This window comes from Raoultella sp. (genome assembly GCF_039594335.1).
Classification (GTDB): Bacteria; Pseudomonadota; Gammaproteobacteria; order Enterobacterales; family Enterobacteriaceae; genus Klebsiella.
On the sequence record NZ_JBCNNS010000016.1, the window covers coordinates 1 to 52,854 of the forward strand.

The window sequence follows — 52,854 nt, forward strand, 5'->3', positions numbered from 1 at the left end:
CTGTGCCTGCTACAGAAAAGCTATCGTTTCGGTAGTCATTCCGGCATCGGTAGCCTGGCCCGCGCCGTGAACAACGGCGATCGCCACGGCGTCAGAGCGACGTTACGCCAGGCCTTCGAGGATATTGTGCTGCACCCGCTGAGTACGACTGAAGAATATGAAACCATGTTAATGCAGTCGCAGACGGGATATGGTCGCTATTTACAACTGTTGCGCGAGCGGGCCGAGCCGGAGGCGCTGATTGCCGCCTTTGGCGAATTCCAGTTGCTGTGTGCCCTGCGTGACGGCCCTTACGGCGTCAGCGGGGTGAATGAACAGCTGGAGCAGATGCTTAACCGGCGGCGGGCGATAACGCTGCCGAGGCATTCACGCTGGTATGAAGGGCGTCCGGTGATGATTTCGCGCAACGACAGCGCGCTGGGGCTGTTTAATGGCGATATCGGTATTGCGCTGGAGCGAGGAGAGGGGCTGCGCGTCTGGTTCCCGATGCCGGATGGCAGCATTAAGTCGGTGCAGCCAAGTCGTTTGCCGGAGCACGACACAGCGTGGGCGATGACGGTGCATAAATCTCAGGGGTCGGAGTTTGACCATGCGGCGTTGATTCTGCCCGCCAAAATCGTCCCGCTGGTCACCCGCGAGCTGGTCTATACCGCGATCACGCGGGCAAAACAGCGGCTTTCGATTTATGCCGATGAGCAGGTGCTAACTCAGTCCATCGTCGCCCGTACCGAGCGGCGCAGCGGGCTGGCGGACATCTTTGCCAGCCGCGTGTAACCTCAACCTTCCGCCGCAAGCCGGGGAATGCCGGCTCAATCGTCAGCGTTTCTCCAGGTTGGCGCTGCGCTTAGCTGGCTACATGGGAGATGTACTGGCCACGGGATTTGGGCGAGAGGTAGCCCGGATAAGGCGTTTACGCCGCTATCCGGGGCGGTGACATCAGCCGAGGTCGGCCATCAAGACTTTGGAACGGCGCTGGTAGTTGTACATCTCTTTCTTACTTTCCGGCAGCAGATCGATATCGACCGGCGTAAAGCCGCGCTCCTGGAACCAGTGAATACTGCGGGTGGTAAGGACAAACAATTTACGCAATCCCATCTGCTTCGCCTGAGTGGCAATGCGGTTCAGCAGCACTTCACCGCGTGATGAACTGCGGTAGTCCGGATGCACCGCGACGCAGGCCATTTCGCCGATTTTCTCTTCCGGGAACGGATAGAGTGCGGCGCAGGCAATTGTGGTGTTATCACGCTGAATGATCGTGAATTTATCGATTTCCATCTCCAGCTGTTCGCGGGAGCGGCGCACCAAAATGCCCTGTTGCTCCAGCGGGCTAATCAGCTCAAGAATACCGCCAATATCGTTAATGGTGGCGCGGCGAATCTGCTCGGCGCTTTCCATGACGATCTGGGTGCCGATACCGTCGCGCGAGAACAGCTCCTGCAGCAGCGCCCCGTCTTCCTGATAGCTGATCAGGTGGCAACGACGCACGCCGCTGCGACAAGCCTTCACGGCTCCGCGCAGAAAACGCACCGTACCGGAGTTGTAATCCTCTTCCGCCTCCAGCTCTTCCACGCGTGCCTGAGCTTCGTTGGGGAACAGTTCGGAAACAATCACCCCATCCTGGTTGTAAACCCCCTGCGAAGAGCAGAAACCGATCATTTTTTCCGCTTTCAGCTTAACGGCCAACTGGGTGGCAATCTCTTCTGAGGTCAGATTGAAGCTTTCGCCAGTGACGGAAACGGCAACCGGACCCATCAGCACGATAGCGCCATTATCCAGCTGGCGATGAATCGCGTCTTCATCAATACGACGGATGCGCCCGCTATGGCAATAATCCACGCCATCGTCGACGCCCAGCGGCTGAGCGATTATAAAGTTGCCGCTGACCACGTTGATATGGGCGCCCTGCAGCGGGGTGTTATTCAGGCTCATTGACAGACGCGCGGTAATTTCCAGCTGCAGCATGCCCGCAGCCTGCTTTACCAGCTCGAGGGTTTTGGCATCGGTGACGCGGGTCTGTTTATGGTAGACCGGCTCGTGGTGATGCTCTGCCAGATTGGTGTCAATCTGTGGGCGTGCGCCATAGACCACCACCAGACGGATGCCCAGGCTATGTAAAAGGCCAATGTCATTGACAATACTGGAGAAATTCTCATGCTCGATTGCTTCGCCGCCGAGCATGATGACAAACGTTTTTCCCCGATGAGCGTTAATATAGGGGACAGAATGGCGGAATCCTTCTACCAGTTCGGTGCGACGCTCCTTCACCATGACTCAACCCTCAATGCATGATTATTCGTAATTAGTGTATTTTTATTCTGTTTTGTGGCTAAACGCAAGTCTAAATTTGCGACGAAACTGATAAAAATCTGTGATCAAATGCGTGCTGCCTAAGATTGTTTACCCTTTTATTGATGACAGGTTATGCAGCTTTCGTTAAAGTTTCCGGTCAATCTGTCTGTTTTGAGTACGAATACGTTTTATTGCTTGGGAGTGGCATGCCGGGATACAAGTCAGGATTAAGCCGTCGTCGTTTTTTACAAGGGGCGGGCGCAATGTGGTTAATGAGCGTCAGCCCGCTGGGTTTCGCGGCCGCCGCGCAGGTCGTCGCCGTGCGCGTCTGGCCGTCGTCAACTTATACGCGCGTTACGGTAGAATCCAGTCATGTGCTGAAATATCGGCAGTTTGCGTTGAGCAATCCGGAACGGCTGGTGGTGGATCTCGAAGGCGTCAATCTTAATTCCGTGCTAAAAGGCATGGGGGCGAGTATTCGCGATGATGACCCTTATATTAAGTCCGCGCGCGTCGGCCAGTTTGATCCGCAAACCGTGCGCATGGTCTTTGAACTCAAGCAGAACATCAAACCGCAGCTCTTTGCTCTGGCGCCGGTAGCCGGCTTTAAAGAACGTCTGGTGATGGATCTCTATCCTTCGACCGCCACGGATGTTCAGGATCCGCTGCTGGCGTTACTGGAAGATTACAACAAGGGCGATCTCGAACGTCAGGTTCCTCCGGCAGAAAGCGGGCCGAAGCCGGGTAAAGCCGGGCGCGACCGGCCTATCGTGATCATGCTCGATCCGGGCCACGGCGGTGAAGACTCCGGCGCGATCGGCAAATACCATACCCGTGAGAAAGATGTGGTGCTGCAGATTGCTCGCCGGCTACGGGCGCTGATCGAAAAAGAGGGCAACATGCGGGCCTATATGACCCGCAATGAGGATGTCTTCATTCCGCTGAAGGTTCGCGTGGCCAAGGCGCAAAAGCAGCGCGCCGATCTGTTCGTGTCGATTCACGCCGATGCCTTTACCAGCCGACAGCCGCGAGGTTCATCGGTCTTTGCCCTGTCGACCAAAGGCGCCACCAGTACCGCCGCGAAATTCCTCGCGCAGACCCAGAACGCTTCTGACCTGATCGGGGGCGTCAGCAAGAGCGGCGATCGCTATGTCGACCATACGATGTTCGATATGGTGCAGTCGCTGACCATCGCCGATAGCCTGAAGTTTGGTAAAGCGGTGCTGCAAAAAATGGGCAGAATCAATAATCTGCATAAAAATCAGGTGGAGCAGGCGGGCTTTGCGGTGCTGAAAGCGCCGGATATTCCGTCGATCCTGGTGGAAACGGCGTTTATCAGTAACGTCGAAGAAGAACGGAAGCTGAAAACGGCGACCTTCCAGCAGCAGGTGGCGGAGTCGATTCTGGCAGGAATTAAAGCCTACTTCGCCGATGGCGCCACGCTGGCAAGGCGCGGATAACGCGGGAGCGGGAAATGGCGTTACTGAAAAGCGCGCACGGCGGTAATACCCGGGAAGCCGCTGCGCTGCTGGGCATCGCGGCGGAACAGCTGCGGGATTTCAGTGCCAATATTAATCCTCTTGGCATGCCGGAAAGCGTCAGACGCGCGCTGATCGAGAATCTTGCCCAGGCGGAGCGCTACCCTGACGTTGAATACCAGCAGCTGCACCTTGCACTGGCGGAACATCACCGTATTCCCGCACCGTGGATCTTGGCAGGCAATGGCGAAACCGAATCCATTTTTACGCTCGTTCACGGGCTGAAGCCGCGCACGGCGATGGTGGTGAAACCCGGTTTTGCGGAATATCGCCGTGCGCTGCAGACAGTAGATTGCACTATCCTCGAGTTCGCGCTGCGGGAAGAAGATGGCTGGCAGCTAACCGACGCGATTCTCGAGGCGCTGACGCCAGAGCTGGACTGTTTATTCCTCTGTACGCCCAATAATCCGACCGGCCTGTTACCGGAACGCCCGCTGCTTGACGCGATTGCCACCCGCTGTCGGGACGCCGGCATCACACTCATTCTGGACGAAGCGTTTATCGATTTTATTCCCGACCAGCCGGGATTTATCCCCTTTCTGCAGCACAATCCGCATATCTGGGTGCTCCGTTCGCTCACCAAATTTTACGCTATTCCCGGCCTGCGTCTGGGCTATCTGGTTAACAGCGATGAACGGGTGGTGGCCCGACTGCGCGAGAAACAAATGCCGTGGTCGATCAATGCGTTTGCCGCTCTGGCGGGGGAAAGGGCGCTCAAGGATGACGCCTATCAGCAGGCCACCTGGCGATGGCTGGCGCAGGAGGGAAGCCGCTTTTATCAGGCCCTCCGCCAGCTTCCCGGCCTGACTGTATATCCAGGGCGGGCGAATTATCTTTTTTTACGTTGCCATTTCCCGGGGCTCGATCTGCAGCAGGCGTTGCTGCAGCAGCATATCCTGATCCGCAACTGCGCTAACTATCCGGGACTTGAAAACGGCTATTACCGCGTGGCAATTCGCAGCCCCGAGGAGAATCAACTGCTGCTTACGGCGCTCAGCACCATCCTCGCCGCTGCCGTCTGACTGCAAGCGACCGGCTCCTCCGTATGGCATAATAGGCCGCAGGATAACCAACAGGCCCAGGGAGGGGGTGAGCACGCCTTCGCAGCCCCGCAGCTGTGATGCTGACAACCCCGTCAATACCACCGGCCATGAATTCGGGAAGGGCGGGTGAGGAAGATGCTAAGCCACAAAACCTGCCTGTCGGTCATTACCAACAACTTCGGTGGGAAGTGGGTTGCTCAGATGCGTGCCGTCGTACGACGGCGTCAGACGCACCTTGCCACCCCGACCACCCTGAACAGGAACAGGGTATGGCGGTACGACTCCATTCATCTATTTGTGCTCGTAGGCGGGCGGCAACGAGGCCCGGGCGATGACGTTACTTGCCTGGTGCGTGGCCTGGATTCTCGATGTCATCATCGGCGACCCGCCGCGCTGGCCGCATCCGGTGCGCTGGATAGGCACTCTCATCACCTTGACTCAACGTATTGTGCGCCGGTATTGCCACAGCGATCGCGCGTTGCGCGTCGGCGGCGCTCTGATGTGGCTGACGGTGGTTGGCCTGAGCTGGCTCCTGTCCTGGAGTCTACTGACACTGGCGACAAGTCTCCATCCCTGGCTGGGTTGGGGTGTTGAAGTGTGGATGATCTTTACGGTTCTGGCCGGACGCTGCCTTACGGATTCCGCCCGGGAAGTTGAACGCCCGCTACGCGCGGGCGATGTGGCGCTAAGCCGGGAAAAGCTCTCCTGGATTGTCGGGCGCGAAACCGCACGGCTGCAGCCTGAACAGATAAATCGCGCGGTGGTGGAGACGGTTGCAGAAAACACCGTCGATGGCATTATTGCGCCGCTGTTCTTCCTGTTGCTGGGCGGCGCGCCGCTGGCGATGGCCTATAAAGCGGTTAACACTCTTGACTCCATGGTGGGGTATAAACATGAAAAATATCGCGCCATTGGTATGGTCAGCGCCCGCCTTGACGATGCGGCGAACTGTATTCCCGCGCGTTTGAGCTGGCTGCTGTTTAGCCTTGCGGCGTTGTTATGTCGCTACGACGGCGCGGGCGCCCTGCGTATTGGCTGGCGCGATCGCTATCAACACAGCAGCCCCAACTGCGCGTGGTCGGAAGCCAGCGTCGCCGGCGCGTTAGGGATCCGACTCGGCGGCCCGAATGACTATTTTGGCCAGCGGGTGGACAAACCCTGGATTGGCGACGCCGTACGCGATATTTCGGTCGAGGATATTCCCCGCGCCCTTCGCCTGATGTGGGTCGCCTCGACGCTGGCGCTGGTGATATTTATGGTCGCGCGGTATCTCTGGACAGGGATGGCCTGAGGGCGCAATCAGGATCGCCTTCCGGCGCCTGGCAGTGGCAGCACACAACAAGCAGGATGGGAAAACAATGCGAGAAAACGCGTGCGAGGAGGGCTCATGACGCAGGCAATCATGTTGCAGGGGACGGCGTCCGATGTCGGTAAAAGCGTGCTGGTAGCCGGTTTATGCCGCATTTTTTATCAGGATGGCTGGCGTACGGCGCCGTTTAAATCGCAGAATATGGCGCTGAATTCGGGGATCACGGCGGACGGTAAAGAGATGGGGCGGGCGCAGATCTTTCAGGCCGAAGCCGCCGGTATCGAACCCGATGTGCGGATGAATCCTGTCTTGCTGAAACCCACCAGCGACCTTAAAGCCCAGGTGGTGCTGATGGGCAAAGTGGCGACCGATATGGATGCGGTGAGCTACCACGAGTATAAACCGCGCCTGCGCGAACAGATTCTCACAGTCTATCGTAGCCTGGCACAGGAGTACGACGTGCTGGTGCTGGAAGGGGCCGGTAGTCCGGCGGAGATCAACCTGCGCGATCGCGATATCGTCAATATGGGGATGGCAGAGATGGCGCAGTGCCCGGTGATCCTTGTTGCCGATATCGACAGAGGGGGCGTCTTCGCCGCGATCTACGGGACGTTGGCGCTGCTTGAGGAGCAGGAGCGCGCGCGGGTGAAAGGGGTCATTATCAATAAATTCCGCGGCGACATCGCGCTGCTCTCTTCCGGAATTGAACAGATCGAAGCCTTAACCGACGTCCCCGTGCTGGGAGTACTGCCGTGGCTGGAGGTCGACCTTGAGGATGAAGATAGTGTAGCGCTGCAGAAAGGGAAGTATCTGCGTACCGCGCAGCGTGAGATCGACATCGCGGTTGTCCAGCTTCCCCATACCTCAAACTTCACCGATTTCAACGCGCTGGCGGCGCAGCCGGATGTCCGCGTGCGCTACGTGCGACACCCGCAGGAACTGGGGCAGTCCGATTTGGTTATCCTGCCCGGCAGTAAAAATACGTTGGGCGATCTGCTGTGGCTGCGCGACAGCGGGATGGCGGCGGGCGTCTTGCAGGCGCATCAGCAGGGGATCCCGGTGCTGGGGATCTGCGGCGGCTATCAAATGCTGGGAGAGACGATTGTTGATGAGGTGGAATCCGGCCTGGGGACGCAGCCCGGACTCGGTCTGCTCACTACCGTGACGCAGTTTGCCCGACATAAAACCACCACTCGGGTCGAAGCGACAATGGCGAGTGCGCTGCCGGACTGGCTGGCGGGAGCGTCTGCCCTGCGGGTGCGGGGTTACGAAATTCATATGGGGGAAACGACCCTTAACGGGCGCTGTCGTCCGGTTATGCAACTGGAGAAACATGGCGATCAGGTGGCGGACGGAGCAATGACGGATGACGGACTCGTATTCGGGACTTACCTGCACGGCCTGTTCGACAGCGATGATTTCACCCGCGCGCTGGTCAACGGCCTGCGTCGGCGCAAAGGGCTGGAAGCGCTGGATCGTACGCTTCACTATGCGCAATACAAAGCGCAGCAGTTTGATATCCTGGCGGCTGCCATGCGCCAGCATATTGATATTGAAAAGATTTACCACATCATGCAGCAGCATCAGGAGCCATCATGCTGATTCTGGTTACCGGCGGTGCCCGTAGCGGGAAAAGTCGCCACGCGGAGGCGCTGATCGCCGATTCAGCGCAGGTTTTGTATCTTGCCACCTCGCAGATCGTTGATGACGAAATGGCGCAGCGGATCCAGCATCATTGCGATGGCCGCCCGGCGCACTGGCGTACCGTCGAACGCTGGCATCATCTCGATGAGGTCATTACGCCGTATAACGACCCGCACGAAGCCGTGCTGCTGGAGTGTATGACGACCATGGTGACCAACATGCTGTTTGCTCAGGGGGGAGAGTGTTCCCCGGACGACTGGGATTATGCGGCAATGGAGCGGGTGATTGACGAGGAGATTCACTCGCTGATCGCGGCGTGCCAGCGCTGCCCGGCAAAAGTGGTGCTGGTCACCAATGAGGTGGGGATGGGGATTGTCCCGGAAAACCGCCTTGCACGGCATTTTCGTGATATTGCCGGGCGGGTTAACCAGCGCCTGGCTGCGGCAGCGGATGAGGTCTGGCTGGTGGTATCAGGTATTGGAGTCAAAATTAAATGATCAAATTATTCTGGGCCACGCTCTCTTTTCTCAGCCGATTACCGGTGCCGGATCGCTGGTCACGGGGGCTTGAGATCGATCGGTATGTTCGGGGGATCGTCACATTTCCGCTGGTCGGGGCGCTGTTAGGAGGGTTAAGTGGCCTGGTGTTTTTTGCCGTTCAATCCTGGTGTGGTCTGCCGCTTGCGGCCCTGTTTTGCATTTTAGCGCTGGCGTTGCTGACCGGTGGGTTTCACCTCGATGGCCTCGCCGATACCTGCGACGGTGTCTTTTCCGCCCGTCGTCGGGAACGGATGCTGGAGATTATGCGTGACAGTCGGCTGGGAACCCACGGTGGGCTGGCGCTCATTTTTGTTTTGCTGGCAAAAGTGCTGGTTGTCAGTGAACTGGCACTGCGTGGAACGCCAGTGCTGGCCGCGCTGGCGGCCGCCTGTGCCGCCGGGCGTGGCGTCTCCGTGCTGCTGATGTATCGCCATCGCTACGCCCGCGAAGAAGGGCTGGGTAACGTCTTTATCGGCAAGGTCAGCGGGCGGCAAACTTGCGTGACGCTGGGCTTAGCGGCCATTCTTACCGCCATGCTGTTGCCCGGCATGCATGGCGTGGTGGCGTTGGGGATCACCATGGCGGCTATTTTTATCCTCGGACAACTGCTGAAACGTACGCTGGGCGGGCAAACCGGTGACACGCTGGGGGCGGCGATTGAGCTGGGCGAACTGGTTTTCCTGCTGGCCCTGCTGTGAGTCTGATTTCACGATAAGTTACGCCGGGGCTATTCGTCTTCGCGCGCCATGTCCGCTTCGTCAGAGCGGCGATGGCGCGTCTGGCATCATCGGCAAGAAAAGACGAGCATTGACGCAGACAGGTAGAAAGCGCGTCTGATTGACGCCGGGGGATTCTGTCTGTGAGAGGTTGGGGCATTGCGCTGCCGTGACCGGGACGCAGAAACAAAAAAACACCCGTCAGGGTGTTCATTGTGTTGGTTGCGGGGGCCGGATTTGAACCGACGACCTTCGGGTTATGAGCCCGACGAGCTACCAGGCTGCTCCACCCCGCGTCCGTTTTACTCTTCATTGAGTAAATTGTGCATCAGATTTTAAATTGGTTGCGGGGGCCGGATTTGAACCGACGACCTTCGGGTTATGAGCCCGACGAGCTACCAGGCTGCTCCACCCCGCGTCCGTCTTTACTCTTCCATCGAGTAAAGCTTACTGCTATCTGATTTTAATTGGTTGCGGGGGCCGGATTTGAACCGACGACCTTCGGGTTATGAGCCCGACGAGCTACCAGGCTGCTCCACCCCGCGTCCGTGGAAGCGCACTATACTCCGCTCGCGTTTTGATGCAACCCTTTTTCAGTAAAATCATCAAATTTGTAATAAATGGTGTATAAAGAACCACTTTCGGCTTATTTTTTGAGCAGAGTTGTATTTGTGGTGCTTTCGCGCATTTCAATAGCCCTGGGGGTTTGTTATCTTCCCTCATCACGAACCGCGGCTAAGCAGCATAAAGAAGAGATACCATGAAAGGATGTTGGGCAAAGTATATAGCGACAGGAGCAATGCTGGCGATGCTCGCCGCCTGTTCCTCAAAACCGACCGATCGCGGCCAGCAGTATAATGAAGGGAAGCTGACCCAGCCGTTCTCTTTGGTTAACCAGCCTGATGCGGTCGGTTCGCCAATTAACGCCGGGGACTTCTCTGAGCAGGTCCGTCAGATCCGCAGCGCGTCACCGCGCCTTTATAATAGCCAGAGCAACATCTATAACGCGCTGCAGGAGTGGCTGCGCGCCGGTGGCGATACCCGCACCCTGAGCCAGTTCGGCATTGATGCCTGGCAGATGCAGGGCGCCGATAGCTACGGTAACGTTCAGTTTACCGGTTACTACACCCCGGTGGTGCAGGCGCGCCATACTCGTCAGGGTGAATTCCAGTACCCGATTTATCGCATGCCGCCGAAGCGCGGTAAGCTGCCGTCCCGCGCCAGCATTTACGCCGGCGCCCTGAGCGACAACTATATTCTGGCCTACAGCAATTCGCTGATGGACAACTTTATCATGGACGTGCAGGGCAGCGGCTATATTGATTTTGGTGACGGCTCGCCGCTGAACTTCTTTAGCTATGCCGGGAAAAATGGCTGGTCATATCGCAGCATTGGTAAAGTCCTGATCGATCGCGGTGAAGTGAAGAAAGAAGATATGTCGATGCAGGCGATCCGTGAATGGGGCGAGAAGCACAGTGAAGCCGAAGTTCGCGAACTGCTTGAACAGAACCCGTCGTTCGTCTTCTTTAAACCGCAGTCTTTTGCCCCGGTAAAAGGGGCCAGCGCGGTGCCACTGATTGGCCGCGCCTCGGTGGCTTCCGACCGCAGCATTATTCCGCCGGGAACGACCTTGCTGGCGGAAGTGCCTCTGCTGGATAATAGCGGTAAGTTTAACGGCAAGTACGAGCTGCGTCTGATGGTCGCGCTGGATGTTGGCGGGGCGATTAAAGGCCAGCACTTCGATATCTACCAGGGTATCGGAGCAGATGCCGGCCACCGGGCCGGTTGGTACAACCACTATGGTCGCGTCTGGGTGCTGAAAAATGCCCCGGGTGCTGGCAATGTCTTTGGCGGTTAACGCGCTACCGTCTGATATTTTGTCGCCCGGATCGGCGCAACGCGCCGCCTCCGGAGTTGCCTGGCGGTTGCATTAATTTTTTATTCGCACGACGGGGCTTGCGCTGGCAGGCCCTGATGCATTCTGAGGTCTTATGTCTGTTGTAATCAGCGATGCCTGGCGTCAACGCTTTGGCGGCACGGCGCGTTTATATGGTGAAAAAGCGCTGCAATGTTTTGCCGACGCGCATGTTTGCGTGGTCGGCATCGGCGGCGTGGGCTCCTGGGCGGCGGAAGCGCTGGCAAGAACCGGGATTGGCGCGATTACCTTGATTGATATGGATGATGTCTGCGTCACTAACACCAACCGACAGGTTCATGCCCTGGGCGGGAACGTCGGGCTGGCGAAAGCCGAGGTGATGGCCGAGCGTATTCGCCTGATTAACCCCGAGTGTCAGGTGACGGTCGTGGACGATTTTGTCACGCCGGAAAACGTTGCTGAGTATCTTGGTGTTGGCTTCAGTTATGTGATTGATGCGATTGACAGCGTACGTCCCAAAGCGGCGTTAATCGCGTATTGTCGCCGGTATAAGGTGCCGCTGGTCACCACCGGTGGCGCGGGCGGGCAAATCGACCCGACGCAGATTCAGGTAGCCGATCTGGCGAAAACCATCCAGGACCCGCTGGCGGCAAAGCTGCGCGAGCGGTTGAAAAGTCAGTTCGGGGTGGTGAAGAACAGCAAAGGTAAGCTGGGAGTGGATTGCGTCTTCTCGACCGAAGCGCTGGTCTATCCGCAGGCTGACGGCAGCGTATGCGCCATGAAGAGCACCGCTGATGGCCCGAAACGGATGGATTGCGCCTCCGGATTTGGCGCAGCGACGATGGTCACCGCGACCTTCGGTTTTGCCGCTGTGTCCCATGCGTTGAAGAAAATGCTGGCGAAGGCGGAGCGTGAAGCGGTCTCAGCCGGGTAATTCCCCCGGGCGGCGGGATAAATCCTTTGCCCGGGCTACGGTACGGTGCTGACGGTAGCCCCGGTCAGCGTAGCGCCGCCGGGGAGCTGTTCCTGTGCCACCGGTGAGGTTAAAAGAGACATTAAACCTCGCGGGCGGCGGCGAGAACCGCTTCGCGCAGTGCACTCAGCCCCTGACTGCGCGAGGCACTCAGCTGACCGCGCAGCCCCAGCTCATCAAACAGCGTCAGCGGCTCCTGAGCCAGCAGCTCGACGGCGCTTTTTCCTTCAACGGCAGTCAATAGCACCGCCAGCATACCGCGCACAATCCGGCCTTCGCTATCGCCGAAGAAGTGCAGCTTCCCCTCAGCATCAACGGTATAGCCCAGCCAGACGCGGTTTTCACATCCGGCAATCTCCTTCGCCTGTTCTTTCAGGTCATCCGGCAGCGCAGGCAGCCGCTTACCCAACAAAATCAGCTGACGGTATTTGTCTTCCCACTGGCTGAGAGGGATAAACGTCTGGCGTAAGGTCTCTTCGGTGATGCTGGTAGCAAAAGGGTGAGAAGTCGTCATTAATCCACCAGTATTTCCAGAGCGCGGTCAACGGCATGAACCAGCGCGTAAACATCATCCTGCGTATTATAGGGCGCAAACGAGGCGCGTAAGGTACCGCTGACGCCCAGTGCCGCTAGCAGCGGTTGGGCGCAGTGCTGTCCGGCACGCAGCGCAATACCCGACTCCGCCAGCAGGGTCACCATATCACTGTGGTGTACTCCGGCGAAGTCAAACGCCAGCAGGCTGGCCTCCTGGCAGCGGAAGGAACGAAAGCCTGGCCGCTTCGCCAGCTCATCTTCCGCCAGCGTCGCCAGGCTGCGGCTCCAGCTTTCAGCCTGGACGATATCGGTCTCTTCCAGCCACTCCAGCGCCGCACTCAGGCCAATTACGCCGGCAATATTTGGCGTCCCGGCCTCCAGGCGATAGGGAACCGGCTGAGTGGCAAATCCGGCGAAGGTGACCTCGGTAATCATTTTGCCGCCGCCGAGCCAGGGCGACATGGCATCCAGCAGCGCGGTTTTGCCGTACAGCGCGCCAATTCCCGTTGGTCCGTACAGCTTATGGCCAGAAAACGCATAAAAATCGATATCCAGCCGCTGAACGTCGGCGGGAAAATGAACCGCGCCCTGGGCGCCGTCAACCATCACCACCATACCGGCGTCATGCGCATGGCGGATTGCCGTCGCCAGGTCCGGGCCGCCGCCGGTTACGTTGGACATCTGGCCGATGGCCAGCAGCCGACTGCGCGGTGTAATAAGAGAAGGCAGGAGGGCGACGTCGGGCAGGCGATCGGCACCGATGGGGAGCTTCACGATCCGGGCACCGGTTTGCTCTGCGACCATCAGCCAGGGAACCAGATTGGCATGATGCTCCGCTTCGCTGACGATGATTTCATCGCCGGGCCGCAGGCGCGGGCGAAGGTAGCTCTGCGCCACCATATTGATAGCTTCAGTGGTGCCGCGTGTCCAGACGATATCTTTAGCGGACGGGGCGTTCAGTAGCGCCGCCACACGCTCACGGGCATTTTCATAGCGTTCAGTCAGGCGCTGTGCGGCGGCAAACTGACTACGGTGAACGTTGCCCGCGCTGAGGCGGTAAAACTGGTCGCTGGCATCGATCGTGGCGAGCGGCTTCAGCGCCGTCGCTGCGCTATCAAGGTAAACGCCGGCATCGGCCAGCGCAGGAAACTGGGCGCGAAAGTGAGCAGGGTTGAATGCGTTCATGGAGTTCCTCGTTGCAATACGTCGATCGTCGCGCAATTTAGTCATCAGGGCAAGGCTGGCGAAAGGAAGAGAGGAGGAGATTCCGGCAGTGCGGCAGCAGACAGGCAAAAAAAAGCACCGCTTGTTGCGGTGCTACATTAAATCACTATGGACAGACAGGGTAAATGTACAGGAAGTGAAAAGGGTAGCTTAACTACCATGGTCTGCAAACACAGACCAATTGCAAACACAACAACACAACATCACAACCGTAAGCCAAAAGCTTGTTGGAACACGCATTCCAAAAAAAGCTCTTCGTTCCGGCTCAGGAAGTGCCGCCACTATAGGTATTTGCTGGTAGAACCTCAACGGACAAATTATAATGGCTCAGATAAAAAAAACTAATAGGTTAACTGTTGTTTCCTGTTTGTTAAAATGCCTTAACATCTAAGCCAGAATAACCATGTCAAAGCGATTACCACCCCTGAATGCATTACGTGTTTTTGATGCAGCCGCACGTCATCTAAGCTTCACTCGCGCAGCAGATGAGCTTTTTGTGACGCAGGCCGCAGTAAGTCATCAAATCAAGTCACTAGAAGATTTTCTAGGGCTGAAGCTGTTTCGCCGCCGCAATCGATCGTTGCTGCTGACGGAAGAAGGCCAGAGCTATTTTCAGGATATTAAAGAGATTTTTTCGCAACTGACCGAGGCTACGCGTAAACTGCAGGCCCGAAGCGCGAAAGGGGCCTTAACGGTGAGTTTACTGCCCAGTTTTGCGATCCAGTGGCTGGTGCCGCGACTCTCAAGCTTTAACTCAGCTTATCCGGGGATTGATGTCAGAATCCAGGCCGTGGACCGTCAGGAAGACAAACTGGCGGATGACGTCGACGTGGCGATTTTTTACGGTCGCGGCAACTGGCCGGGTCTGCGTGTCGAGAAATTGTACGCCGAATATCTGCTGCCCGTCTGCTCGCCGGCGCTGCTGACCGGTGGCAAGGCGTTGAAAACACCTGCGGATCTGGCGCAACATACACTGTTGCACGACGCTTCCCGCCGAGACTGGCAAACTTATACCCGTCAGCTTGGTCTAAGCCACATTAATGTGCAGCAGGGGCCTATTTTCAGCCACAGCGCGATGGTGCTGCAGGCGGCTATTCACGGGCAAGGGGTCGCGCTGGCCAATAATGTGATGTCCCAGTCCGAAATCGAGGCCGGCCGGTTGGTCTGCCCGTTTAATGATGTTCTGGTCAGTAAGAATGCGTTTTATCTCGTTTGTCATGACAGTCAGGCTGAACTGGGTAAAATAGCCGCTTTCCGACAATGGATACTGGCAAAAGCGGCGAGCGAACAAGAAAAATTTCGTTTTCGTTACGAACAATAAATGATTGTAGGGTAAAACATGACCAGCCGATTTATGCTGATATTCGCCGCGATAAGCGGTTTTATCTTTGTTGCTCTGGGCGCCTTTGGTGCGCACGTATTAAGCCGGACGTTAGGCGCAGCGGAAATGGCCTGGATTCATACCGGGCTTGAGTACCAGGCCTTCCACACCCTGGCCATTTTTGGTCTGGCGGTGGCGATGCAGCGCCGTATCAGTATCTGGTTCTACTGGAGCAGCGTCTTTATGGCGCTCGGTACCGTTTTGTTCAGCGGCAGTCTCTATTGCCTGGCGCTGTCGCATTTACGCCTGTGGGTGTTCGTGACGCCGGTAGGAGGCGTGAGCTTCCTCGCCGGTTGGGTTTTAATGTTAATTGGTGCAATTCGTCTGAAACGTAAGGGCGTTGTTCATGAATAAGGTTGTCCTCTATTGTCGCCCCGGGTTTGAGAAGGAGTGCGCAGCAGAAATTACTGATAAGGCCTCCCGCCTTGAGGTGTTTGGTTTTGCCCGAGTGAAAGAAGACTCTGGGTATGTCATTTTTGAATGCTATCAGATGGAAGATGGTGACAAACTGGTGCGTGAACTGCCGTTCAGCTCACTGGTTTTCGCCCGTCAGATGTTTGTGGCCGGCGAACTGTTGCGTGACCTGCCGCCGGAAGATCGCATCACGCCGATTGTCGGGATGCTACAGGGCGTGGTCGAGAAGGGTGGCGATCTGCGGGTGGAAGTGGCCGATACCAATGAAAGCAAAGAGCTGATGAAGTTCTGCCGTAAATTGACGGTTCCGCTGCGCGCTGCGCTGCGTGAAGCGGGCGTGCTCACCAACTATGAAACGCCGAAGCGCCCGGTGGTGCATGTGTTCTTTATTGCCCCCGGCTGCTGCTATACCGGTTACTCGTACACCACCAACAACTCGCCGTTCTATATGGGTATCCCGCGTCTGAAGTTCCCGTCTGATGCGCCGAGCCGTTCTACGCTGAAGCTGGAGGAGGCGTTTCACGTCTTTATCCCGCAAGATGAGTGGGACGAGCGTCTGGGCAACGGGATGTATGCGGTGGATCTGGGGGCTTGCCCCGGCGGCTGGACCTATCAACTGGTGAAACGCAACATGTGGGTCTCTTCCGTGGATAACGGTCCGATGGCGCAGAGTCTGATGGATACCGGGCAGGTGACCTGGCTGCGTGAAGATGGTTTCAAGTATCGCCCAACGCGCAACAACATCTCGTGGATGGTGTGCGATATGGTGGAGAAACCGGCAAAAGTGGCGGCGCTGATGGCACAGTGGCTGGTGAACGGCTGGTGCCGGGAAACCATCTTTAACCTTAAGCTGCCGATGAAAAAGCGCTATGAAGAGCTGTCGCGTAACCTCGCCTATATTCAGGAACAGCTGGATGAATACGGGGTTAATGCCCAGATCCAGGCGCGTCAGCTGTATCACGATCGTGAAGAGGTGACCGTTCACGTCCGTCGCCTGTGGGCGGCCGTTGGCGGCCGTCGCGACGAACGCTAAAAGGTGTCGCTTCCCGGATAACCGCATCGTTATCCGGGCTCTCTTCTGTGTCTTTCCTCGCCGGTTATTCTGCCGCTATCTGCGGGGGCGAAAGAGCGTGTGTCGCATCATCCCGATGGCCAGTACTGGCCTTCCCCGAATGATTAAACTCACTTTGTCGATCGGCTGTAACGATTGCAGCGTGCATTTGCTCATCTGCTGGCAAATCGGCGGGGTGTTCTGGAAGGGCTATCGCCGACCCACATGATATTCCTCCGGTGGCCTTTATCGATGCCGACATGATCGACGGCATGCCGCCGGCGTTAAATAGCGCGACCGGCGTGGATGCCTTGGCCCATATGATTGCAGGCTTCATCACGCGGATGGCCGCGCCCTGTTTGTTTACGCTTGAGGAGTCAGCCGCAGCTGCTGTAAATTGCCGTCGAGCTGTAAATCGGTCTGCAGGCGGGCTATCTCGCGGCAGGTAAAGGCCATCTCTTTATGCTCTTCCAGTTTTTTGCGCCATTTTTCAGGCACCTTCGCCAGCTGAGCATAGATGCCTTCCAGATCCTGATACTCCGTTAATAACTGCGCTGCGCTCTTCGGTCCGATTCCTGCGACTCCCGGGATTTTTGAGCTGCTGATCCCCGCCAGCCCCCAGTAATCAGGCAGTTGCTCTGGCGTAACGCCGAATTCTTTGGCGATAAAAGGGGCATCCAGCCAGCGTTTCTGAAAGTAGTCGCGGATCAGAATCGTCGGCGACAGCAGCTGGCAATAGCCTTTATCGGTAGAGACGATCGTCGCCTGATGCCCGGCATGGGTGACTTTGATCGCCAGCGTGGCGGCGAGATCGTCCGCTTCGCTGCCCGCTAAGGCCCAGCAGCGGATCCCGCGCTGCTCAAAGGCCGCGCGCAGGGCGGGCATTTCGGCTTCGAGGGTTTCTGGCATCGGCGCTCGTCCGGCTTTGTATTCCGGCAGGCGCTGATGTCGCCAGCCGTGTGTGCGATTTTCGTCATCAAAAACCGCTACGGCATGGGTTGGTTGGCTATGAACGATGAGCTGATCCAGTGCGTGCAGGCAGGTGTCAATGCAGGGGGAGCCCTGGACCGCATGGATGCGGCGGATCAGATTGAGTGCGTCGACAATTAACAGATGAACGGCCACAGATACCTCCTGGAGAGCCTGTCGCAACAGGCCCTTATTCACAGAACCTTAAGGGTATCATTGCCGTGGCGGAGAGGCTATCGGCACGGGGGGATTCGGGAAGATGCGCCGCAAAGAGGCTTAATCGGCGTGCAGCAGCAGGCCCGGTTCGCTGTTGGTGGCTTCGCCGTACCAGACCGCTTCACGGACCGAAACCGGCTTGCCGATCAGGCCCAGCGCATAAAAACGGTCGGCAATTGTTTGCTGCGCGCGGATCACTTTGAGATCCATCATCCGCGGGCGATGGCTGCGGCGGGACAGCGCCATCGACAGCGACGCGACGTTAATCCCCAGCTCCGCTGCCAGCAGTCCGGCGGCTTCATCCCGTCGACGATCGATAAACTGCCCGGTTTGCGTCAGCTCATGCATCAGACGCTGCATGATATCACCGTGACGCGTCACGTAGTCGCGGCGCGACAGGTAGAACTGATGGTTTTGCACCCGACCTTCGCCGTTGGCCACCACCCGTAACTCCCCGGTGTGTTCGGCATCGCTTAACAGCGGATCCCACATCATCCAGGCATCCACCGCCAGATAGTCGCTGGCGGTCAGCGGGTATTTGGGGGGGGTGTAGACAATCCTGACGTCATTCAAGCTCAGCCCCGCCTCCTCCAGAATCTGCAACAGCAGCCAGTGCACGTTTGACCCTTTGTTCAGCGCAATACGCGTGCCGCGCAAGTCGGCAATCGTGTGGATCGCGCTATGCTGCGGGACAACCATCGCGACGCTTTGCGGCGCGGGCGGTTCCCACGCCACGTACACCAGCTCGCTGTTGCTGGACTGGGCAAAGACCGGCGGCGCTTCGCCGGTCGTGCCAAAATCGATTTCGTCACAGGCGAGAGCGTGCAGCAACTGTGGTCCGGCGGGGAATTCGCTCCACAGCACGCTGACGCCGAGATCGGCGAAGGCGCTTTCCAGGCTCTGTCGGGCTTTTAAAATGCCCAGGTTGCCAAAACGCTGATAGCCAATACGTAGCTCGCGGTCGGCGGAAACGGTGCGGGGCAGCGGGCGCAGCGTGGTTTCTAACCGCCGGCGGCTTTTAATCAGTCCAATGTTGGCTAACTGCGTGCGTAAGGTATGGCGACTGATGCCCAGCAGCGCCGCCGCCTGGCTCTGGTTGTCATCGCAGTGGGCCATTGCTCCGCGGATCAGCGCCCCGGTGATGCGTTCCCACAGCGCCTCGCCGGGCTGGTTAAGCTGCTGAGAGATAAAACTATCCAACTCGTTGTCCGTGGCGGTCGCCGGCGTGTCGTGCAACGTACTCAGCCGCAGCTGCGCGGGCGTGATCTCCTCCTCTTTGCTGAGTAACACTGCGTTATGTAATGTATTTTCCAGTTCTCGGATATTGCCGGGCCACGGATAGTCCATCAGCCTCGCCAGCGTTTCTGGTGCCAGGCGGAGGGTCGGGCGACCCAGTCGGCGGGCATACAGCGTTAAAAAATGATTGGCCAGCTGAGGAATATCCTGGCGGCGCTGGCGCAGCGGCGGCAGCGGCACGATGGCGATATTCAAACGGTAGTAGAGGTCTTCGCGGAAGCGGCGTTCGCGGATAGCCTGGGCTAAATCGACATGAGTGGCGGCGATGACCCGCACGTTCACTTTGATGGCCTTGCGCGAACCGACGCGGGTAATCTCCCGCTCCTGCAGCACGCGCAGTAGCTTGACCTGCAGCGGCAGACTCAATTCGCCGATCTCGTCGAGCAACAGGGTCCCGCCCTCGGCGGCCTCAAACCAGCCGGGGTGGCTCTGCACGGCGCCGGTAAAGGCGCCTTTTTCATGACCGAAGAGTTCCGCTTCCGCCAGGCTTTCTGTCAGCGCGCCGCAGTTAACGGCAAGAAACGGCTGATGGCGACGTGTGCTGTGATGATGAAGATAGCGGGCGACCACCTCTTTACCGGTGCCGGTTTCGCCGACGATCAGCACGGTGGCTTCCGTTGGCGCCAGTTTGTCCAGCAGACTCTGAAACGCTTTCGACGCCGGGTCGATGAGCACGGGCGTATCGGACAGGGATTCAGGATTGAGCATGGCGGACCTCCGTTAAATGACGCTTTGAACTTATCCTCTACTGGCGACGGACACCAGAGGGAGACGCGGTCGGTTTGCTGCAAAACCGACAGCGACCACGCAGGTGCTGGTGCATTTGCAACAGCTGAGATGCCGAGCTTGTTTTTTAATATATTGATTTTATTTTATTTATTTTTGTCCCGTGATTGGCACGATAATCGCTAACACACATATAACCAAATTAAAACATCCATTCGATAAATATCGAATATGGTTATATAGGAAATAGATAATGACGCAGAAAGCGAGCGATAAGATCAATGTGTTCTGGTTTTTGCCCACCCATGGCGATGGCCGTTATCTGGGCACCACCGAAGGCGGCCGCCCGGTGGATTTACCTTATCTCCAACAGGTCGCGCTGGCCGCTGATAGCCTCGGCTACTACGGCGTCCTGATTCCGACCGGAAAAAGCTGCGAGGACTCCTGGCTGGTGGCGTCGGCGCTGGCGCCGTTGACCCGTCGCCTGCGCTATCTGGTGGCGGTGCGCCCCGGGCTACAGCCGCCAACGCTGGCGGCACGGATGGCGGCTACGCTCGATCGTCTGTCGGAGGGGCGGTTACTGATCAACGTGGTGACCGGCGGCGATCCGGTCGAGAACAAAGGCGACGGGATCTTCCTCAACCACAGTGAACGCTACCAGGTGACCCGTGAATTCCTCGACATCTACGCCCGTTTACTGAAAGGCGAAAAGGTGGACTATCATGGCAAGCATATTCATGTCGAAGGGGCGGAGGTGCTGTTTCCGCCGGTGCAGGAAGATGGTCCGCCGCTCTATTTTGGCGGCTCGTCAGACGACGCCATCGACGTCGCCGCTGAACACATCGACAGCTATTTAACCTGGGGCGAGCCGCCGGAAAAAGTGGCGGAAAAGCTGGCTATCGTCCGTGAACGCGCCGCCGCCCGCGGACGCACTTTGCAATACGGTATTCGCCTGCATGTGATTGTCCGTGAAACGGAAGAGGAGGCCTGGGCCGCCGCCGACCGGCTGATTGCTCATCTGGATGATGACACCATTGCCCAGGCACAGAAGATTTTTGCACGCATGGATTCCGCAGGCCAGGCGCGGATGAGCGCCCTGCACAACGGCTCTCGCGATAATCTGCGTATTGCGCCGAATCTGTGGGCTGGCGTCGGTCTGGTGCGTGGCGGAGCGGGGACGGCGCTGGTGGGCAATCCTCAGCAGGTAGCGGAGCGCATCCGTGAATATCAGGCGCTAGGGATCACTAACTTTATTTTCTCCGGCTACCCGCATCTGGAAGAGGCGCACCGCTTTGCCGAGCTGGTGATGCCGCTGCTGCCGCTGGACAGCAACGCGCAGTCAAAGGCGCGCGGTGTCAATACCGGGCCGTTCGGTGAAACCATCGGCGGCGATAAGCGCCCGGTGAAACAGGTCAGCTCCAGCTGAGCGGAGGTCGCTATGTTTCGCTTCTTCTTTCATAAGGCGGTGACCTATGCGGGCTGAACCTCACATCGTTATCGTCGGCGGCGGTTTTAGTGGCGCGGCGGTGGCCATTCATCTGCTTGGCCTGATGCCGCAAGGGTTACGGGTGACGCTGCTGGAGCCGCGTGCTGTTCCCGGCGCGGGAGTGGCCTATTCCACCGCGGAACCTAGCCACCGAATCAACGTGCCTGCCTCGCGGATGCAGTTGGCTGGTGAGGAGGAGGGCGCTTTCGACCGCTGGTACCGCAGTCAACCTGCTTTTGCTGACGACCCGCAGGCGTGGCGTGAAGACGGCGCGCTCTATCCCCAGCGCGGCCAGTTCGGGCGCTACGTCAGCCAGCGTTTTGCCGAGGCGGTACAGGCGAGCGCCGGGCGGCTGGTTCACCTGCGCGAACAGGCGCTGACCTTTGACGAAACCGGTATCACCACCGATACCGGTCGTCGGCTGCAAAACGATCTGCTGATCCTGGCAATTAGCCATCCGCCGCCGGCGCTGCCGCGGCTGGCGGCGCCTTTTCACGACCATCCGGCGTTGATTGCCAACCCGTGGCGTGCGGACAGCCTCGCCACGATCGCCCCGGATGCGCGGGTGGCGGTGATGGGAACCGGGTTGACGATGGCGGACTGCATCGCCACGCTATCCCGACTCGGCCACCGCGGGCCGATTACCGCCTTTTCGCGCCGCGGTCTGCTGTCCCGGGGTAATACCGGCAGCGCTGCAACGTCCTGGCCGGGTGAATACGCTCAGGGGTCGCTCCGTCAACGGCTGCGGCAGGTGCGCGCCGATGTTGCCCGTGCGGCAGAGCAGGGGCTACCCTGGCAGATAGTGCTCGACGCGGTGCGTCAGCAGGGACAACTCATCTGGCAGACCCTGACGTTTGCCGATCGCCAGCGTTTCCTGCGTCATCTGCGGCGCTACTGGGATGTGCATCGTTATCGTATTGCGCCACAGGTCGCCGAGGTGCTCGAACAACGTCAGCGCGAGGGGAGCCTGAAGGTGCTGGCCGCACGACTGACGGCGCTGGAGAGTGAGGCCCGTTCTCTGGCGCTTACCCTGACCTCGCGCGAAGGCAAACCTGTTGCCCTGACTGTCGATCGCCTGATTCTGACGACCGGCCCGGCCCACGGTGGGCTGATCGACAGCCAGCCGCTGCTGCGCGAGTTGGCCGATCGTGGCCTGATCCGCGCCGATAAGCTGGGCCTTGGGCTGGACGTTGATGCTCACTCCCGTGCGATTGGCCGGGAGGGGCGAGCGGTGCCCAATCTGCTGATCTCTGGCCCGGCGGCGCGCGGCTATTTTGGCGAACTGATGGGTCTACCGCAGGTGGCCGACCATGCCGCCGCCGTCGCCGCTGAGGCCTTACAGGCGCTGGGGATTGGGCAATCCGCCCGATGTCCCACAATCTAACCGCCCCATTCCCCTTATTCCTTGATGTGTTAAGCGTGCATTCCGTTGACGGAATGCACCGTGGAGAGCGCTATGTCATCACAACGTGAAATTCGCCTGAATGCTTTTGATATGAACTGCGTCGGACACCAGTCGCCGGGGCTGTGGACCCACCCGCGCGATCGTTCCTGGCAGTATAAGGACCTTGATTACTGGGTTGATCTGGCGCGTCTGCTGGAACGCGGTAAGTTCGATGGCCTGTTTATTGCTGACGTGCTGGGTATTTATGACGTACTGAACGGCAACGGCGATGCGGCGATTCGCCAGGCGGCGCAGGTGCCGGTGAACGATCCGCTGGCGTTGATTACCCCGATGGCGCTGGTGACGGAGCATCTTGGCTTTGGCCTGACCGCGTCGCTGTCGTTTGAGCACCCGTATCCGTTTGCCCGCCGTCTTTCGACGCTCGATCATTTAACCAAAGGCCGGGTGGGCTGGAACATCGTCACCTCGTATCTGGAAAGCGGGGCGCGCAACATTGGTCATCAGGCCCAGACCGATCACGATGCGCGCTATGACTACGCCGATGAGTATCTCGACGTGGTTTATAAGCTGCTGGAAGGGAGCTGGGAAGATGGCGCGGTGCTGCGCGATCGCGAGCGGGGGATCTTCAGCGATCCGCAAAAAATTCATCCGATCAACCACCAGGGCAACTTCTTCACCGTGCCGGGGATCCACCTCTGCGAACCGTCGCCGCAGCGCACGCCAGTGCTTTATCAGGCCGGTGCCTCCAGCCGGGGTAAACAGTTTGCCGCCGGCCACGCCGAGTGCGTTTTTGTCGCCGCACCGTCGAAAGTGCTGCTTAAAAAGACCGTGGCGGATATTCGCCGCCGCGCCGCCGAAGCCGGACGCGACCCGCGCAGTATCCTGATTTTCAACCTGCAAACGGTCATCGTAGGCGAAACCGACCATGAGGCGCAGGCCAAATGGCAGGAGTATAAATCTTACGTCAGCTATGAAGGGGCGCTGGCGCTGATTTCCGGTTGGACCGGGATTGACTTCGGCCAGTATCAGCCGGAACAGGTGCTGAAATACCTGCATACCAACGCGATTCAGTCGGCGGTTGAAGCCTTTTCCACTGCCGATCCCGATCGTCAGTGGACGGTACAGGCGCTGGCCGACTGGGTCGGCATTGGCGGCTTCGGCCCGCTGATTGTCGGCAGTGCGCAAACCGTTGCCGATGAGCTGCAATCGTGGATTGAGGAGACCGATGTCGACGGTTTCAACCTGGCGTATGCCGTTACCCATGAAACCTTCCGCGATGTGGTGGAGCTGCTCATTCCCGAATTGCAAAAACGGGGCGTCTTTAAGCAGGAGTATCGCGAAGGCACTCTACGCGAAAAACTGTTTGGCGCCGGGCCGCGACTGGTGGCGCCGCATCCGGGGGCCGGATACCGGCGTGGCACCCGCATCGACGTCGGGACAGAGGAGAAGGTGACATGATTGAAATAGACAACCTGCATAAAAGCTACCGTACGGCAGACGGGCGGGTCAGCGAGGTGCTGAAAGGGCTGTCGCTGCAGGTACCGCCCCGATCCATCACCGCGGTGGTGGGGCCGAGCGGCGCGGGAAAATCGACCCTCGCGCGCCTTATCAGCCTGTTGGAGCGTCCCGACAGCGGCAGTATTCGGGTTAACGGCAACGACCTGTCGTTACTCAGCGGCGAGGCGCTGCGTCGCGAGCGGCGCACGATCGGTACCGTCTTTCAGTCCTCCGCGCTGCTCAGTCGTAAAACGGCCTGGCAAAATATCGCTCTGCCGCTGGAATACCTCGGCGTGGTCGAGCGCGATATTAAAGCCCGCGTCGGCGAACTGCTGGAGAGCGTTGGGCTGAGTCATAAGGCGGATGCCTGGCCGGCTCAGCTTTCCGGCGGCCAGCGTCAGCGGATTGGTATTGCGCGTGCGCTGGCGCTGCGCCCGTCGGTGTTGCTGGCGGATGAGGCGACTTCCGGGCTGGATCCGCAAGCTACCGCAACGGTGCTCAATTTGCTCAAACGCCTGCGCGATGAATACCGCCTGGCGATTGTGCTGATCACCCACGAAATGGATGCGGTACGGGCGGCGGCGGACGCGGTGGCGGAAATTCGCGATGGCGCAATTGTGCAGTTCGGTCAGGTGAAAGAGCTGCTGGCGCGTCCGGATTCGCTACTGGGTCAGCAACTGCTGCCGCTCTCTCCGGTTGTGGTCACCAGCGATCTGCTGTTGCGTCTGAGCTATCGCTGGGATGTTCCGGTGGCGACCGACTGGATAAGCCAGCTGAGCCAGCAGTTCGCCCTGCAGATAGATGTGCTCGGGGGGCACGTTGAGTTGATCAACGGTCGGCTGGCGGGAAGGTTACAGGTGGGCGTGCGTTTCCAGGGAGAGCGTCTGTCGTCGTCGCGGGTGTTGGTGCTGCTGGCCCAGCTCGGCATCGCGGCGGAGGTGCTGGATGGCGTGCCCGAACTACAGGAGGCGGTATGAAACCCACGGTGATAAGCCAGGATACCCCCTGGAGTGAGATCCATACGCTACTTCTGCCCGCCTACGGTGAGACCTGGCTGATGGTGGCCATTGTCATGCTGTTTGTGGTGACGTTTGGCGGCGTGGTCGGGGTGGTGCTATTCAATGCCTCGCCGCGCGGATTATTCCCGCATGCCGCGCTGTACCGGGTGCTGAACTGGGTAGTGAATATGGGGCGCTCTCTGCCGTTTCTGGTGCTGATGGCGGCGATTATTCCCTTCACCTTCTGGCTCACCGGGACGACGATCGGCATTCCGGCCGCCGTGGTGCCGATGATCGCCGCCGGGGTGCCATTTTTTTGCCGGCTGGTGGAAAACGCCCTGCGCGAACTGCCGGCAGAAGTCACCGCCGTCGGCATCGTCTGCGGCGGCTCGCGCTGGCAGATTATCCGCAGTGCTCAACTGAGCGAAGCCCTGCCGGCGCTGGTGGCGGCAGTGACGCTAAACCTGGTCTCAATGATCGAATATTCCGCGATTGCCGGCACTATTGGCGCGGGAGGCATCGGCTATCTGGCGGTGGTTTACGGCTACCAGCGCTTCGATAACCACATCATGATCGCCACCATTATTGCGCTGATCGCCACTATTCAGCTGATTCAGTTTTTCGGTGACCGCCTGGTCAATAAACTTCGCCACACGCAGGGGATCTCTTCATGACAACAGAACAGTTTGAATTACGTAAGGTCCGCCGCTGGCCGTGGCTGGTGGCGCTGCTGGTGAGTGTGGTGCTGGCGGTTGCCTTTTGGTGGTGGCGGGGACAGGCGCAGTCGCAGCAGGTGGTGTTTGGCACCACGCTGAAAATCCATTATGAACCGGCGATGGCCGGCGAACAGCGAATTATCGAGTATATCGGCCAGCATATTGCGCCGGATTACGGCCTGAAGCTGGAGGCGGTGGGCGTGCAGGATCCGGTGCAGGCCGATCGGGCGGTGGCGCAAGGGGAATATGCGGGAACCATCTATCAGCATCAATGGTGGTTGAAGCAGGTTGTGGATGCCAATGGCTTTGCGCTTTCAACCACGGTGCCGGTATTCCAGTGGGCTTTTGGCATCTACTCCGAGCGCTATAAATCAGTCAAGGATCTGCCAAACGGTGCGACGATTGTGGTGCCGGATGACGGCGCCAACCAGGGGCAGGCGCTGTGGCTGCTGCAGCGTATTGGCCTGATTACGCTCGACCCGAAGGTGGAGCCGCGTACGGCAAAGCTGAAAAATATCGTCGGCAACCCGCATCAGTTTAATTTCAAAGAGCTGGACTTGTTAACCATGCCACGAGCGCTCAATTCGGTGGACGCGGCAATCGGCTATGTCTCGCAGTTTGATGCCGGGAAAGTGCCGCGCGATAAGGGCATCTTATTCCCGCCTGCGCCACGTACTTTTGCATCGCAACTGGTTATCGGGACACCTTATCTGTCGCAGGAGAATATCGTCAAATTGCAGAAGGCGTTTTCCGACCCGCGCATTCAGAGCTGGTTGAAAACCACCGAAGACCCTCTGGTTAAGGATGTGCTGGTGCCGGTTTCCGCGGAATAATTTTGCCGATCGATGACCTTGCAGGACGGGCGAAAGCACGTCCTGATTTTGTTGTTTTATTTTTTTAACTTATTGAATTTATTTGTTTTTATATGCTTTTTTGTTAGTTCAAATTTATCGGGTGACGGCCTATAACTGCGATCACCTGCACAACATTAATAAGGTGAAAAGATGAGTACGCTGTCTGTTGATAATCCCGGCGTGGCCTCCGCTCCGGTAAGTAGCGTTGGGGATGTGGCGCGGCTGATAAATTCGGGCAAGGATCAGGCTAAATATGCGCGGATGATTGTCTTCCTCGCGCTCGGTGGCGTTTTTCTCGACGCCTATGATTTAACCACGCTCTCCTACGGCATTGATGACGTGGTGCGTGAATTCCAGCTCTCGCCGCTGCTGACCGGTCTGGTCACCTCATCCATTATGGTTGGCACCATTATCGGCAACTTAATCGGTGGCTGGCTGACGGATAAATATGGCCGCTATTCGGTATTTATGGCCGACATGCTGTTTTTCGTCGTTTCGGCCATCGCCGCAGGTCTTGCCCCCAATGTCTGGGTACTGATCGGCGCGCGTTTCCTGATGGGGATCGGCGTCGGTATCGATCTGCCGGTTGCCATGTCCTACCTCGCTGAATTTTCCCGTTTTACCGGCAAAGGTAACAAAGCCGCACGCCTCGCCGCCTGGTGTCCGATGTGGTACGCCGCTTCAACGGTCTGCTTTCTGATTATCTTCGGCCTCTATTTCCTGCTGCCGCAGGAGCACCTCGACTGGCTGTGGCGGGCATCGTTGCTGTTTGGCGCCGTCCCGGCACTGCTGATTATCGCCGTGCGCAGTAAATTTATGAATGAATCGCCGCTGTGGGCGGCAAACCAGGGGGACCTGACTTCGGCGGTACGCATTCTGCGAGACTCTTACGGCATTGCTGCTCATGAAGCGCCGACTAAACATTCTGCGCCGCCGGCGAAAGTGAGCTTCCGCGTGCTGTTTGAAAAGCCGTATCGCGAGCGCACTATCGTCGCCGGGGTGATGAATATCTGTATCTCCTTTGAGTACACCGCCATCGCCTTTTTCCTGCCGTCGATCCTCGCCCAGTTTCTCGGGGCCGGGGTGTTTGAAACCATCTCCGCCTCGCTGGGGCTGAACGCGCTGTTTGCCTTTACCGGCGGGCTGCTGGGGATGCATCTGGCGTGGAAATACCCGTCGCGCCACGTGGCGATTGCTGGCTTCGCGCTGCAGTTTGTCGCCCTGATTGTCCTTGCTCTGGTCGGCCAGCCGCATGCCACCGTCGGGGTGGTGTTGGCGATCGCGATGCTCGGCCTGTGGCTGTTTGCCGAGGGTTTCGGCCCCGGTGCACAGCTGATGATCTACCCGGCGCTCTCCTATCCTACCGCGATTCGCGCCACCGGTGTCGGCTTTAGCCGGGCGCTCTCCGGTATCGGCAGCGCGCTGGCGCTGTTCGTGCTACCGCTGCTGCAGGCCTCCCTCGGCACTCAGATGTTCTGGGTAGTGTCGCTGGCCGCCATTATTCCAATCTTCTTCCTGCTTGCGGTTCGCCACGAGCCGACGCGTCACGATATTGACGACAGCCACCATTAAGGAACAGATGATGACATTACTTTCTACCGGTACCGATTATGAACAGCTGGCTGCAGTTTTCCGGCCAATTTTTTCCCGCATCGCGCAGGGCGCGGCGAACCGCGAACAGCACCGTATTTTGCCCGACGAGCAGATTCGCTGGCTGAAGGAGGCGGGCTTTGGCACGGTACGCATTCCGCGGGAAAAGGGCGGCTGGGGCGCGTCGCTGCCGCAACTGATTGCCCTGTTGATTGAGCTGGCCCAAGCTGACTCGAACCTGCCGCAGGCGCTGCGCGCCCATTTTGCCTTTGTTGAAGATCGCCTGAATCAACCGGACTCCGCGCAGCGCGATCGCTGGTTTCAACGTTTTCTCGACGGGGAACTGGTGGGCAGCGGCTGGACCGAAACGGGCGGGGTCAGGCTTGGGGAGGTGAACACCCGGGTGACGCCGGATGACCACGGCTGGCGCTTAAACGGCGAGAAGTTTTACAGCACCGGAACACTGTACGCCGACTGGATTGATGTCTTTGCCCGCCGCAGCGACAACCACGGCGACGTCATCGCTCTGGTCAGTACCCGGCAGAGCGCGGTAGAACGCGACGATGACTGGGATGGCTTTGGTCAGCGTCTGACCGGCAGCGGTACCACCCGCTTTAAGCAGGCCCAGGTTGAGCAGGAACATGTCTATGATTTTGCTGAACGCTTTCGTTATCAGACCGCCTTCTATCAGCATATCTTACTGGCGACGCTGGCGGGAATCGGCCTGGCGGTGGAACGCGACGCCGCCGAGGGGGTGAAAAAACGTACCCGCATGTACAGCCATGGCAACGCCGCGGTCCCGCGCGAGGATGCTCAGGTACTGCAGGTGGTGGGGCAAATCAGCAGCTGGGCGTGGGCGACCCGCGCGGCGGTGCTGCAGGCGGCGGAGTCTTTACAGCAGGCCTATATTGTTCATGCCAGCGGCGATGAGGCGCTGATTGAACAACGTAACCGCCTGGCGGAAGTCGAAGCGGCACAGGCGCAGGTGGTTGCCAGCGAGTGGGTACCGCGCGCGGCGACCGAGTTGTTTAACGCCCTCGGCGCGTCGGATACCCGGGTGGGCAAAGCGCTCGACAGGCACTGGCGCAACGCGCGTACCGTGGCTTCGCATAACCCGGTTATCTACAAAGCGCGCAATATCGGCAACTGGCTGGTCAACGGGGAGGCACCGACCTTTATCTGGCAGATTGGCGATGGTGAAAAGGCGCAGAGGTAACGTAACAAGAGAGAAGGCGACGGGGAAGCCCGTCGCCGGCACAAGGGTTATTTTTCCTGCTTATCCTGCGACCAGGTGGCGCGGCGAACATCCACCTTCACCGGCAGCAGGCCGATACGGGTGAAGGTATCCGCCAGCGCCTGCTGCTCGTTATACACCGCAGGCGTCATGCGTTCGGCACCGTAGGGCAGGCGGGCAAGGGCTTTCAACCAGATCGCTTTATCCAGCCCGGTGGAGGTTGACAGAATTCCGGCGGCGTCGTCCTGATGGGAGTTCGCCCAGTCGCTGAGCTGGCGTAACTCATCCACCACCTGTTTGGCGGTATCCGGGTGGTTTTCGGCAAATTTGCGGCTGGCGAGATAGAAGGTATAGTGCGGCACCAGCCCTTCAGCGTTGCGGATCTGCCGCGCCTTAGCGTTGGTTTCAACTTCGGCAAGGTACGGGTCCCAGATAACCCAGGCATCAATCGCCCCACGCTGGAAGGCGGCGCGGGCATCGGCCGGAGGCAGGTAAACCGGGGTGATATCTTTATAGCTCAACCCGGCTTTTTCCAGTGCGGTGACCAGCAGGTAGTTGACGTCGGAGCCTTTATTCAACCCCACGCGCTTGCCTTTCAGGTCGGCCACGTTGTGAATCGTCGAGTTTTCCGGCACCACGATGGCTTCCGTTTTGGGGTTCGCCGGCGAGTGCGCGAGATAGACCAGATCTGCCTGTGCGGCCTGGGCAAAAGCCGGTGGCGCATCGCCGGTGGCTGCCAGGTCAATACTGCCGACGTTCAGTCCTTCCAGCATCTGCGGGCCGGCCGGGAATTCCACCCAGCGCACGGCAATGCCCTGTTTTTTCAACGTCTCGTCAAGGGTGCCACGATACTTAAGCAGGGCGAAGATATTGGCCTTCTGGTAGCCAATGTTCACGGTTTCCGGCGCCTGAGCCAGCGCGGACGCAGACAGCCCGAGCAGCAGCGGCAGTGCGGCCAGATGCAACCTTTTGGACATGATGTGTTCTCCTTTGGCGGTTTGCCATTAAGGTAACAAATTGTCCTTATAACCAATAAATAAAAAAATTTTAATTTATATAACAAAAGTATCTGGCGAGCGGGGAGAAGAAATGGCAGGGAGGCTGCCCGGCAGAATCGGCTGCCGGGCAGGTCGCGTTAATCGCAGGCGACGATTTTCATGGCCAGGCCGCCGCGCGAGGTTTCGCGGTACTTGGCGTTCATATCTTTGCCGGTTTCGTACATGGTTTCGATGACCTTATCGAGGCAGACGCGCGGTTCACTGGTGCGGCGCAGCGCCATTCGTGCAGCGTTGACCGCTTTGACGGCGGCGATGGCGTTACGTTCAATACACGGCACTTGTACCTGGCCGGCAACCGGATCGCAGGTCAGACCGAGGTTGTGTTCCATACCAATTTCCGCTGCGATGCACACCTGACCCGGGCTGCCGCCCAGCAGTTCAGCCAGACCGGCCGCCGCCATGGAACAGGCAACGCCGACTTCGCCCTGGCAGCCCACTTCGGCGCCGGAAATCGAGGCGTTCATCTTATACAGCGAGCCAATGGCGCTGGTGACCAGCATATAGCGCGCCAGCGAGTTGGCGTTTACTTTGCGGATGAACTTATCGTAGTAGGCCAGTACCGCCGGCACGATGCCGCAGGCGCCGTTGGTCGGTGCGGTCACTACGCGTCCACCGGCGGCATTCTCTTCGTTGACTGCCAGCGCAAACATGTTGATCCAGTCGACCACCGCCATCGGGTCGCTGTTGGTATTATCCTGGCTAACCAGCATCCGACGCAGGGCGGCGGCACGACGTGGTACCCGCAGCTTGCCCGGCAGTACGCCTTCGGTGGTGATGCCGCGCTCAATGCCGCTGCTCATCACCTCCCAGACGGCGGCGAAGTGCTGTTCCAGCTGCTCTTTGCTGTGTAATGCCAGTTCATTTTGCATCATCAGGCCGGAAAGCGAGAGCCCGCTTTCGCGGCAGTGCCTTTGCAGGTCAGCCGCATTTTTGTACGGGTAAGGTACTGCGGGCGGCGCTTCATTGGTCTGGCCGAAATGTTCTTCATCGACAATAAACCCGCCGCCGATGGAGTAGTAAGTCTGGGTGTAGAGCACCTTGTCGCCGCCCAGGGCGGTAATACTCATGCCGTTCTCATGCAGAGACAGGTTATCGGCATGGAAATTCATGCACTGGTCGACCGGGAATTCAACTTCCTGCTGGCTGTTTGCCAGCATTAGACGACCGTGGGTGTTGACGTCCTGAATGAACGCCGGAATGGCGTCGATATCAACGCTGTCAGGCAGGTTGCCTGCAAGACCCATAATAATCGCGATGTCAGTATGGTGGCCTTTACCGGTGAGGGAAAGGGAGCCGTAAACGTCGACAACGACTTTGGTGACGTCGGCAAGCAGCCCGCGCGCGATAAGATCGTCCGTGAATTGCTTGCCCGCCTTCATGGGGCCAACGGTATGGGAGCTGGAAGGGCCAATGCCGATTTTAAAAATATCGAATACGCTGATCATGTTGCATCCAGTACTGTCGGGAAGCGCGCCGCCTGCTGGCGGCGCGGGGGAGAGATTAGCTGAACAGAGAGTAGAAAATCGCGGAGATAGCAATCAGGCCCATAATCACAACGAAGACGTTGCTGATGTGGCCGCTGTATTTGCGCATGGCCGGGACTTTCTGGATGGCATACATCGGCATCAGGAACAGAATCATCGCGATAATCGGGCCACCGAGGGTTTCGATCATGCCGAGTATGCTTGGGTTCAGCGTCGCCACAATCCAGGTGGTCACCAGCATGAACAGCGCCGTGATTTTGTTCAGTTTATTGATTTCGATGGATTTGCCCTTACCGCGCAGGGATTTAATCACCATGCCGTTAAAGCCTTCACGTGCGCCCAGGTAGTGGCCGAGGAAGGATTTAGTGATGGCGATCATCGCGATGATCGGCGCCATCCAGGCAATGACCGGGGCGTTAAAGTGGTTCGCCAGGTAAGACAGAATCGAGATGTTCTGCGCTTTTGCTTCTGCCAGGTCGGCCGGGGACAGGCTCAGTACGCAGCTGAAGACGAAGAACATCACGGTCAGTACCATCATGATATGCGCGCGCGCCAGGATGCTGGAGCACTTCTTCTCTGCGCCCTGACCGTACTCTTCACGCTTCGCCACGGCGAAGGAGGAGATGATCGGTGAGTGGTTAAAGGAGAACACCATCACCGGAATCGCCAGCCAGAGAGTCATCCACAGACCATTACCGGTAAAGGTGGTGCTGTTCAGGGAGAGGGTTTCCAGCGCCGAGCCGTTCCACTGAGGAATCAGGTACAGTGCCAGGATCATCAGAGCGATAACAAACGGGAACACCAGAATACTCATCGCTTTAACAATCATCTGCTCGCCGAAACGCACGATGGTCATCATGCCCACAATCAGAATCAGCGACAGGATCGCACGCGGCGGCGCGGTCATCTGCAGCTGGTGGGTCATAAAGCTCTCGACGGTATTGGTAATCGCCACGCTATACACCAGCAGAATCGGGTAGATGGCGAAGAAGTAGAGCAGCGTGATCAGTTTACCTGCGCCGATACCGAAGTGCTCTTCCACCACTTCCGTGATGTCTTCACCCGGATTCTTACCGGAAAGGACGAAACGGGTCATTCCGCGGTGGGCGAAAAAGGTCATCGGGAAAGCAAGAATTGCCATGATGATCAGGGGGATCATACCGCCGACGCCGGCATTAATGGGCAGGAACAACACGCCCGCACCGATTGCCGTACCGTACAGTCCCAGCATCCACATGGTATCTGTTTTGCGCCATCCGCTACGGGTTTCGCCCGATACGATAGTGCTGGTTTGAGTGGTTTCCATCTGTATCTCCTGGAAGAATCGACCAAATATAGTGATTAAAATCAATTAAGTAATATGAAATCCGTTTTATTACGGTTTTTTAATGATTTTCTCCGTAACAAGTGGGGCGGAAAGATACATTTATCTGATAAATGCATCAGTGATCGCGATCCCAATTGCAATAATCCACTTTCTAGGTGGGTATTTTTAGTTCAACAGTCTGTATCTGGTGATCAGCCAGGTATTTGTGGCGCGAAGGCTACCATTTACAGGATATGAGATAAAAGCAGGGGGGCTTAATAACGATGTTTTTACTGTAAAAATGAGATACTGACGATGTTTTTGCGCTTAAACACCTTTTTGTTAGTGATATTTATTGCTGGTCATGGAAACGCAAACGATTGGCTTTGTAAAAATGTTACAAAGCATTCTTAAAATAATTGGATCACGGGCGAAAGCGGGCCGGAGAGATTAAAGAAGGTAAAGGACGTTTAAGACGGGAAGAAGGGCAACCGGATTACGGCGGCGCGCACCGTAACCCGCAATGACAGATTAGCCCGCTATCAGGTACAGATTTCGTAGCAAGGGATATAAGCGGTGCCGCCCGGAAGCTTCATGCGGTGCTGGGCGACGAAGCCTTGCAGCAGATCGTCCATTCGACGCATCATCTCCGGATCGCCATGCAACTTGTAGGGACCGAATTTTTCAATCGCCTGGATACCCACCTCTTTGACGTTGCCGGCCACGATACCGGAGAACGCGCGTCGCAGATCTGCTGCCAGCAACTCGACCGGCTGATCGGGATAAAGCTTGAGGTTAGCCATGTTTTCGTGCGTTGGATCGAAGGGCATTTGCAGATCCGGGGTGATACGAATTGACCAGTTAAAGCTGTAGGCATCGTCGGTTTCCCGGCGGCTCTCTTTCACCAGCGGCATCGCTTTCTTCATCTGGCGCGCCACTTCGCTGGCGTCGTCGATGATGATGCGATAGTGGCGACGCGCCGATTCGCCCAGCGTATGGACGATGAACTCATCCAGCACGCGAAAATAGTCGGCGCTCTCTTTCGGACCGGTGAGGATCAGCGGCAGAACCTGCGACGTATTAGCCGGGTGCATTAAAATCCCCAGCAGATAAAGCAGTTCTTCCGCAGTGCCGACACCGCCCGGGAAGATAATAATGCCGTGGGCGATACGGACAAACGCCTCAAGACGTTTTTCGATATCTGGCATGATCAACAGCTCGTTAACCAGCGGGTTAGGTGGTTCGGCGGCAATAATGGATGGCTCGGTCATGCCGATAAAGCGGCTGTCTTTGTAACGCTGCTGGGCGTGGCCGACCGCGGCGCCTTTCATCGGCGCTTCCATCGCGCCCGGACCGCAGCCGGTACAGATATTCAGTTCGCGCAGACCCAACTGGGTCCCGACGCGACGGGCGTACAGATATTCATTTTCGTTAATCGAGTGGCCGCCCCAGCAGACAATCATATTCGGCGCTTCGCCGACGTGCAGCGCACGGGCGTTACGCAGAATAGAGAACACCAGGTTAGTGATGTGGACCGAACTTTCGAGATCGAGGTTTGGGAAACGGACGGTGTTGTGAATCTGCCCGTAAACGAACAGGATATCGCGCAGTACGGCAAACAGGTTGGCCTGCAGGGAACGGATAATACGCCCGTCCACAAAGGCCTCTTCCGGGGGATTGATCAGTTCCAGCTTAACGCCGCGTTCACGACGCAACACGTTGATATCGAAGTTTTCAAAACGAGACAGTAACTCCTTGCTGTTATCGGTCAGGCTCCCCGAGTTGAGCACAGCAAGCGAGCAGTTACGAAAGAGTTGATAGAGGTCACTGCTGGCGGTGCGTTTAAGCATATCCACTTCCAGCTGTGACAGCATATCCATTGAACCAAGCGGACTAACATGTGTAATCAAGTGAACTCCTTACAGGACGATTATCGTCTTCTTGTGATTACAATAGCCTTGCTGATGGCGTTTTCACAACCTTGCGCGCGGGTTAACGCACGCAAATTGTGAAAATGTTTACTATTGGCGAGCGAGGCGACCGATGGCCGGAACAAAATCGGTGTTGCTGCGCCATGGGTTGATGTCCAGGCCGCCGCGTCGCGTGTAGCGCGCATAAACGGAAAGGGCTTCCGGCTGGCAGAAACGCTGAATATCGTTGAAGATGCGCTCTACGCACTGTTCGTGGAATTCGTTATGGTGACGGAACGACACCAGGTAGCGCAGCAGTTTTTCGCGATCGATTTGGGAGCCGCGGTACTGAATTTGCACCGAACCCCAGTCCGGCTGATGGGTGATCAGGCAGTTGGACTTCAGCAGATGGCTGACCAGCGTCTCCTCGACGACTTTGCCGCTTGCGGCATCCTGCAGATAGTCCGCGCTGAACGCATAGTTATCAATCTCAATATCCTGATCGTCGATACAGGTACCGTGAAAATGCGCCACCGGTAGCCCTTCAAGTTCGTCGAGGCGATAGAGTGAAACCGAGACTTCCCCCTGCGCACAGGCATGCAGATCCCGCGTCAGCGTCGCCTGAACCTCCTGCCAACTGGCAAAACGGGTCTGGTTAAAGCTGTTGAGGTAGAGCTTAAAGCTCTTCGATTCTACCAGGTTCACGGTCGTGTCATTGAGTTCAACGTGGCCCACGGCGACCTGCGGCAACCCCTTAGTGTTGAGCCAGGAGAGTTCGTACAGCGTCCAGATATCACCACCGTGAAAAGGCAGATTGTCCGCGTACAGGCCCAGCGGATCGCGGTTGAGACTGCGCGGTACGCCCTGTAACAGTGAGGCATCGTAAGTATCGCGGTAATCGGTTGATTTACCGAGCGTCAGGCCTGCAAGCGCCTGATGATTATCGTAAGAAGGCATGTTTCACCATAGTAAAGCGGGTACACTATACGCCAAGTGTATCCTGTCTGACGTGAAGAGAGAAACCGGTGGACTATCAAACTGCAGAAGCGCTGCAAGCCTTCACCCAACGTTATTGCGCTGCCTGGCAGCAGCAGCGTGCCAGCCTGCCACGTAGCGAAGAGCTTTATGGGGTACCGTCGCCCTGCATCAGCGAGACGGACGACGACGCCGTTTTCTGGCAACCGCAGCCCTTTACCGCAGAACAAAATATTAGCGCGGTTGAACGGGCACTGGATATTGTGATACAACAGCCGATTCATAGTTATTATACCACTCAGTTCGCCGGCGATATGGCCGCGCGTTTTGCCGGTGAGACGATGCTGCTGCTGCAAACCTGGAGTCCGGATGACTTCCAGCGCGTGCAGGAAAATTTAATCGGCCATCTGGTGGTACAAAAGCGGCTGAAGCTGTCGCCAACGCTTTTTATCGCTACGCTCGAGAGCGAGCTGGAGGTCATTTCGGTGTGCAACCTGAGCGGTGAAGTGCTTAAAGAAACGCTCGGAACACGTAAACGCACAACCCTTTCGCCTTCTCTGGCACGCTTTCTTGACCAGCTTGATCCGCTGCTGTAATCCATTTTTCCCACCCGTTTGTGAGAGATCTCTTACAAGACCTGTAAGAGATCGTCATCATTTAAGGCAATTTTTCGCGGCTTTATTTCTTTTAAATCAATATAATTCAGTGGGTTATTCTTTATCTTGCCTTCTCCGGTACGATTTAACCTTAAGAGATTCTCTTAAGAAGGCTTGTAAGACGAAGCGGAATCAGTGATCCTATAGTTGTCGACAAGGAGTCGCGAAATGAAGTGAACATCAGGATGATGACTCTTCATGCAGGACCCGCCGGGAAGGCGCAGCAAGGACAGGCTTCAGGAGGAAGCACAGGATAGCGCAGGAACGCGTAAAGGACACCTCCAGGATGGAGAACGTGAGCCGCTCATGATGAACGGTGGATCAGGAAGATCGGGACAGACTTAAGGATAAGTGATTTCACATCGGGGTGGTGTGGAAACAGGATGCACAAGTTTACGGATGAACATGGTCAGGAGACCTCAGGAAAAGTTTTCATGGACGAGCAGGGAGCACCAATGTGGCTGGATTGCTGCAAAACGAACCGGGAGCACTGTTTATACAGTGCTCCCTTTTTTTATGCCTGTTTTTATCGCATCACCTTTGGCTGGGGCATTTGAGTGAAGTTCTCATCGCCTGGGCCGTGCTTCAGCCAGGCTGGGGCAACGTATCAGGCTCATGCCAATCTTGCGCATGACCACGCACCCCTTGTCAGGCCTGGAGAGACGACGGCACCATGATTTTGAGTAGTTTTCGCCGCTGTATTTGCTATCCTGCGTCCGGTTTACAACTCATCGAGGTTTCCCATGACTCTTCACCTTAGCGTGCGCGAGCGTTTGCACGTCCTTGAAGCGCTGCTGCGCGAAACGGACCACTGGCAAGAAAATGCGCCGGAAAGTCGTGCTTTTGCCAGCCAACAGCCTTTCTGTATGGACACTCTTGAACCGCTGGAGTGGCTGCAGTGGGTCCTGATCCCTCGTATGCACCACTTACTCGATAGCGAGCAGCCTTTGCCGCAGAATTTCGCCGTCGCGCCCTATTATGAGATGGCTCTTGATGCCGTACATCCGCTGCGTGAGCGGGTGCTGGCGGAGCTGCTGCTGCTGGATACGCTGTTTGCCGGTGATGACGCCTGATGCTGGAGATTCTCTATCAGGATGAATGGCTGGTGGCGGTGAACAAACCCTCCGGCTGGCTGGTTCACCGCAGTTGGCTGGACCGCGATGAAAAAGTGGTGGTGATGCAAACCGTACGCGACCAGATTGGTCAGCACGTGTTTACCGCCCATCGCCTTGACCGTCCGACCTCGGGGGTCCTGCTGATGGGGCTGTCGAGCGAAGCGGGCAGGCGCCTGTCTCAGCAGTTTGAGCAACATCAGATGCAAAAGCGCTACCACGCGGTGGTGCGCGGCTGGCTGACCGACGAAGCGGTACTGGATTACCCGCTGGTAGAAGAACTGGATAAGATCGCCGATAAATTTGCCCGCGACGATAAAGAGCCTCAGCCGGCGGTCACGCACTATCGCGGAATGGCGACCGTCGAAATGTCGGTGGCGACGGGACGTTATCCGACCACGCGTTACAGCCTGGTTGAACTGGAGCCCAAAACCGGGCGTAAACACCAGTTGCGTCGTCACCTTTCCCATTTACGTCACCCGATTATCGGCGACAGTAAACATGGCGATCTCCGACAAAACCGCAGCGCCGCAGCGCATTTTTCCGTTGACCGCTTGATGCTTCACGCCAGCCAGCTATCGTTAACGCATCCCTTTACCGGCGAGCCGTTGGTGATCCGTGCGGGCTTTGATGAGGTCTGGATGCGGGCGCTATCGCAGTTTGGCTGGCGTGGTCTTCTGCCGCTAAATGAAAGGGTTGAGTTTGCTGACGACAGCGGTCAGGATGAAGAGATTAAGGTCCATTCAGGGAGATAATCATGGTAGATATCGGTATTTTTGTAGGCACAATGTATGGAAACGCGCTGCTGGTAGCCGAAGAGGCTGAAGCGATTCTTAGCGGTCTGGGGCATAAAGCAAAGGTGTTCGAAGACCCGGAGATTCAGGACTGGGAGCCGTACAGCGGCAAATATGCTCTGGTCGTTACCTCCACCACCGGTCAGGGCGATCTGCCTGACAGTATCGTCCCGCTGTATGAAGGGATGAAAGACATGTATCAGCCGCACCTGCGTTACGGGATTATCGCGCTTGGCGATAGCACCTACGCTAACTTTTGCGGCGGCGGCAAGACCTTCGATGCATTGCTGCAGGAGCAGGGCGCCAAACGTATCGGCGACATGCTCATGATCGATGCCAGCGAGGACCCTGAACCTGAGGGCGTTTCTAACCCATGGGTTGAGCAGTGGGCGAGCCTGCTCGAATAGACGGATACATCAAGAGATAAAAGTGACGCCCTCTCCCTACATAGAGGGTGTCACTTCCTGATGCCAGGGCCAGATAAGCGGTCGATAAAATGTTAACCATTTATATCGCTTCCGGGCATCGGGCATTTGCATGACAACCTGTTCACGTGGACGATTTTTTCCGGGAGTTTCCACCGGGTCAAGTGAGGCATTTCACACTCCTGCCGTTTGTCTCGCCGTTTCCATTGTTCATCGCGCCAGCTTTTCATTTCCGTGAACTACCCCCCATCCCGTCAGGCATAAGCCATAAATCTATTTCTAAATCTCCGCTAAAGCTGTGTGTATGCACGGTGAGCCGTTCAGGTCCTCTTTTTATACTTTCCCTGCCAGTTAAAAAAGCAGCACGCCAGATAAAACGAAAACAATGAAAACTCAAACACGTCATTCTGACTACCCTACAGGTTGTGCCATTCAGAATGAACGTAGCTAACGGCTATGATTCAGGAGTGCAACAATGAGTACATTAAGTCAGGCGGCTAGCGGCGCGGAAAAACGCACCAATGCCCGCTACTGGATAGTGGTGATGTTGTTTATCGTCACCTCTTTCAACTACGGTGACCGCGCAACGCTGTCGATAGCCGGTTCAGAAATGGCCAAAGATATTGGCCTGGACGCGGTGGGCATGGGCTACGTTTTTTCCGCGTTCTCATGGGCCTACGTTATTGGTCAGATTCCCGGCGGATGGTTGCTGGACCGCTTTGGTTCAAAACGTGTCTATTTTTGGTCTATTTTCATCTGGTCGATGTTTACCCTGTTACAGGGTTTCGTCGATATCTTTAGCGGCTTCGGTATTATTATCGCGCTGTTTACCCTGCGATTTCTGGTTGGGCTGGCGGAAGCGCCCTCGTTCCCCGGCAACAGTCGAATCGTAGCGGCCTGGTTCCCGGCGCAGGAGCGGGGAACCGCGGTGGCGATATTCAACTCCGCGCAATACTTTGCCACCGTTATCTTCGCGCCGATCATGGGCTGGCTAACCCATGAAGTGGGCTGGTCGCACGTCTTCTTCTTTATGGGAGGACTGGGGATTGTCATCAGTTTTGTCTGGCTTAAAGTCATCCATGAACCGAATCAGCATCCCGGAGTAAACAAAAAAGAGCTGGAGTACATTGCCGAAGGCGGCGCGCTGATCAACATGGATCAGAAGAAAAGTGGCCGTAAAGTCCCGCTTAGCGAAAAATGGGGGCAGATCAAACAGCTGATTGGCTCCCGTATGATGGTCGGGATCTATATTGGTCAGTATTGCATCAACGCTTTGACCTACTTCTTTATCACCTGGTTCCCGGTATACCTGGTGCAGGCGCGTGGCATGTCGATTCTGAAAGCCGGGTTTGTCGCCTCGGTGCCGGCAATCTGCGGTTTTGCCGGCGGAGTGTTGGGCGGGATTCTCTCCGACTGGTTAATGCGTCGCACCGGCTCGCTCAATATTGCCCGTAAAACCCCGATTGTAGCAGGCATGCTGATGTCGATGGCTATGGTGTTCTGTAACTACGTTAATGTGGAGTGGATGATTATCGCCTTCATGGCGCTGGCCTTCTTCGGCAAAGGGATTGGTGCCCTCGGCTGGGCGGTCATGGCCGATACCGCGCCGAAAGAGATCAGTGGTTTGTCGGGCGGCTTGTTCAATATGTTCGGCAATATTTCCGGCATCGTGACGCCGATTGCGATTGGTTACATTGTCGGAACGACGGGCTCATTCAACGGCGCGTTGATTTACGTCGGGGTGCATGCGCTGGTGGCGGTACTAAGCTATCTGGTGCTGGTGGGCGATATCAAACGCATTGAGCTTAAACCGGTCGCGGAGCGCTAATGATGAACACGCAATCCAGTCCGACGATCGTCGATATGAAAGTCATTCCGGTGGCCGGCCACGACAGCATGCTGTTGAACATTGGCGGGGCGCATAGCGCCTGGTTTACCCGCAATATCGTGGTACTGACCGACAACGCGGGGAATAGCGGCATCGGCGAGGCGCCCGGCGGCGAAGTTATTTATCAGACGCTGGTGGACGCTATTCCGCTGGTGCTCGGAAAAGAGGTCGCACGCCTGAATAACGTGGTTCAGCAGGTACATAAAGGCAACCAGGCGGCGGATTTTGACACCTTTGGTAAGGGGGCCTGGACCTTTGAACTGCGGGTCAATGCGGTCGCGGCACTGGAGGCCGCACTGCTGGATCTGCTAGGCAAAGCGCTTAATGTCCCGGTGTGCGAACTGCTGGGGCCGGGTAAACAGCGTGATGCGGTCACCGTACTGGGCTATCTCTTCTATATCGGCGATCGAAATAAAACGGACCTCCCTTATCTGGACAGTACCCCTGGGCATCATGAGTGGTACCACCTGCGCCATCAGGAAGCATTGAACAGCGCTGCGCTAGTGCGGCTTGCCGAGGCCGCGCAAGATCGCTACGGCTTTAAAGATTTCAAACTGAAGGGCGGTGTTTTACCCGGCGAGCAGGAAATTGAGAGTGCTCGCGCGCTGAAAAAACGTTTCCCGGATGCGCGGATTACGGTTGACCCCAACGGCGCTTGGCTGCTGGATGAGGCGATTGAACTGTGCAAGGGCCTGCAGGATGTGCTGACCTATGCGGAAGATCCGTGCGGCGCCGAGCAGGGTTTCTCCGGGCGGGAGGTGATGGCCGAATTCCGGCGTGCCACCGGGCTGCCGGTCGCCACCAATATGATTGCCACCAACTGGCGGGAAATGGGGCATGCGGTGATGCTTAACGCGGTAGATATTCCGTTAGCCGATCCGCACTTCTGGACGCTCTCCGGTGCGGTACGCGTGGCTCAGCTGTGTGATGACTGGGGGCTGACATGGGGTTGCCACTCGAATAACCACTTTGACATTTCACTGGCGATGTTTACTCACGTGGGCGCCGCCGCGCCGGGCAACCCAACGGCAATCGATACTCACTGGATCTGGCAGGAAGGCGACAGTCGTCTGACCAAAAATCCGCTGCAAATTGAGCACGGCAAGATTGCCGTACCGGATGCGCCAGGCCTTGGTATCGAGCTGGACTGGGAGCAGGTGCAAAAAGCCCATCAAGCCTATAAGGCGCTGCCGGGAGGTGCGCGTAATGACGCGGCACCAATGCAGTATCTGATCCCCGGCTGGAAATTTGACCGCAAGCGTCCCGTGTTCGGTCGCAGCGCTGCGGCTAATCAATAACAAAAGGATTTCGTCATGACCACGCAGTTTTCTACCCCCGTCGTCACCGCGATGCAGATTATTCCGGTTGCCGGCCACGACAGTATGCTGATGAATCTTAGCGGCGCTCATGCCCCGTATTTCACTCGCAATATTGTGATTATCAAAGATAACTCAGGCCATACCGGCCTAGGGGAGATCCCCGGCGGAGAGAAAATCCGCCAGACGCTGGAAGAGGCCACTGAACTGGTCGTCGGGAAAGCCCTTGGCGAATATAAAAACGTCCTCGGGGCGGTACGCCGTCGCTTTGCCGACCGTGACGCTGGCGGTCGCGGTTTGCAAACTTTTGATTTACGTACCACTATTCACGTTGTCACCGGGATTGAAGCCGCGCTGTTGGATCTGTTAGGACAGCATCTGGGCGTCAACGTCGCCTCTCTGCTGGGCGATGGCCAACAGCGTAGCGAAGTCGAAATGTTGGGCTACTTGTTCTTCATCGGTAATCGTCATGCCACACCGCTGGCCTATCAAAGCCAGGGTGATGAGAAGTGCGACTGGTACCGGCTTCGTCATGAAGAGGCCATGACGCCGGACGCCGTCGTACGTCTGGCGGAGGCGGCCTATGAAAAATATGGCTTCAACGATTTCAAACTCAAAGGTGGCGTGCTGGCGGGCGAAGAAGAGGCGGAGTCGATTGTGGCGCTGGCTAAACGTTTTCCGCAGGCGCGCGTGACGCTCGATCCGAACGGCGCCTGGCGTCTGGATGAAGCCATCAACATTGGCAAACAGCTAAAAGGCGTGCTGGCCTATGCGGAAGATCCCTGCGGCGCTGAACAGGGTTTTTCGGGCCGTGAAGTGATGGCGGAGTTCCGCCGTGCGACCGGCCTGCCGACGGCCACCAATATGATTGCCACCGACTGGCGTCAGATGGGGCATACTTTGTCTTTGCAATCGGTGGACATTCCGCTGGCGGATCCGCACTTCTGGACCATGCAGGGATCGGTGCGTGTGGCGCAGATGTGCCATGAATTTGGTTTGACCTGGGGCTCGCACTCCAACAACCATTTCGATATTTCGCTGGCGATGTTCACCCACGTTGCGGCGGCGGCGCCAGGCAACATCACCGCTATCGACACCCATTGGATCTGGCAGGAAGGTAATCAGCGATTGACCCGACAACCTTTTGAGATCAAAGGTGGTATGGTGCAGGTGCCCACCACACCGGGCCTCGGCGTCGAGCTGGACATGGACCGAGTGATGCAGGCCAATGAGCTGTACAAAAAGCATGGGCTGGGCGCGCGTAACGATGCGACGGCCATGCAGTATCTGATCCCGAACTGGACGTTTGATAATAAGCGTCCGTGTATGGTGCGCTAAGAAAGATCCGGCTCCTGCAGGAGCCGGAGTCGTTTTGCTCGCGGGCGTTTGTGCATATTAAGGACAGCGTATGAAAATAGTGATTGCACCGGATTCATACAAGGAGAGCCTGAGTGCTCTGGATGTTGCGGCGGCGATAGAAGCGGGGTTTCAGGAGATTTATCCTGATGCCGAGTATGTCAAGTTGCCTGTTGCCGATGGTGGAGAAGGGACTGTCGAAGCGATGGTCGCCGCCACTCAGGGGCGTCTGGTGCAGGTGACGGTTACCGGTCCGTTGAACAAACCGGTGAACGCTTTCTACGGCCTTTCCGGCGATGAGCGCTGTGCTTTTATTGAAATGGCGGCGGCCAGCGGACTGGAAAGTGTACCGCCGGCGTGCCGTAACCCATTGTTAACGACCACCTGGGGAACCGGGGAACTGATTCGCCACGCGCTGGATGCCGGTGTTCAGCAGATTATTATTGGTATTGGCGGGAGCGCGACGAATGATGGTGGTGCCGGAATGGTGCAGGCGCTGGGCGGAAAGTTGCTGACGGCGGATAATCAGCAGATTGCCGCCGGCGGCGGTGCGCTGGAGCAACTGGCGCGCATTGATCTGAGCGAGCTGGATAGCCGTCTGGCCGATTGTCGCATTGATGTGGCCTGCGATGTGACCAATCCGCTCACCGGGCCAGAAGGGGCTACGGCGGTATTTGGGCCGCAAAAAGGGGCGACGGCAGAGATGCTCGTCCGTCTCGATCGCGCGCTGGCGCATTATGCGCGCATCATTCAACGTGATTTAGCTGTCGACGTGCTTCATCTTGAGGGCGGCGGCGCGGCAGGCGGCATGGGTGCCGCCCTGTACGCGTTCTGTGGCGCACGGCTGCGTCCGGGGATTGAGATCGTGACCGATGCGCTGCACCTGGCGGAGTGGGTGGCGGATGCAGACCTGGTGATTACCGGGGAAGGGCGCATTGACAGCCAGACGATCCATGGCAAGGTGCCGGTGGGGGTGGCGAAGGTTGCGCAGCGCTATAATGTACCGGTTATTGGTATTGCCGGTAGCCTGACCGCGGATGTGGGGATAGTTCATCAGCACGGGCTGGATGCGGTATTCAGCGTGATTTATTCGGTCTGTACTCTGGAGGAGGCGCTGGAGAGCGCGGCAGATAACGTGCGCATGACGGCGAGAAACGTTGCCGCGGTGCTGAGTATGGGACGCAAGCTGTAAGACGGTTTCCCCGGTCGTACGATGTCCGCCGGGGCGGCGTTGTTGGCACAATTGCCCGGACAGGCGCCGGGCTGTCCGGGGAAGACCATTTATATGCCCAGCGTTTTGCATGCTTCCCGCGTGACATTATCCATTTCATCCAGCAGTTCCAGCAGCTCCGGCTCCAGCTCTTCGGCGGCGGTCCCGACGCGCAGCTGGCTTTCGAGGGTCTGGCACAGTTTTTTCAGCCGCGGGACTCCGCTATAGCTGCAACTTCCGTGAAGTTTATGAATCAAATCCAGCAGCCCTTCAGGCTCTTCGCCAACCAACTGTTCTTCCACTTTATTACGCACTTCTGGCATAAAGGCGAGCAGCATTTGCAGCATCTCCCGCGCCAGATCCGGTTTCATGGCGGCCTGGCGCAGCGCCAACTGCCAGTCGAGCGTCACGTTGCAGTCGATGGGGGCTTCGACAGGCTCCGCCGCCCGTAGCGGCACGGTATGCCTTCCCGGCTGATAGCGCAGTAGCAGGCTGTGCAGCTTATCCTCTTCGATGGGCTTCGCCAGGTAGTCGTTCATCCCGGCCTTCATCAGCTTCTCTTTTTGTCCGTCAAACGCGTGGGCGGTGACGGCGACCACCGGCGTTTGTTGCTGATGAGAAAGGTGGTGAATCAACTCGCAGGCGCGAATGCCGTCCATATCCGGCATCTGAATGTCCATCAGAATCAGATCCAGCTGCATCTCCTTGGCCTGTTCTACGGCGCGCTGGCCGCTATCACACAGCGTGACGTGCTGAACCAGATCTTCGAGCAGCACGCCGATAAGCTTCAGGTTCGCCGGATTATCGTCCACCGCCATCACCGTCATCGGCAGCTTATTGCTGTCAGAATGGGGCAGAACGGTCGGTTTCCTGGCGCGGCAGGAGGCCGTGAGCGCCGGGATTAAGCGCGTGGCGGTCAGCGGCTTGAGCAGGCAGGCGGCAACGCCGTCTTGCTTCAGGGTTTCGGCATTGATCTGCGCATGGCAGGGGAGCGCCAGCAGTAAGTGGTCGGCCATGGCGCAGGCTTTCTGCAGGTTATCCTTTTGCTGACTCAGGTCACGCATCGATACCGGAAGGCCAGCCAGCAGGATATCGTAGTGTGCTTCCGGCAGAGCGGAAAATGTCGGGCTGTACACCACCTCCAGTGGCAGAGTTGTCAGCAGCTCCATGGTGCACTGCGCCGCCGCTGCATTGGCCTCGATGTAGGCCAGCGTTTTGCCCGCCAGACAGTGGGTCAGCGGACTCTCCTGAATCGCGATGGGATTGAGGTCGAGGTTGATATGGAACCAGAACGTGGAGCCGCGATTCGGCTGGCTGTGGAATGAAATATCGCCGCCCATCTCTCTTACCAGCCGCTGGGTAATCACCAGCCCGAGCCCGGTGCCGCCGTGGCGGCGGGAAATGCTGGCATCGGCCTGACGGAACGCCTGGAACAGGCGGGACTGATCGCGTTCTGGGATCCCGATACCGGTATCGTGGATTTGAATTTCGATCTGTACGCTGGTGTTGCTCAGCGCGCGTTGTTCGACAAGAACATCAATATTGCCATGTTCGGTAAACTTGATGGCATTGCCAACCAGGTTGGTGATGATCTGCTGCAGGCGCAGAGGGTCGCCGATAATATTATCCGGCACATCATTTTTGATATTCAGCGTCAGCTCCAGTCCCTTATCGTGCGCGGAGTGCGCCAGCAGAGTCATAACCTCATCCAGCGCATTACGCAGCAGGAACGGGATGCTTTCGAGAATCAGTTTACCCGCTTCCAGCTTCGAGAAGTCCAGCACGTCGTTAATGATTGCGAGCAGGTTGTTCGCCGAGCGCTCGATAGTGGTGAGGTGGTCACGCTGAGTACTATTTAAATTGGTCTTCAGGGTCAGGCGGGTAAAGCCAATGACGCCATTGAGCGGCGTTCGTAGCTCGTGAGACATATTGGCGAGGAATTCTGATTTGATGCGGGCCGCTTCCTGGGCGCGCTTCTTCGCCAGATCCAGCTCAACGTTCTGAATTTCCATCTGTTCGAGGGTTTCGCGCAGATCGGAGGTCGCCTGGTCAATGTTATGCTGCATCTCTTCGTGGTAGGCCGCCAGCGACATGGCCATGGAGTTGATGCCATTTTTCAGCATATCCAGTTCGCCGAGCATAAAGCCTTCGACGCGGCTGTCGAGTTGGCCGCGACGAATGCGGTCGACGGTATTGACCATATTGCGGATCGGCCCGGTGACGTCGCGCATCAGGCGCCAGCCGAAGATCAGCGCAATGCCGATACAGAACAGCATCATGACGCTGGAGATGAAAATCTCTTTGTACTGCTGCAGCCGCACTGATTTGAGATCCAGTTCGAGGGCGACATAGCCCAGCATGTTGCCGGGCATTTTGGCATCGGTCATCGGTGATTCATCGGGTGAATAGCTTTCCGAGACGATAGGCGTACGCAAAATCATGACGTCGCCCTTGCGCACCGCGCTCAACTGGCGAGGAAATTTTGCCCCATTTTCCAGTCGCAACTCGCTGGGATTGAGCTGAAAATTGGAGGTGACGAACAGCCGGTTTTGCGAATCGTAAACGGAAATAGCGCGTACGATATCGGAATGACGGCGATGCAGAACGCTAATCAGCTGGCCGATGGATTCGCGGTTTTGCAGATTCATGCCATATTCACTGGAGACCGCCAGGGGTTCAATAATACTGGCCCCGGCGTCTTCCAACTGACGCTGCAAGTCGTGATAGCGATGCGCGACGAAGAAAATACTGAGCAACAAACCGATGAGTACGGTTGGTGCCAGAATAAGAATCATCATGCGGGCACGTAGGCTGTAGTTGGTCATGCGGTTCCATTATGGGAGAATATACCCTTCATCCATCAAATGCCTCTGCGTTGGCGGTTCCGGCGACGGGCCGATCTTCGCCGCCGGGGACGCTTACTGGCTGCCCTGATGCACCTTGCATGGATTCGTGTATAGAGTCAGTTTATTTGATTGAGACAAATCTCTACGATGGCGCAATTCTACTCTGCAAAACGGCGTGTGACGACGCGCCAGATCATAACCGTTACAGTCAATGACCTCGATCCCTTTGGTCAGGGTGTTGCTCGTCACCATGGTAAAGCGCTATTTGTTAATGGCTTATTGCCCCAGGAACAGGCTGAAGTTGTCGTGGTCGAAGACAAAAAACAGTACTCCCGGGCGCAGGTAAAATGCCGTCTTAATGACAGCCCGCAGCGCCAGGCTCCGCGCTGCCCGCATTTCGGTACCTGCGGTGGCTGCCAGCAACAGCATGCCAGCGTTGAGCTCCAGCAGCAAAGTAAACGCGCCGCACTTGCCCGGCTGATGAAGCGGGATGTTGACGACATTATAGCCGCTTCGCCGTGGGGATATCGTCGGCGCGCACGTCTGAGCTTGAATTATCAGCCAAAGACCCAACAATTACAGATGGGCTTTCGTCAGGCTGGCTCCAGCGACATTATCAATGTGGTGCAGTGCCCTATTTTGGTGCCCGAACTTGAGGCGCTTCTGCCAGCGGTGCGCGAGTGTTTGTCCGGCCTGAAATCGCAGCGTCAGCTCGGGCATGTCGAGCTGGTGTTGGCGGATAATGGCCCATTGATGGTCCTGCGCCACACGGCAGCGTTATCAGCTGGCGATAAAGAAAAACTGGAACGATTTTCGCAATCTCACGCTCTCGCTCTTTACCTGGCGCCGCAAAGCGAGAAACTGGAACATATTAGTGGGGAATCCCCATGGTATACCTCATACGGGCTACGCTTAATGTTTAGTCCGCGTGACTTTATCCAGGTGAACGATGGCGTCAATCAACTGATGGTGCAAACGGCGCTGGCGTGGCTGGATATTCAGCCTCAGGACCGGGTGCTCGATCTGTTCTGCGGCATGGGGAATTTTACCCTGCCGCTGGCTACGCGCGCGGCCAATGTCGTGGGCGTTGAAGGTGTTCCGGCGCTGGTCGAAAAAGGGCGGGAAAATGCCGCGCTTAATCAGTTGCACAACGTGACATTCTTTCATGAAAATCTGGAAGAAGATGTGACCCGCCAGGTCTGGGCGCAGCATGGTTTTGATAAAATATTACTTGACCCGGCGCGAGCCGGGGCACCGGGTGTGATGCCACAGATTATAAAACTTGCCCCGCGTCGCGTCGTCTATGTTTCCTGTAATCCGGCGACCCTGGCGCGCGATAGCGACCAACTGCTGCAGGCGGGATATAAGATTCAACGTCTGGCGATGCTGGACATGTTCCCGCACACCGGACATCTGGAATCAATGGTGTTGTTTGAGCACAGAGATGCATAGAATCGTTCGGAGCAGGCCGAGGCAGCCAATTCCCCGGCGTACTGAAGGATGAAGTGTCAACGTTGAGGCTTGCCGACTTCGGCAGGCCAGGTCCCTTAAGGAGAGGACAATGGTTGCGGTAAGAAGTGCACATTTAAATAAAGCTGGTGAATTTGACCCGAAGAAATGGATCGCGAGTCTGGGAATTTCCAGCCAGCAGTCGTGTGAACGCTTAGCCGAAACCTGGGACTATTGTCGCGAGAAAACGCAGGGACATCCTCGAGCGGATCTGATCTTATGGCGTGGCGTAGAGATGGTGGAAATCCTTTCGACGCTGAGCATGGATATCGATACGCTGCGGGCCGCGATGCTGTTTCCGCTGGCGGATGGCAACGTCGTCAGCGAAGAGGTGATGCAGGAGAGTGTCGGTAAGTCCGTGGTGACATTGATTCATGGCGTGCGTGATATGGCGGCGATTCGCCAGCTTAAAGCCACCCATACCGACTCGGTCTCATCTGAGCAGGTCGATAATATTCGCCGCATGCTGCTCGCGATGGTCGACGACTTCCGCTGCGTGGTCATCAAGCTGGCCGAACGTATCGCCCATCTGCGGGAAGTCAAAGATGAGCCCGAAGACGAACGCGTACTGGCGGCAAAAGAGTGCACCAATATCTACGCCCCACTGGCCAACCGTTTAGGCATTGGCCAGCTGAAATGGGAGCTGGAAGATTATTGCTTCCGTTACCTGCATCCTGACGAATATAAGCGTATTGCTAAACTGTTGCACGAGCGTCGTATCGATCGTGAACACTACATTGATGAGTTTGTCGGTCATCTGCGTTCAGAAATGAAAACCGAAGGTGTGAAGGCTGAAGTCTACGGCCGACCGAAGCACATCTACAGTATCTGGCGCAAAATGCAGAAAAAACATCTCACCTTTGATGAGCTGTTTGATGTACGCGCGGTACGTATTGTCGCCGAGCGCCTGCAGGACTGCTATGCCGCACTGGGGATAGTACACACTCACTATCGCCATCTGCCGGATGAGTTCGACGATTACGTTGCTAACCCGAAACCTAATGGCTATCAGTCTATTCATACTGTGGTGCTGGGGCCGGGCGGCAAAACGGTGGAGATCCAAATTCGTACCCGGCAGATGCATGAAGATGCCGAGCTGGGCGTCGCTGCGCACTGGAAGTACAAAGAAGGTGCCGGAGCGGCGGTAGGCGGCGGACGTGGCTATGAAGATCGTATTGCCTGGCTGCGTAAACTGATCGCCTGGCAAGAAGAGATGGCTGATTCCGGCGAAATGCTCGATGAGGTGCGTAGCCAGGTCTTTGACGACCGGGTATATGTCTTTACGCCAAAAGGCGATGTGGTCGATTTACCTGCTGGCTCCACGCCGCTTGACTTCGCCTACCATATCCATAGCGACGTCGGCCACCGCTGCATAGGCGCCAAGATCAGCGGGCGCATTGTCCCGTTTACCTATCAGCTGCAAATGGGCGATCAGATTGAAATCATTACCCAGAAGCAGCCAAACCCAAGCCGAGACTGGCTGAACCCAAACCTCGGCTATGTCACGACCAGCCGCGGACGTTCCAAAATCCACGCCTGGTTCCGCAAGCAGGATCGCGACAAGAATATTCTCGCCGGGCGGCAGATTCTCGATGATGAGCTTGAACACCTGGGGATTAGTCTCAAGGAGGCAGAGAAGCATCTGCTGCCACGCTACAACTTCAATGAGCTGGATGAGCTGCTGGCGGCCATTGGCGGCGGAGATATCCGCCTTAACCAGATGGTCAACTTCCTGCAGTCGCAGTTTAATAAGCCGAGCGCCGAAGAGCAGGACGCGGCGGCGCTGAAACAGCTGCAGCAGAAAACCTGGGCGCCGCAAAATCGCAGCAAAGACAACGGTCGTGTCGTTGTGGAAGGGGTGGGCAATCTGATGCACCACATCGCGCGCTGCTGTCAGCCGATTCCTGGCGATGAGATCGTCGGTTTCATCACCCAGGGGCGCGGAATTTCCGTGCACCGGGCTGACTGCGATCAACTGGCTGAGCTGCAATCGCACGCCCCGGAGCGTATCGTTGATGCGGTCTGGGGAGAAAGCTACTCCGCTGGCTACTCGCTGGTCGTCCGCGTGCTGGCAAACGATCGTAGCGGCCTGCTGCGCGATATCACCACCATTCTTGCCAACGAAAAAGTGAACGTGCTTGGCGTGGCCAGTCGCAGTGACACCAAACAGCAGCTGGCCACCATTGATATGAACATTGAAATCTACAACCTGCAGGTCCTTGGCCGTGTGCTCGGGAAACTGAACCAGGTTCCGGATGTGATTGATGCCCGCCGCCTGCACGGCGGCTAACTGCTTTTCCTCCTGTGCTGTCCCTCTCTCCGACGGAGAGAGGGTTTTGCGCGTCTTTTACCCGCGAACCACTCTGATTTTTCCCGTGTTTTAGCCGGGGAAGGTAAATAAAACCAATATGTTGCAAGGAATCACTATGACCCAAATCGATCGCCTGCTTGGCATTATGAAACGCCTGCGAGATCCGGAAAACGGCTGTCCGTGGGACAAAGAGCAGACCTTCGCCACCATCGCGCCGTATACCCTTGAAGAGACGTATGAAGTGCTGGATGCCATCGCCCGTGAAGATTTTGACGATCTGCGCGGGGAGCTGGGGGATCTGCTGTTTCAGGTGGTGTTCTACGCCCAGATGGCACAGGAAGAAGGTCGCTTTGCATTTGACGATATCTGTGCCGCCATCAGCGACAAGCTGGAGCGTCGTCATCCGCATATTTTCGGCGATGCGACCGCCGGCAACAGCGCTGAAGTGCTGGCGCGCTGGGAGCAGATAAAAAGCGCTGAACGGGCGGAAAAGGCGCAACATTCCGCGCTGGACGATATTCCGCAGAGCCTGCCGGCGCTGATGCGTGCGCACAAAATTCAGCGTCGCTGCTCGGCGGTAGGGTTTGACTGGACATCGCTCGGCCCGGTGCTGGATAAAGTGCATGAAGAAATGGAGGAGGTCATGTATGAGGCGCAGCAGGCGGTTGTCGATGAAGCTAAACTGGAGGAGGAAATGGGCGATCTGCTGTTTGCAACGGTCAATTTATCCCGCCATCTGGGCGTAAAAGCTGAAGTCGCCTTGCAGAAAGCGAACCTGAAGTTTGAACGTCGTTTCCGTGAAGTTGAACGAATTGTTGCCGCTCGCGGCCTGGAAATGACCGGTGTAGACCTCGATACCATGGAAGAAGTGTGGCAGGAGGTAAAACGCCAGGAAACTGATCTCTAACGAAATTTTGCGATCAAGCGCTATTTGTGTGATTTTTTAAATAACAAGCGCTTGATTTGCGTCAAAAACATTTACCTGAAAGGGGCTATTTTCTCACTCTTTATGTTTGTCATGACCTGGAAAGGAGACGGAGAATGAAAGTTTGTGGCGCTCGTCGTGTTCGGGTATACTACTTTCCCGTCCTGGTTATTCCATCGTTTCACCCTAACTTCTCAGGTTCAGCATGACAACGAACTATATTTTTGTGACCGGCGGGGTCGTATCCTCTCTGGG

42 protein-coding genes, 3 tRNA genes, 1 pseudogene and 1 riboswitch are annotated in these 52,854 nt (G+C 57.1%); of the genes and pseudogenes, 32 read left to right on the forward strand and 14 right to left on the reverse strand.

Features of this window, described 5'->3' with window-relative positions:
* A partial coding sequence (locus tag ACZAHD_RS04255) for an ATP-binding domain-containing protein (RefSeq protein ID WP_462455673.1) occupies positions 1-774 on the forward strand: 774 nt, incomplete at its 5' end.
* Between the two features lie 162 nt (positions 775-936).
* Here ACZAHD_RS04255 and argA read toward each other — a convergent pair.
* The gene (gene argA / locus ACZAHD_RS04260) at positions 937-2,268 is read right to left on the reverse strand and encodes an amino-acid N-acetyltransferase (RefSeq protein WP_462455674.1); all 1,332 of its coding nucleotides are present in this window, start codon (positions 2,266-2,268) and stop codon (positions 937-939) included.
* Positions 2,269-2,495: 227 nt separating this feature from the next.
* On the opposite strand from argA, the gene amiC reads away from it, so the two are divergent.
* The 6 genes from amiC to cobS all read left to right on the forward strand — a co-directional run bounded on the left by amiC (position 2,496) and on the right by cobS (position 9,060).
* A complete protein-coding gene (amiC, locus tag ACZAHD_RS04265) occupies positions 2,496-3,749 on the forward strand; it encodes an N-acetylmuramoyl-L-alanine amidase AmiC (RefSeq protein ID WP_462455675.1) in 1,254 nt (417 codons plus the stop codon).
* Between the two features lie 14 nt (positions 3,750-3,763).
* Positions 3,764-4,849, forward strand: a complete 1,086-nt coding sequence (gene cobD / locus ACZAHD_RS04270; RefSeq protein WP_462455676.1) for a threonine-phosphate decarboxylase CobD — start codon at positions 3,764-3,766, stop codon at positions 4,847-4,849.
* Between the two features lie 35 nt (positions 4,850-4,884).
* Positions 4,885-5,044, forward strand: a riboswitch (cobalamin riboswitch).
* 157 nt (positions 5,045-5,201) lie between these two features.
* A complete protein-coding gene (gene cbiB, locus ACZAHD_RS04275) occupies positions 5,202-6,161 on the forward strand; it encodes an adenosylcobinamide-phosphate synthase CbiB (RefSeq protein WP_462455677.1) in 960 nt (319 codons plus the stop codon).
* A 96-nt stretch (positions 6,162-6,257) separates the two neighbouring features.
* Positions 6,258-7,781, forward strand: coding sequence for a cobyric acid synthase (locus ACZAHD_RS04280; RefSeq protein WP_462455678.1), 1,524 nt, complete (start codon positions 6,258-6,260; stop codon positions 7,779-7,781).
* Positions 7,775-8,320, forward strand: coding sequence for a bifunctional adenosylcobinamide kinase/adenosylcobinamide-phosphate guanylyltransferase (cobU, locus tag ACZAHD_RS04285; RefSeq protein ID WP_462455679.1), 546 nt, complete (start codon positions 7,775-7,777; stop codon positions 8,318-8,320). The genes ACZAHD_RS04280 and cobU overlap by 7 nt, the downstream gene beginning before the upstream one ends.
* Positions 8,317-9,060: an adenosylcobinamide-GDP ribazoletransferase gene (gene cobS, locus ACZAHD_RS04290; RefSeq protein ID WP_462455680.1), complete on the forward strand. Its 744-nt coding sequence runs from the start codon at positions 8,317-8,319 to the stop codon at positions 9,058-9,060. The genes cobU and cobS overlap by 4 nt, the downstream gene beginning before the upstream one ends.
* Positions 9,061-9,297: 237 nt before the next feature.
* Here cobS and ACZAHD_RS04295 read toward each other — a convergent pair.
* The 3 genes from ACZAHD_RS04295 to ACZAHD_RS04305 form a co-directional block, all read right to left on the reverse strand.
* Positions 9,298-9,374, reverse strand: a tRNA-Met gene (locus ACZAHD_RS04295).
* A 45-nt stretch (positions 9,375-9,419) separates the two neighbouring features.
* Positions 9,420-9,496: transfer RNA gene (locus ACZAHD_RS04300), tRNA-Met, on the reverse strand.
* A 50-nt stretch (positions 9,497-9,546) separates the two neighbouring features.
* Positions 9,547-9,623, reverse strand: a tRNA-Met gene (locus ACZAHD_RS04305).
* A gap of 215 nt (positions 9,624-9,838) precedes the next feature.
* Between ACZAHD_RS04305 and mltA the strand changes: the two genes are divergently transcribed.
* A complete protein-coding gene (gene mltA, locus ACZAHD_RS04310; protein WP_462455681.1) occupies positions 9,839-10,936 on the forward strand; it encodes a murein transglycosylase A in 1,098 nt (365 codons plus the stop codon).
* A 133-nt stretch (positions 10,937-11,069) separates the two neighbouring features.
* Positions 11,070-11,888, forward strand: a complete 819-nt coding sequence (gene tcdA / locus ACZAHD_RS04315) for a tRNA cyclic N6-threonylcarbamoyladenosine(37) synthase TcdA (RefSeq protein ID WP_462455682.1) — start codon at positions 11,070-11,072, stop codon at positions 11,886-11,888.
* Between the two features lie 121 nt (positions 11,889-12,009).
* Here the strand turns inward: tcdA and csdE are convergent, their stop codons facing one another.
* Together csdE and csdA are read right to left on the reverse strand one after the other, a co-directional pair.
* Positions 12,010-12,441, reverse strand: a complete 432-nt coding sequence (gene csdE / locus ACZAHD_RS04320; protein WP_462455683.1) for a cysteine desulfurase sulfur acceptor subunit CsdE — start codon at positions 12,439-12,441, stop codon at positions 12,010-12,012.
* Positions 12,441-13,646 carry a cysteine desulfurase CsdA gene (csdA, locus tag ACZAHD_RS04325; protein ID WP_462455684.1) on the reverse strand — a complete coding sequence of 402 codons (1,206 nt, stop codon included), beginning with the start codon at positions 13,644-13,646 and terminating at the stop codon, positions 12,441-12,443. The genes csdE and csdA overlap by 1 nt, the downstream gene beginning before the upstream one ends.
* A 442-nt stretch (positions 13,647-14,088) precedes the next feature.
* Here csdA and gcvA point away from each other — a divergent pair, with 442 nt between their 5' ends.
* From gcvA to ACZAHD_RS04345, 4 genes and pseudogenes are all read left to right on the forward strand, one after another.
* Positions 14,089-15,006 carry a glycine cleavage system transcriptional regulator GcvA gene (gene gcvA, locus ACZAHD_RS04330; RefSeq protein ID WP_462455685.1) on the forward strand — a complete coding sequence of 306 codons (918 nt, stop codon included), beginning with the start codon at positions 14,089-14,091 and terminating at the stop codon, positions 15,004-15,006.
* Between the two features lie 18 nt (positions 15,007-15,024).
* A complete protein-coding gene (locus tag ACZAHD_RS04335; RefSeq protein WP_462455686.1) occupies positions 15,025-15,420 on the forward strand; it encodes a DUF423 domain-containing protein in 396 nt (131 codons plus the stop codon).
* The gene (gene rlmM, locus ACZAHD_RS04340; protein ID WP_462455687.1) at positions 15,413-16,513 is read left to right on the forward strand and encodes a 23S rRNA (cytidine(2498)-2'-O)-methyltransferase RlmM; all 1,101 of its coding nucleotides are present in this window, start codon (positions 15,413-15,415) and stop codon (positions 16,511-16,513) included. The genes ACZAHD_RS04335 and rlmM overlap by 8 nt, the downstream gene beginning before the upstream one ends.
* Before the next feature lie 236 nt (positions 16,514-16,749).
* Positions 16,750-16,881 (forward strand): annotated as a pseudogene (locus ACZAHD_RS04345) (lactaldehyde reductase); the annotation flags it as partial.
* Positions 16,882-16,894: 13 nt separating this feature from the next.
* On the opposite strand, the gene xni reads toward ACZAHD_RS04345, so the two are convergent.
* Positions 16,895-17,656 carry a flap endonuclease Xni gene (gene xni / locus ACZAHD_RS04350; RefSeq protein ID WP_462455688.1) on the reverse strand — a complete coding sequence of 254 codons (762 nt, stop codon included), beginning with the start codon at positions 17,654-17,656 and terminating at the stop codon, positions 16,895-16,897.
* Positions 17,657-17,776: 120 nt separating this feature from the next.
* Entirely contained in the window at positions 17,777-19,720 is a 1,944-nt protein-coding gene (locus tag ACZAHD_RS04355) for an aliphatic sulfonate ABC transporter substrate-binding protein (protein ID WP_462455689.1), read from the reverse strand.
* Positions 19,721-19,991: 271 nt separating this feature from the next.
* On the opposite strand from ACZAHD_RS04355, the gene ssuD reads away from it, so the two are divergent.
* The 8 genes from ssuD (at position 19,992) to ACZAHD_RS04395 (ending at position 29,500) form a co-directional block, all read left to right on the forward strand.
* Positions 19,992-21,164, forward strand: a complete 1,173-nt coding sequence (gene ssuD / locus ACZAHD_RS04360; protein ID WP_462455690.1) for an FMNH2-dependent alkanesulfonate monooxygenase — start codon at positions 19,992-19,994, stop codon at positions 21,162-21,164.
* Positions 21,165-21,210: 46 nt separating this feature from the next.
* Positions 21,211-22,608, forward strand: coding sequence for an FAD/NAD(P)-binding protein (locus ACZAHD_RS04365; RefSeq protein ID WP_462455691.1), 1,398 nt, complete (start codon positions 21,211-21,213; stop codon positions 22,606-22,608).
* A 72-nt stretch (positions 22,609-22,680) separates the two neighbouring features.
* The gene (locus tag ACZAHD_RS04370) at positions 22,681-24,087 is read left to right on the forward strand and encodes an LLM class flavin-dependent oxidoreductase (protein WP_462455692.1); all 1,407 of its coding nucleotides are present in this window, start codon (positions 22,681-22,683) and stop codon (positions 24,085-24,087) included.
* Entirely contained in the window at positions 24,084-25,103 is a 1,020-nt protein-coding gene (locus tag ACZAHD_RS04375; protein ID WP_462455693.1) for a methionine ABC transporter ATP-binding protein, read from the forward strand. The genes ACZAHD_RS04370 and ACZAHD_RS04375 overlap by 4 nt, the downstream gene beginning before the upstream one ends.
* Positions 25,100-25,798: a methionine ABC transporter permease gene (locus tag ACZAHD_RS04380; protein ID WP_462455694.1), complete on the forward strand. Its 699-nt coding sequence runs from the start codon at positions 25,100-25,102 to the stop codon at positions 25,796-25,798. The genes ACZAHD_RS04375 and ACZAHD_RS04380 overlap by 4 nt, the downstream gene beginning before the upstream one ends.
* Positions 25,795-26,673, forward strand: coding sequence for a MetQ/NlpA family ABC transporter substrate-binding protein (locus ACZAHD_RS04385; protein WP_462455695.1), 879 nt, complete (start codon positions 25,795-25,797; stop codon positions 26,671-26,673). The genes ACZAHD_RS04380 and ACZAHD_RS04385 overlap by 4 nt, the downstream gene beginning before the upstream one ends.
* Before the next feature lie 171 nt (positions 26,674-26,844).
* The gene (locus ACZAHD_RS04390; RefSeq protein ID WP_462455696.1) at positions 26,845-28,266 is read left to right on the forward strand and encodes an MFS transporter; all 1,422 of its coding nucleotides are present in this window, start codon (positions 26,845-26,847) and stop codon (positions 28,264-28,266) included.
* Positions 28,267-28,276: 10 nt separating this feature from the next.
* On the forward strand, positions 28,277-29,500 hold the full coding sequence (locus ACZAHD_RS04395) for an acyl-CoA dehydrogenase family protein (RefSeq protein WP_462455713.1): 1,224 nt from the start codon (positions 28,277-28,279) through the stop codon (positions 29,498-29,500).
* 47 nt (positions 29,501-29,547) lie between these two features.
* Here ACZAHD_RS04395 and ACZAHD_RS04400 read toward each other — a convergent pair whose 3' ends face one another.
* From ACZAHD_RS04400 to queF, 5 genes are all read right to left on the reverse strand, one after another.
* A complete protein-coding gene (locus ACZAHD_RS04400) occupies positions 29,548-30,495 on the reverse strand; it encodes a sulfonate ABC transporter substrate-binding protein (RefSeq protein WP_462455697.1) in 948 nt (315 codons plus the stop codon).
* Positions 30,496-30,653: 158 nt separating this feature from the next.
* Positions 30,654-32,021, reverse strand: coding sequence for an L-serine ammonia-lyase (locus ACZAHD_RS04405; protein WP_462455698.1), 1,368 nt, complete (start codon positions 32,019-32,021; stop codon positions 30,654-30,656).
* 55 nt (positions 32,022-32,076) lie between these two features.
* On the reverse strand, positions 32,077-33,366 hold the full coding sequence (locus tag ACZAHD_RS04410; RefSeq protein ID WP_462455699.1) for an HAAAP family serine/threonine permease: 1,290 nt from the start codon (positions 33,364-33,366) through the stop codon (positions 32,077-32,079).
* A gap of 542 nt (positions 33,367-33,908) precedes the next feature.
* Positions 33,909-35,276, reverse strand: coding sequence for a nucleotide 5'-monophosphate nucleosidase PpnN (gene ppnN / locus ACZAHD_RS04415; protein WP_462455700.1), 1,368 nt, complete (start codon positions 35,274-35,276; stop codon positions 33,909-33,911).
* Positions 35,277-35,387: 111 nt separating this feature from the next.
* Complete coding sequence (gene queF, locus ACZAHD_RS04420) at positions 35,388-36,233, reverse strand: NADPH-dependent 7-cyano-7-deazaguanine reductase QueF (RefSeq protein ID WP_462455701.1); 846 nt, start codon at positions 36,231-36,233, stop codon at positions 35,388-35,390.
* A gap of 68 nt (positions 36,234-36,301) precedes the next feature.
* On the opposite strand from queF, the gene syd reads away from it, so the two are divergent.
* The 8 genes from syd (at position 36,302) to ACZAHD_RS04460 (ending at position 44,990) form a co-directional block, all read left to right on the forward strand.
* Positions 36,302-36,847, forward strand: coding sequence for a SecY-interacting protein (gene syd, locus ACZAHD_RS04425; RefSeq protein WP_462455702.1), 546 nt, complete (start codon positions 36,302-36,304; stop codon positions 36,845-36,847).
* A gap of 803 nt (positions 36,848-37,650) precedes the next feature.
* Positions 37,651-37,980, forward strand: coding sequence for a YqcC family protein (locus ACZAHD_RS04430; RefSeq protein ID WP_462455703.1), 330 nt, complete (start codon positions 37,651-37,653; stop codon positions 37,978-37,980).
* Positions 37,980-38,774: a tRNA pseudouridine(65) synthase TruC gene (gene truC, locus ACZAHD_RS04435; RefSeq protein WP_462455704.1), complete on the forward strand. Its 795-nt coding sequence runs from the start codon at positions 37,980-37,982 to the stop codon at positions 38,772-38,774. The genes ACZAHD_RS04430 and truC overlap by 1 nt, the downstream gene beginning before the upstream one ends.
* Before the next feature lie 2 nt (positions 38,775-38,776).
* Entirely contained in the window at positions 38,777-39,220 is a 444-nt protein-coding gene (locus tag ACZAHD_RS04440; protein ID WP_462455705.1) for a flavodoxin, read from the forward strand.
* Between the two features lie 493 nt (positions 39,221-39,713).
* On the forward strand, positions 39,714-41,066 hold the full coding sequence (gene gudP, locus ACZAHD_RS04445; protein ID WP_462455706.1) for a galactarate/glucarate/glycerate transporter GudP: 1,353 nt from the start codon (positions 39,714-39,716) through the stop codon (positions 41,064-41,066).
* Positions 41,067-41,068: 2 nt separating this feature from the next.
* Positions 41,069-42,424 (forward strand): enolase C-terminal domain-like protein, encoded by a 1,356-nt coding sequence (locus ACZAHD_RS04450; RefSeq protein WP_462455714.1) that lies wholly within the window; start codon positions 41,069-41,071, stop codon positions 42,422-42,424.
* A gap of 15 nt (positions 42,425-42,439) precedes the next feature.
* Positions 42,440-43,780 (forward strand): glucarate dehydratase, encoded by a 1,341-nt coding sequence (gene gudD / locus ACZAHD_RS04455; protein ID WP_462455707.1) that lies wholly within the window; start codon positions 42,440-42,442, stop codon positions 43,778-43,780.
* Positions 43,781-43,850: 70 nt separating this feature from the next.
* A complete protein-coding gene (locus tag ACZAHD_RS04460) occupies positions 43,851-44,990 on the forward strand; it encodes a glycerate kinase (protein ID WP_462455708.1) in 1,140 nt (379 codons plus the stop codon).
* Between the two features lie 89 nt (positions 44,991-45,079).
* Here ACZAHD_RS04460 and barA read toward each other — a convergent pair whose 3' ends face one another.
* Complete coding sequence (barA, locus tag ACZAHD_RS04465; RefSeq protein WP_462455709.1) at positions 45,080-47,833, reverse strand: two-component sensor histidine kinase BarA; 2,754 nt, start codon at positions 47,831-47,833, stop codon at positions 45,080-45,082.
* 168 nt (positions 47,834-48,001) lie between these two features.
* Here barA and rlmD point away from each other — a divergent pair, with 168 nt between their 5' ends.
* The 3 genes from rlmD (at position 48,002) to mazG (ending at position 52,581) form a co-directional block, all read left to right on the forward strand.
* Positions 48,002-49,306, forward strand: coding sequence for a 23S rRNA (uracil(1939)-C(5))-methyltransferase RlmD (gene rlmD, locus ACZAHD_RS04470; protein WP_462455710.1), 1,305 nt, complete (start codon positions 48,002-48,004; stop codon positions 49,304-49,306).
* Between the two features lie 109 nt (positions 49,307-49,415).
* Positions 49,416-51,653: a GTP diphosphokinase gene (relA, locus tag ACZAHD_RS04475; protein ID WP_462455711.1), complete on the forward strand. Its 2,238-nt coding sequence runs from the start codon at positions 49,416-49,418 to the stop codon at positions 51,651-51,653.
* A 136-nt stretch (positions 51,654-51,789) separates the two neighbouring features.
* A complete protein-coding gene (gene mazG / locus ACZAHD_RS04480; protein ID WP_462455712.1) occupies positions 51,790-52,581 on the forward strand; it encodes a nucleoside triphosphate pyrophosphohydrolase in 792 nt (263 codons plus the stop codon).
* The last annotated feature ends 273 nt before the right edge of the window (positions 52,582-52,854 follow it).

Bases quoted from the DNA above. Each gene is read 5' to 3' on its own strand.
- argA (WP_462455674.1), bottom strand. From the start codon at position 2,268: ATGGTGAAGGAGCGTCGCACCGAACTGGTAGAAGGATTCCGCCATTCT.
- amiC (WP_462455675.1), top strand. From the start codon at position 2,496: ATGCCGGGATACAAGTCAGGATTAAGCCGTCGTCGTTTTTTACAAGGG.
- cobD (WP_462455676.1), top strand. From the start codon at position 3,764: ATGGCGTTACTGAAAAGCGCGCACGGCGGTAATACCCGGGAAGCCGCT.
- cbiB (WP_462455677.1), top strand. From the start codon at position 5,202: ATGACGTTACTTGCCTGGTGCGTGGCCTGGATTCTCGATGTCATCATC.
- ACZAHD_RS04280 (WP_462455678.1), top strand. From the start codon at position 6,258: ATGACGCAGGCAATCATGTTGCAGGGGACGGCGTCCGATGTCGGTAAA.
- cobU (WP_462455679.1), top strand. From the start codon at position 7,775: ATGCTGATTCTGGTTACCGGCGGTGCCCGTAGCGGGAAAAGTCGCCAC.
- cobS (WP_462455680.1), top strand. From the start codon at position 8,317: ATGATCAAATTATTCTGGGCCACGCTCTCTTTTCTCAGCCGATTACCG.
- mltA (WP_462455681.1), top strand. From the start codon at position 9,839: ATGAAAGGATGTTGGGCAAAGTATATAGCGACAGGAGCAATGCTGGCG.
- tcdA (WP_462455682.1), top strand. From the start codon at position 11,070: ATGTCTGTTGTAATCAGCGATGCCTGGCGTCAACGCTTTGGCGGCACG.
- csdE (WP_462455683.1), bottom strand. From the start codon at position 12,441: ATGACGACTTCTCACCCTTTTGCTACCAGCATCACCGAAGAGACCTTA.
- csdA (WP_462455684.1), bottom strand. From the start codon at position 13,646: ATGAACGCATTCAACCCTGCTCACTTTCGCGCCCAGTTTCCTGCGCTG.
- gcvA (WP_462455685.1), top strand. From the start codon at position 14,089: ATGTCAAAGCGATTACCACCCCTGAATGCATTACGTGTTTTTGATGCA.
- ACZAHD_RS04335 (WP_462455686.1), top strand. From the start codon at position 15,025: ATGACCAGCCGATTTATGCTGATATTCGCCGCGATAAGCGGTTTTATC.
- rlmM (WP_462455687.1), top strand. From the start codon at position 15,413: ATGAATAAGGTTGTCCTCTATTGTCGCCCCGGGTTTGAGAAGGAGTGC.
- ACZAHD_RS04355 (WP_462455689.1), bottom strand. From the start codon at position 19,720: ATGCTCAATCCTGAATCCCTGTCCGATACGCCCGTGCTCATCGACCCG.
- ssuD (WP_462455690.1), top strand. From the start codon at position 19,992: ATGACGCAGAAAGCGAGCGATAAGATCAATGTGTTCTGGTTTTTGCCC.
- ACZAHD_RS04365 (WP_462455691.1), top strand. From the start codon at position 21,211: ATGCGGGCTGAACCTCACATCGTTATCGTCGGCGGCGGTTTTAGTGGC.
- ACZAHD_RS04370 (WP_462455692.1), top strand. From the start codon at position 22,681: ATGTCATCACAACGTGAAATTCGCCTGAATGCTTTTGATATGAACTGC.
- ACZAHD_RS04375 (WP_462455693.1), top strand. From the start codon at position 24,084: ATGATTGAAATAGACAACCTGCATAAAAGCTACCGTACGGCAGACGGG.
- ACZAHD_RS04380 (WP_462455694.1), top strand. From the start codon at position 25,100: ATGAAACCCACGGTGATAAGCCAGGATACCCCCTGGAGTGAGATCCAT.
- ACZAHD_RS04385 (WP_462455695.1), top strand. From the start codon at position 25,795: ATGACAACAGAACAGTTTGAATTACGTAAGGTCCGCCGCTGGCCGTGG.
- ACZAHD_RS04390 (WP_462455696.1), top strand. From the start codon at position 26,845: ATGAGTACGCTGTCTGTTGATAATCCCGGCGTGGCCTCCGCTCCGGTA.
- ACZAHD_RS04395 (WP_462455713.1), top strand. From the start codon at position 28,277: ATGACATTACTTTCTACCGGTACCGATTATGAACAGCTGGCTGCAGTT.
- ACZAHD_RS04400 (WP_462455697.1), bottom strand. From the start codon at position 30,495: ATGTCCAAAAGGTTGCATCTGGCCGCACTGCCGCTGCTGCTCGGGCTG.
- ACZAHD_RS04405 (WP_462455698.1), bottom strand. From the start codon at position 32,021: ATGATCAGCGTATTCGATATTTTTAAAATCGGCATTGGCCCTTCCAGC.
- ACZAHD_RS04410 (WP_462455699.1), bottom strand. From the start codon at position 33,366: ATGGAAACCACTCAAACCAGCACTATCGTATCGGGCGAAACCCGTAGC.
- queF (WP_462455701.1), bottom strand. From the start codon at position 36,233: ATGCCTTCTTACGATAATCATCAGGCGCTTGCAGGCCTGACGCTCGGT.
- ACZAHD_RS04430 (WP_462455703.1), top strand. From the start codon at position 37,651: ATGACTCTTCACCTTAGCGTGCGCGAGCGTTTGCACGTCCTTGAAGCG.
- truC (WP_462455704.1), top strand. From the start codon at position 37,980: ATGCTGGAGATTCTCTATCAGGATGAATGGCTGGTGGCGGTGAACAAA.
- ACZAHD_RS04440 (WP_462455705.1), top strand. From the start codon at position 38,777: ATGGTAGATATCGGTATTTTTGTAGGCACAATGTATGGAAACGCGCTG.
- gudP (WP_462455706.1), top strand. From the start codon at position 39,714: ATGAGTACATTAAGTCAGGCGGCTAGCGGCGCGGAAAAACGCACCAAT.
- ACZAHD_RS04450 (WP_462455714.1), top strand. From the start codon at position 41,069: ATGAACACGCAATCCAGTCCGACGATCGTCGATATGAAAGTCATTCCG.
- gudD (WP_462455707.1), top strand. From the start codon at position 42,440: ATGACCACGCAGTTTTCTACCCCCGTCGTCACCGCGATGCAGATTATT.
- ACZAHD_RS04460 (WP_462455708.1), top strand. From the start codon at position 43,851: ATGAAAATAGTGATTGCACCGGATTCATACAAGGAGAGCCTGAGTGCT.
- barA (WP_462455709.1), bottom strand. From the start codon at position 47,833: ATGACCAACTACAGCCTACGTGCCCGCATGATGATTCTTATTCTGGCA.
- rlmD (WP_462455710.1), top strand. From the start codon at position 48,002: ATGGCGCAATTCTACTCTGCAAAACGGCGTGTGACGACGCGCCAGATC.
- relA (WP_462455711.1), top strand. From the start codon at position 49,416: ATGGTTGCGGTAAGAAGTGCACATTTAAATAAAGCTGGTGAATTTGAC.
- mazG (WP_462455712.1), top strand. From the start codon at position 51,790: ATGACCCAAATCGATCGCCTGCTTGGCATTATGAAACGCCTGCGAGAT.